The sequence below is a fragment of the Microbispora sp. NPDC046973 genome (genome assembly GCF_040644495.1).
GTDB lineage: Bacteria > Actinomycetota > Actinomycetes > Streptosporangiales > Streptosporangiaceae > Microbispora.
Genome location: NZ_JBEYWQ010000028.1, coordinates 1 through 57,671 on the forward strand (window position 1 = coordinate 1; position 57,671 = coordinate 57,671).

The following is a 57,671-nucleotide window of genomic DNA, read 5'->3' on the forward strand; positions in this document are numbered from 1 at the left end:
AGGCGCAGGGTGGGCAGGGGGGTGGGCCAGGGGTGGTGGGCGAAGTGGTGGAGCAGGGAGGGGACGAAGTGGGTGACGCTGATGTGGTGGTGGTGGATCAGGTCGGCGAGGTAGGCGGGGTCGCCGTGGCGGTGGGGGGCGGCCAGGATCATGGTGGCGCCGGTGGTCAGTGGCCAGGTGAGTTCCCACATGGACACATCGAAGGTGGTGGGGGTTTTGTGCAGGACGCGGTCGGCGGGGGTGAGGTGGTAGGTGTTTTGCATCCAGGTGATGCGGTTGAGTAGTCCGTGGTGGGGGATCAGGACGCCTTTGGGGCGGCCGGTGGAGCCGCTGGTGTAGATGAGGTAGGCGCCCTGCCCGCCGGTGGCGGGTATGTCCGGTGGGTCGGTGGGCAGAGCGTCCAGCTTTTGCACTGTGACGGGATCATCCAGCGTGATCACCGGTACACCCGTGTCCCGCCAGTCCCCGCCACCGTCGGCGCTGCCGCCATGGTTTGTGTTTCGCTCGCCGTCGCCTGATGTCGGGCCGGTGGTGGTGTGGGTGAGGAGGAGTGTGGCGTGGCTGTCGGTGAGGGTGTAGGTGAGGCGGTCGGTGGGGTGGTCGGGGTCGAGGGGGAGGTAGACGGCGCCGGCTTTCCAGATGGCCAGCAGGGCGATGAGCAGGTCGGGGTGGCGGTGCAGGCAGACCCCGACCACCTGTTCGCGGTCCACACCCCGGTCGCGCAGGTGGTGGGCGAGCTGGTTGGCCCGCGCCTCCAACTCCCCGTAGGTGAGCCGGTCGTCGTCGAGGATGACGGCGACCGCGTCCGGGTGCCGCACAGCCTGGGCGGCGATCAGCTCGTGCACCCCCGCCACGGCCGGCACGGGAGCGTCGGTGCTGTTCCACTCCCGCACGATCTGCTGCTCCACGGACGGAAACAGCGGTAGCTCGCCCACACGCCGGCCACCGTCCGCGACGATGGCGACGATCAGTTCCTCCAGGTGCGCCAGCAGGCGCTCGATCGTCGCGTCCGTGAACCGGCTCAGGTCGTACGTCATGCCGATCTCGAGCTCGTCCCCCGGAAACGCGGCGACGGTGAGCGGGTAGTTGTTGTGCTCGCGCGCGAAGTTCTCCGTGGCGCGCAGCCCGCCGCCCCCGCCCGTGATGCCGGGGAAGTTCTCGAAGACGAAGATGCTGGTGAACAGCGACTGGCCGGACGGCAGCTCCGCCCAGCTCTGGATACTCGTCAGCGGGGTGTGCTCGAACCGGCGGGACGCCACCTGGTCCTTCTGCAGTGTGCGCAGCCACGCGGCCACGGACGCGGTGCGGTCGACTCGCACACGCGCCGGAATCGAGTTCAGCAGCAGGCCGACCATGGACTCGACGCCCGTGAGATGGTCGCCGCGTCCCGAGGTGACGCTGCCGTAGACGACGTCGTCCGTGCCGGCGTACACCGACATCAGCAGGGCCCAGGCGCCCTGCACCACCGTGTTCACGGTCAGCCGGTGCCTGCGGGCGAAGGCCGACAGTGACGACGTGGTCCCGTGGGAGAGGCGACGACGGCGGATGTCGTGGCCCCGTAGACCGGTCTCACCCTCGATCTGAAGGGTGGTGGCGGTCTCGACACCGCGGAGCCGATCCCGCCAGTACGCTTCGGCCGGTCCCAGATCCTGCCCCATCGCCCAGGCGACATGGTCCCGGAAGGGACGCCGGGCCGGGAGCGCGGGAGCGACCCCCGCGACGACGGCGTCGTACGCCTCCAGGAACTCGTTGAGCACGATCGGCGTGCTCCAGCCGTCCAGCGCCAGGTGGTGACGGCTCCACACGAGCTGGTGCCGCCGACTGCCCAGGCGGACGAGCGTGATCCGTGCCATCGACGGCCGGTCGGCGCCCATCCCCCGTTCCCTGTCGGCGGCCAGCAGTTCCGCCAGCGCCTCGTCCTGCGCCGCCTCGTCTCGGTCCGACCAGTCCAGCAGCGTCAGAGGGAGCGGCACCGAGCGGTACACCACCCACATCGGCGTGGGCACGTCCTCCCAGACGACGATGCCGCGCAGTGCGGCGTGCCGGGCGAAGACGAGCGTCCAGGCCTGCTCGAACGCGTCGCGATCGAGGTCGCCCTCCAGCAGCAGACCGGTCTGCAGCCAGTAGATCCCGGAATCGGGGGCCAGCAGGGTGTGCAGCAACATGCCCTGCTGCATCGCGGTCAGCGGGTAGATGTCCTCGATGGCGCGTTCCTGGGCGCCGACCTCCGGCCGTGACGTCTTCATGGTCGACCTCCGATGCGGAACGATGTGTCGCTGGGCCGGAAGCGCGGGGCGCACGCCCGCCGCGAGGCGTTCTGGACACGGGGGACACAAAAATCGCGCAGGGACACCCTGACGGTGTCCCTGCGTGGAATGTCAGAGAGCACTGGCATCCGGTGACTCTGGCGTTGCGGCCAGCTGGGGGGTGTGGGCGACGAGGACGCCGTTCTGGCCGTTGTCCTCGAGGAACCCGCTCGCCTGGATCGTGAACAGTTCGGCGTAGAGCCCGTTGGCCGCCATCAGCGAGTCGTGGTCTCCGTGCTCGACGATCCGCCCGTCGCGGAGCACGATGATGCGGTCGGCCGTGCGCACGGTGGAGAAGCGGTGCGAGATGAGCAGGACGGTCCTGCTCGCGTACAGATCGCGGACACTGTCGAACAGGGCACGCTCGGCCCTGGCGTCGAGTGAGGCGCTCGGCTCGTCCAGGATGACCAGCGGTGCGTCCCGGTAGAAGGCGCGCGAGAGCGCCACCCGCTGCCACTGCCCGAGCGACAGGTCCTGTCCCTCGCCGAACTGGGGAGACAGGATCGTGTCGTACCCGGCGGGCAGCGCGGCCAGGAAGTCGTCAGCTCCGGCGGCGCGTGCCGCATCGCGGACGTCGTCGAGGCCGGTCTGCCTGTTCACCGATCCGAGGCGGATGTTCTCCTCGGCCGGCAGGGCGTACCGGATGAAGTCCTGGAAGAGCACGGCGACAGACTCGCGCCACGACGTCGCGTCGATGCCGCTGAGCGGGACGCCGTCGACGTGGATGGCACCGCCGGTTGGGGTGTAGAGACCGGCGAGGAGTTTCGCCAGGGTCGTCTTGCCCGAACCGTTCTCCCCGACCAGGGCGACGACCTCGCCCGCGTTGATCGACAACGAGATCCCCTTCAGCGCCCGGCGAGGGGAGCCGCGGTAGGCGAACTCGACGTCGTCGAGCTCGATGCGGCGGAACGGGCCGGAGAACGGATCCCCGGCGGCATCCTTCACGAGCTGCGGCTTCAGCCCGAGGAAGTCCTTCAGGTCGCGGATGAGCGGGCCGGATTCGAAGAACTCGTTGGTGCCCATCACGGTGTCCTGCAGCCGTTGGCTGAGCAGAAGGAGCATGCCCGCGACGGTCGCGGTCTCGGCGAGGGTGAGGACGCCCGACAGGTTGAGCGCGATCAGGATGCCGGCGGTCGCCGCCACCACGGCGTTGCTGCCGATGGAGGCGATGAGCTGTGAACGGAACCGCTTGCGCAGCATGCCCAGCATGAGGGTCAGCCGCTGGTTCATCGTGGTGTGCCAGCGGTGGGAGAGGTAGCCCGCGATGTTGAAGGCGCGGATCTCCTTGGCAGGCTCCCGGGCGGTCAGCAGGTCGAACAGGTAGTTGCGGTTGCGATCGGTGGGGGTGACCCGCCGGACGAAGTCGAAGTGCTGCTCGCCGCCGCGTACGCCGCCGATCCAGATGGGCACCACGACCGCCGCGGCCACCAGGGCGATCCACACGTTCACCGACAGCAGTGCGACCCAGATCCCGATCAGCGTGAACAGCGACTGGCCGATCCGCATGAGGTTCTGCACCATCTGCGCGGGCCGGACGACGGCGCTGGCGTTGGCCCGCTGGAGACGGTCGTGGAAACCGGAGTCGTCGAAGTCGGCCAGCTCGGCCAGGCACGCCACGTCCAGGATCTGCCCGCAGACGTACATGCTGGTCTTCTCGCTGAGGATGATGCGGCGGTTGTTGATGAACGCCTGGCTGATGACGATGGCGATGTTGGCGATCAGGAAGAGCGTGATGGCTCCGACCAGTCCGCCGGTGTCGCCTCCGGAGTTCGCGGTGATCAGCCCGGACAACACCTGCTGCATCTGTACGAGCGCCGCGAAGATGCCGATGCTCTGCACCAGATCGGCCGCCATGACGACGTAGAAGTCCCGCGGGGAGGCCGCTCGGACGATGCCGACGGCGCCTCCGATGAGCCGGGCTGTGTCCCGGAACCTGGGCCGCTTCGGCTTCTCATGGGGCGGGGGAGGGCCGTCAGGCGGCAGTCCGTCCAGCGGGCCCGTCATTTGACCCTGGCCAGAGGATTGGTCGTGATTCCCGTCGTGCAATGCATTGAATTCTCCGCATCGTTCAATAGTCGTCACGTGCCGCCGCCGGGGGCTTTCGGAAAGCGTAGACCGCACGCCCGCATTAAGGCAAACATCAAAAGTCATGGGAAATTGAGGATTATTATTGGTGTGCCGCTGGCGGGCTGCTGGAGGATATATGGATGGCCGCTGTTCCGATGGAATCGCGCACCTGTAACGGACGGCGGGGCGCTTCCCTCGCGGCGATTCCCTCCCTAGGGTGAGAAGGCATGGGGAATCGCGGCGCAGGTGAGCGTGGGAGAAGTGAGTGCGGCCAGGGCTTGGGCCGGTGCCCGGGCCCGGCGCGCGGGCACCGGAATCGCATCGGCCGGTGATTTCCTGAATATCGCCCCTGTATTTGTGCTCCCGGCCAGGAAAAAAAGACCGCGCAACCTTTATTGCAGGAGTGAGCATGTCGTTCGGCATCCTGGCCTTCGGTCACGCGCTCGGAACGTCGATGGACGTCGCCGGAATTCTCCCGCCGGAATCCGATGACGCGGCCCGGAGGGATCTCGACGCAAAGGGATACCGGCGTATTTTCCGCGCCGACGACGGGGTGGGGATCTCGGATCTCGCGGTGGAGGCGGCCGCCGCCGCCCTGGCGAAGGCCGAGGTGCGGCCGGCGCAGGTGGACCTCCTGGTGATGGCGATCTCCGACCTCGCCGAGTACCTGTACTGGGACGTGGCCGCCGCGGTCCAGGCCCGTCTCGGCGCCCACCGCGCGGAGGCGCTGCTCATGAACCAGGCGTGCAGCGCCGGAGTGCTCGCCTTCGACACCGTGGCGGGCAAGCTCGCCACTCATCCCGGCTACCGCACCGCGGTGGTCGTCACCGCCAACAGGGTGTGCGAGTCGTACTGGGACCGGGCGGAGACGGGGACGTCCTTGAGTTCGGACGGCGCGGCGGCGGTCGTGTTGCGGCGGGACCACCCGGAGTGCCGGTGGCTGCTCACCGAGGTCATCAGCGACGGCCGGTACGCCGACTTCATGCGGATGGATGTCGGGGGGACCGCCCGGCCGTTCGCCCCCGGCGGGCCGCGGCCGGCCGTCGGCGCCCTGGTCGACCGGATGGACGCGTTCTTCAAGGGAGACGGCCAGGCCGCCTACCGGTTGTCGACGACGATGAAGGCGCGCAACCGGGTCGTGCTGGAGCGCGCCTGCGAGCGGGCGGGCGTGCCGGTCGACTCGATCGCGAGGGTTCTGTATCTCAACGACAACATCAGCGCCTTCACCGCCCTGACGGAGGAACTCGCCGTCCCGCTCGACCGAACCAACGCGGAGTTCGCGATGGACCACGGCCACTTCGGCACGGCCGACCAGCTTCTGTGCCTCGAACGGCATCTGGAGAACGGCGAGCTCAAGCCGGGGGACATCGTGGCACTGCTGAGCATGGGTAGCGGGATGCACTGGGCCTGCACCCTGCTGACCGTCTGACGACCCCCGAGGAGAGCCTGACGTGAACGACCTGCTCGCACGGGTGCGCCGGCTTCGGGAGCCGGGAGCGGAGCCCGACCTCGGCCTGCTGGCGGAGCTGGCCCGCACGCCCGACGTCGCCGTCGCCAGGGAGGCGGGCCGACTGCTGGCGACCACGCCCGTCCATCTCGTGACGACGCCGGGCCGCGTGCTCCGGCCACTGCGGGTCGCGGTCGCCGCCTCCTTCGTGTGCGACGCCGTTGCGCCGCTGCTGCGGATCGCGCTGCTGCGGGCGGGTGTCGACGCCGAACTGCACGTGACGCCCTCCGAGGAGCTGCTGATCGAGCTGAGCGGCCAGGACTCGGCCCTGGCCCGCTTCGCGCCCGACGTCACGCTGTGCCTGCTGGACGAGAGCGTGTTCTGGCCGGCCGACTGGGATCCCGCGGACCTGCCCTCGCTGCGGGGACGACTCATGGAGCGCCTGGACCTGCTGCGCGGCGCCGTCGAGGACTTCTCCGCCCGCTCGGGAAAGCCGGTGCTCGTGCACACGGTCCCCCTGCCGGCGGCCCGGCTGAGGTCCGTCATCGCCTACCGGTCGCGGGCCGCCCTGGGCAAGATCTGGCGGGAACTCAACAGCCGGCTGCTCGACCTCGCGGAGGAGACGGCGTCGGTCCACATCATGGACATGGAGATGCTCCTCGCGGACCACCCCGGCCGGTTGCGGGACACGCGGCTGCACCACTTCGCCCGGATGGCGTGGTCCCCGTCGGTGGAGCGCCTGTACGCCCAGGAGGCCGCCGGGTTCTGCCGGGCGGTGGCAGGCGGGGCGGCCAAATGCCTGGTGCTCGACCTCGACAACACCTTGTGGGGCGGGGTGCTCGGCGACGACGGGCCGGAGAACATCGAGGTCGGCACGCTCTACCCCGGCAACTCCTACCTGGAGGCTCAGCGTACGGCGCTGGTGCTGCGGCGGCAGGGCGTACTGCTCGCGATCAGCAGCAAGAACGACGCCGCGCTGGTGGGGAAGGTCTTCGCCGAGCACCCCGGGCTGGTGCTGCGAGAGGACGACTTCGCCGTCTCGGCGGTGAACTGGGACCCCAAGGACGGGAACGTCGCCGCCATCGCCGCCGAGCTCAACATCGGCCTCGACAGCCTGGTGTTCGCCGACGACAGCCGGTTCGAGTGCGAGCTGGTGAGCCGCACGCACCCCCAGGTGACGGTGGTCCACCTGGGTGGGGACCCCTCGGAGCACGCCGCCGACCTGCTCGCCGAGGGGGCTTTCGACGTGCTCGCGACGACGACGACCGACCGGCGGCGCACCGAGCTGTACCAGGCGCGGGTCAGGCGACGGCGCTGGGAGGCGGAAAGCCGCGGTACCGCGGAGGACTATCTCCGCGGACTCGGGGTGCGCGTCGCGGTCCGGCAGGCCGACGCCTACACGATCGCGCGCATCCAGCAGCTCGGACTGCGCACCAACCAGTTCACACTGCTGGGGCGCGCGCATCCGGATGCGCGGACGCGGGAAATGGCCGAGTCCGGCCACCACCGCGTCCTGGGCTTCGAGGTGACCGACAGGTTCGGGTCCGAAGGACTGGTCGGCGCGCTCTGGGTGACCCCGGCCGACGACTACTGGCTGATCGAGAACTACGTGATGAGCTGCCGGGTCTTCTCCCGCGGTATCGAGTTCGCCGTCCTGCAGGTGCTCGCAGACGAGGCCCGCACGGCGGGCGCCGTACGGCTGGAGGCCGACTACCGGCCCACCGAGAGGAACGGTCCGGCACGGCGGTTCCTCAGCGAGGCCGGGTTCACCGCCGGCCGGGAGTCGGAGGAAGTGACACGGTACGTCCTTCCCCTCGACCCGCCGCCCGCGCTCCATCCCGACTGGATCATCGTGGAGAAGGAGGACCGCCATGCCGGCGCATGAGCTTCCCGGGGACCTGGTCCGCATCGTCGCCGACGTCACCGACCTGCGGCCCGACGTCATATCCCTCGCGTCGCGCTTCAACGAGCTGGGCGGCTGGAGCAGCCTGGCGGCGCTGCGGCTGCTCGCCGCCGTGGAGGAGCACTTTCAGATCCGGTTGGACCTGCGCCGGTACCTCCGCCTCGACACCGTCGGCGCCCTGTCCGACATGATCGCGGACCTCACCGCCGGTGCCCGCTGACCGGGCCCCGGCCGGTCGGCGCCGCGGGAGCTCCGGGCTCGGCTGACCGGGGTCCCGCCGAGTGGCGCCAGAAGAGCTCCGGGCTCAGCGGAGCCGGACCGGCAGGCCGGCCAGCCCGCGCAGGATGCTGTCGCCGCTGCCCCGCCACCGCAGCTCCTCCGGCGCGCAGGCGAGCTCGATCCGCGGGAACCGGCGCAACAGCGAGGTGAAGGCGATCCGGCCTTCGAGCCGCGCCAGTTGCACGCCGAGGCAGAAGTGCACGCCGTGCCCGAACGCGACGTGCCCGGCCTCGCCTCCATCGGCGAAGCGGGTGACGTCGAACCGGTCGGGGTCGGGGAAGCGCGTCCCGTCGCGGTCGGCCGAGTTGAGCGACACGTACACGACCGACCCGGCGGGGACGGTGACGCCGCCGATCTCGACATCCTCCGTAGCCACTCGGATGGTGCTGCGCTCGACCGGTCCGTCGTAGCGCAGCATCTCCTCGATCGCGGGCCCCAGCAGCGATGGCTCCGATCTCAGCAGCTTCATCTGGTCCGGGTTGGTCAGCAGGGCGAGCATGCCGTTGCCGATCAGGTTGACCGTGGTCTCGTGGCCGGCGATGGTCAGCAGCAGGGTCATGCCGACCAGTTCGAGCTCCGACAGCCCGTCGCCCGCCTCCGCTGACGCGATGAGACTGGCCAGGAGCCCCGGCTGCTCCTCGGCCGGCAGGTCGGGGTCCAGGTTCGACCGCAGCTCGGCCAGTCGGCTCACCGCGTACGCGCGGAACTCGGCGGCGGCCCTCTTCCTGGCCTCCACGTCGGCCTCGGTGAAGGTGGGCCGTTCGAGGTGGTCGGTCCAGGCGTGCAGCCGGTCCCGGTCGGCCTCGGGGAGGCCGAGCAGTTCGCAGATGACGGTGACCGGCAGTGGGACCGCGAAGGAGGCGATGAGATCCGCCTCCTCGTGGCCCTCCATCGCGTCCAGCAGGCCGTCGGTGATCTGCTGGACGCGTGGCCCGAGCGCCTCGATCCGCCGCCGGGTGAACGCCCTGCTGACCAGGCGCCGCTGACGAGTGTGGTCCGGCGGGTCGCTGCTGAGCATGTTCTTGCCGGACGGACCCTCGTCCTCCGACGCGCTGCCGACGCGCCGCAGCCACTCCGGGAGATGCCTGGGCTCCTTCGACAATCGGGGGTCGCTGAGCGCGCCGCGGGCGTCCTCGTAACGGGTGACCAACCAGAAGTCGGCGCCGAGAGGGCCGGTCATCCGGTGGACGGGCGCGGCGGCGCGCAGCCGAGCGTAGGCCGGGTACGGGTCCTTCTGGAACTCCGCGGCCCATAGATCGACCTTGGTCACTGATGCTCCTGACGGGCGGGAAACAGGAAGGGGAAAGGAGGAGGCCCGGCGCGTCAGCCCACGACCATGGACGCTTCTCTCTCCGTTTCGGGCGTGGTGACGGCGATGTGCCGGACGGCGTACCGCAGGATGGGCGGTGTCATCAGCGACGTGACGAGAGCCACCAGGATCACGATCGTGTACATGGCGCTGCTCAGCACGCCGAGCCGGAGCCCCGCCATGGCGATGACGACCTCGATGACCCCGCGGGCGTTGAGGCCGGCGCCCAGGGCGACCGCGTGCCAGTGACTCAGCCGGGCGAGCCGCACCGCGATGTACGCACCCGCGAACTTCCCGGCGATCGCCACCGTGAGCACCGCGAGTGCGGTGAGCAGGACGGGCGGCTGGGCGAGCGCGGTGAGGTCCATCCGCAGCCCGGCGGTGGCGAAGAAGACGGGGGCCAGAACGGCGACGACGAACGTGCGCACTGGCGCGATCTGCTCCCGGTCGACCGCGCCGGAGGAGCCGATGAGGACGCCCCCCAGGAGCGTGCCGACGATCGCCTCCATGCCGAGGGCCTGCGTCCCTGCTCCGAACACCAGCAGCACGATCACCACGACGGCCGGTACGACCCCCGGCTCCGGGGACCGTCCGGCGAGCCGCAGCGTCGAGTTCACCGCGTACCGCAGGACGGTCATGGTGAGCAGGAGCACCAGCAGCAGGTACGCCACCGAGCGGACGAGGGTCGAGGCGTGCACACCCGTGGCCGCCATGGCGGAGACCACCGACAGCAGCAGCCAGCCCACGAAGTCGTCCACGGCCGCCGCACCGATGATGAGCTGACCGACGTCGCGGTGCAGCATGCGCAGTTCCAGCAGTGTCTTGGCGATCACGGGGATCGCGCTCACGCACAGTGCGACCCCCAGGAACCAGGCGAACACCGTGCGGTCCGCGCCGGCCGCCGGCATCGTGGCGGGCAGCGCGTACCCGACCGCGACGCCAAGGGCGAGCGGCACCAGCAGGCCCCCTGCGCTGACCAGGGCGGCGGTGCCGCCCCTGCTCCTGATCAGGGAGGTGTCCATGCTCATCCCCGTGATGCCGACCAGCAGCAGCACCCCGATCTGGCCCACCGCGTCGGTCAGGTGCGTCTGCTCGGAGGCGGCGGGGAGGAGCCACCCGCTCAGGCCCGGGGCCGCCGCGCCCAGCACGGAGGGCCCGAGCAGCACGCCGGCGAACAGCTCACCCGTCACCGGCAGCATGCCGATGCGGGACGCGAGCCGCCCGAGCAGCAGCGCCGCGCCCAGGAGCAGGGAGATCTGCAGTAGGAAGACCAGAAGCGGGTGGGCGGGGATAGGCGCCACCGGCCCGGCGGTAAGGATCACCGGCGCCACTCAACCCCTCCGGCCGGGCCAGGCCAGCAGCGCCGAGGTCAGCCTGTCGAGTCCCTCCTCGAGCTGGTCGGCCGCGCCGCCGAAACCCAGCCGGATGTGGGCGGGCTCGTCGAAGCAGCCTCCCGGGACGACGAGCACCCCGTGCCGCTGGAACAGCGCCTCGCAGAAGTCCCAGGTGTCCGGCAGGCCGACCAGTTCGGGAAAGGCCGCCACGCCGCCCGCCGGCAGGGTGAGGGACACGAGGTCGCGGTTGCTTTCCGCCCACTTCCGGACGATCTCCCGGTTGGTCGTCGCCTGCGCGAGCCTGGGCCCGAGGAAGGCCCCGGAATTCCGCAGGACCCCCAGCGCCAGCAGCTCCACCAGCGGCGACACGTGCAGCGTCGTGTAGTCCTTGATGCGCATGCAGTCCTCGAGGACTTCCGGGGGCGCCAGGCACCAGCCGAAGCGCAGCCCCGGCAGCCCGAACGCCTTGGAGAACGTGCCGAAGCTGATGCCGCGTTCGTAGCAGGCCGACACGTCGGGGAGCGGTTCGTCCTCGTAGGTGAGGGCCGCGAAGGCGGAGTCCCACAGCACGTAGGCCCCGACGCGCTCCGCCGTGGCGAGCACGGCGCGCATCTCCTCCGCGCTCAGCGTCGCGCCCGTGGGGTTCTGCGGGAAGTTCACGATGATGGCGCGGGTGCGGCCGGTGACCAGCTCGGCAAGCTCGTCGAGCGAGGCCTGCCAGCCCCGTTCCGCGTCGAGCCGCCAGGCCTTCGTCTCGCAGCCGAGCGCGACGGCGTATTCGACGAGCAGGTGATAGCCGGGGGCGACGACGACGACCTCGTCACCCGGGCGCAGCAGCGCCATCATCACCAGGGAGATGGCCTCACCCGAGCCGCAGGTCGTCATGACCGTGGCGGGGTCCACGCCGCCGTGGAGCTCCGCCAGGGCCGACCTGACCGCCGGGGCCCCCAGCGAGTAGCCGTCGTCGAAGACCAGGGCGTCGATCTCGTCCTGCCCCGTCCCCGTCATCGCGCGCAGCTCTCCCATGCTGTACGACTGCACGCCGCTGGAGCTGATGTCGATCTCGGCGGTGAAGTAGTAGTCCCGCAGCCAGTCCTCGAGAGGTGCCGAACGAAGTCTCATGTGTCAGTCCGTCCGCTTCAGGAATTCGAGGATCGCCCCGTTGACCTCGTCCGGGCGTTCCAGGTGGCCGAAGTGCCCCGCCCTCTCGATCTCCACGTAGTCACAGTCGGGGATCGCGGCGGCCACCTCCCTCCCAAGGTGAGGCGGGGCGATCAGATCGTCGGAGAACGCGATGACACGGCAGGGGACGCCGACCCGGCGCAACGCTTCCCGCTGGTCGGCGGGGTCGTCGGCCCACAGCTGGCGGTTCGGGCCGTCCCTGTCACTCTGGGCGTGCCGGAACAGGTCCAGCCAGGGGCCTGCCGCGTCGTCGTCGTTCAGGGTCGCGGGGGACAGCATCTGCAGGGCAGTCATGGCCGCCTCGTAGTCCCTCGGCGGCGTCACGCCACTCGCGGCGAGCGCCTGATGGGCTCGCGTGAACAGGTCCCTGGTGGCGTCGGACCGGGACTTCGTCGCGATTAGGACGGCGCAGTGGACCAGTTCGGGGTGGTCCACTGCGAGCCGCTGGGCGACCATGGCACCCATCGAGTAGCCCACGACGCGGCACGGCGCGGCACCGAGGGCTTCGATCACGCCCTTGGCGTCGGCGACCATGTCCGGCAGCGTGTACCGGCCCGGGGGTGTGTCCGAGGGCGGGATGCCCCGGTGATCGTAGGTGATCGCCTGGTATCCCGCTCGGGTCAGGGCGGGGGTCTGATGCAGCGTCCAGACCCGGCCGCCCGCCCCGGAACCCATGATCAGCAGCACCCGCTCGCCCCGCCCCCAGCGGTCGTAGACAAGGCGAATGCCGTTGGTGAAGACGTAAGGCATGAGCGACGTTCGTCATTCCCCGTCGAGCGCGATGCGCAGGCTCTTCGGCCGCATGTCCGTCCAGTTCTCCTCGATGTAGGTGTCGCACTCCTCCTTGGAGGCGAGCACCCCGGTCTCGTTCCAGCCGCCAGGGACCGTGAGGTCGGCGGGCCAGATGGAGTACTGCTCCTCGTGGTTGATCAGCACCTTGAAGCGGGCCTCGGGGTTCTCGAAGTCGAAGGTGGTAGTGCGCATGTCGTTTCCTCCATCTCGTGGTTGGGGTGGTCGCGGGAGGCGGCTACCAGCGCCATTCCTGCCGCTCGAACAGGTGCCCGGCCGTGACGCCGCGGTCGGCGCACCAGGTCAGGAACTCCTCGACCTGCTTGAGCTGCACCGATTCCGGGTTGTAGCTGGTCGCCATGACGTGGCCGAGCCAGCTCTCCTCGCCCATGGCGTAGATGTAGGCCTCGCTCGCGCCGAGCTCGGTCACGATGGCGCCGGCCTGCGCCGCGTTCGAGCCCGACAGCTTGCGGGAGTCGCTCATCTTCTTGGTCACCGGCTTGGTGAGCAGCGCCTGGTATAGCCAGGTCAGGGGGGCGCCGTCGCACTCCATGCCGAGAAAGGCGATGTCCGCGGCGCCGAGGTGGTTGCGGATGTACCGGTAGAGGACCGGGTCGATGCCGGACGAGTCCGCGCCCACGAAGATCGACTTGCCCGCCATCTCGACCCAGTACGTCGATTTGCTCCGGATGTCGAGATCCGCGTGCTCGCCCAGGAACGGTGTGGCGACGACCTTTCCTCCGGGGAAGGGCACCTCGTCGAAGTCGTCCACCTCGACCACGGGCAGGCCCAGGTGGCGGAGGTAGAGGCCCAGCGACGGGTCGCACAGGTTGCCGCGGGAGGATCTCGGCACCACCACCGTCCCGACGCGGCCGCGCAACTGCAGCAGCGTCTCCAGCACGATGTGGTCCTGATGGCCGTGCGTGATCAGCACCAGGTCGAGGTAGTCCGGCAGGTCGACCAGGGTGTAGCGGTCGCCCGCCTCGGTGTCCGCGCTGATGAAGGGGTCGGTGACGATCGCGGCCTCGGGAGTCTGCAGGACCAGGCAGGCGTGCCCGAAGTAGCGGATGCGGCCGCCGGCCTCGATGTGCCGGTCAGGCGCGAGGGCGCAGCGGTCCGTCAGCAGGGTGGCGAGCTGAGCGGCCTGCGGATCTGTCAGCTCCAGCGCCTCGCGCAGCCTGCCGAGGGAGACCGGCCGCAGCCGCGCCCCGAACAGCTCCTCCAGGCCGGGGTGCCGGAACGGGATGCGCAGGTCGAGCACGTCGGGGGAGGGGAGCCGCGGCGTGCTGAGGATGAACGGCCGTTCCACGCCCGGCTCGATCGACAACTGCACCGACTGGCGGCTCTCTATCCAGGCCGCACTCTCGTAGACCAGCGGCTCCAGGAAGTGCAGCGAAGGTTGGTTCTCGGTGTCGTACGCGATCTCCACCAGGCCCGCGAGCTCGGGCGGCAGCTTGGGGTAGAGCGGGGTGAGGTCGAACCCGGTGGCGCCCTGCCGTACGAGGTCCTGGGCCTTGGCGATCGCCTCGGCGAACCGCAGCATGTCTCCGCTGTCCTTCTTGATGGTGGTGAGCAGGTCGCGCACCTCGCCGGCACGTGACTCCTCGATGCCCACGAAGTAGCCGCCGCGCAGGTCGGGATTGCGGCTGGCGGCCACGTGCACCGGCGGCGACTGCAGATAGGCCTCCAGAAGAGGCACCTGGAGGAAGGCCAGGTTCATCGCCGCCTGGACCGGCGCCACCGTGAGCAGCCAGGCGTAGAAGCCGTCGACCAGCGGCTCGATGATGACGTTGGGCCGGAGATAGAGAGCGTCCTCGCTCATTCGGGCTCCTTCGCTGCGCTGTGGGGAGTGAGGCCGGCGTCAGGCGCCGAGCCAGACGGGCTCGCGTTTCTCACTGAAGGCCCGGGGACCCTCGACGGCGTCACGGCTGTGCATCCGCCGGCTCTCCCAGGTGTAGGAGGCGGTGAACGCCTGCTCGAGCGGCATGTCGAGCGACCGGTACACCGCCTCCTTGATCGCCCGCACCGACAGGGGGGCGCTGCGGACCAGGTCGCCGGTCCAGCCGGCGACGCACTCGTCCAGCCTCTCCGCCGGTACGACCTCGTTGACGAGGCCGAGCCGCAGGGCGACTTCGGCGGGCATCCGGCGGCCAGTGAGGAGGTGTCCCATGGCGACCTTGAGAGGGATCTGCCGGGCGAGCCGGAACGCCCCGCCCGCCCCGGGCACCAGCCCCAGCCGCACCTCGGGCAGGCCGAACACCGCACGGTCGCTGGCCACGATGATGTCGCAGGCCAGCGCGAGTTCGAAACCGCCGCCCAGCGCATAGCCGTCGACCCGGGCGATAACTGGCTTGGACAGGTCGAACCGCTCGGTGAGCCGGGGCCAGCCCGGCTGGCCCCGGCTGCCGAATGTCGTCGTCGGCGCTCCCCGCTCGTCGAGCGCGGCGCGCTCGCGCAGATCCTGTCCCACCGAGAAGGCCCGGTCGCCGGCACCCGTCAGCACGGCCACCCGCACATCGTCGTCGGCCTCGACTTCGTCCCAGATGCCGGCCAGCTCCTCATGCGTGCGCAGGTCCATGGCGTTGAGCACCTCAGGCCGGTCGAGCGTCACATGGGCGACGTGCTCCTTCTTCTCGTACCGGACCCGCCGGCCGGCCGCCGTGCTCACGACGCCCGGGCCTTCGCCGCGTGGAACCGCCCGACCTTGCCGATCACGTCGTCGCTGTACAGCCGCAGCGCCTGGTGGAGCGCGAACTCCCCCATGTAGTGGCGGAACTCCGCAGGCGGCTCCTCCCCCAGGTTGATCATCCGCCGGTTGGGCACCACCGCGGGGCCCTTGAGCCGCTCGGCGCCGCGTTCGATCGCGGCGTCGAGGTCCGGCGGCTCCGCGACCTCGTCGATCAGCAGGCCCGCGGCGGGCTCGGTCGCCCAGATCCGGCGGCCGCCGAGGATCATCTGGCGGGCCAGCCGCGGTCCCACCGACCGGGAGAACCGCAGGTTGGCCGCGCCCGGGATGATGCCCTCTTGCGCCGCGGGCAGGCTGACGTACGCGTCGGACGCCGCGATCACGTGGTCGAACACGAGCAGCAACTGCGCGCCCCCGCCGATGGCGAAGCCGTCGACGGCCGCGACCCAGGGCTTGGCCACAGTGGGTGAGAACCAGGACGTCTCGTGCTCGACGAGCAGTCCCCGGACGAGCTTGTGGATGTAGCCGAGCTCCCTGCGCAGCAGGAAGCCGACAAGCGAGATCCCGCCCGCGTGCAGAGCCTTGAGATTGATGCCCGCGCTGAACACCCGCCTGCCGCGATAGCGGGGATGGGTCATCACACCGCCGCGCAGCACCCCGACCCGTACGGCCGGGTCGAGCAGCGCCAGGTCGACGGCCGTCTCCATGTCGTCCACCTGACGGTCGTCCTCGGCGTTCAGGCAGTCGTCGCGGCACATCGTCAGGTGCGCGGTTCCGTCCCGCCGCTCCAGCCGCACCGAGCCGAGGTCGGCAGCTCCGGTCCGGAGGAACTCCGCCAGCAGCCCGAGGGCCCGCGGCGTGGGGCGCAGCATCGCGTCGACCAGGTGCGGGCCGGCCACCGCCGAGCCCAGCACCGCCCGCAGGAAGATGCCCTGGTCGATCTCGTGGCCCTCCTTGGCCGCCTGCGGCCTGGCACGCTCGGCGGCGAGCTGCCCGGCCGTGGGGACCAGCCCGGGGAAGGCGGCGGCCGCCGCCTCGACCAGCTCGGCCAGGCGCAGGGCGTGCGCCCGTCCGCCCGTGAGCTCGTCGTAAACGGAGTCGACGTGGACGGCCAGGAAATCGGTGCGGGCCCGCCGCGCGATGTTCTTCGCCTCCGCCGCCGTGGCCCGCTCCTGGGGCGAGCGCGCCACGGGCTCGGGCAGCGTAGCCAGGACCTCCTCGGCCCCGCGCGCGGCACCGGCCAGCGCCTCCCGGTCCTCCTCCAGGCCCCGGCGCACCGCCGAGGCGGCGAGCCGGGGCGTCACGGCGCCACCGGAGCGATCGGCGCGACCGGGGCGACCGGCGCGACCGGGGCGACCGGCGCGTCCGGGGCGACCGGGGCGACCGGCGCCACGTGGGCGGCCAGGCGCCGCAGTGTCCGGTCACAGGCCGCGAGGTGCGTGCCCAGGGCGTCCTCGAAGCTGGTCGTGGTCGCGTCGAGCATCAACCGGCGGCGGATGGCGAGCTCGCTCCCGGACACCGCGCCGGCCATCGCCGTCACCCGGGCCAATGCCTCGTCCGGGTCCTCGGCCACTTCGTCCACCAGATGCAGCGACAGCGCCTCCGCCGCCGGGATCGGCATGCCGAACAGTACGGCGCGGCGGACCGCGGCCGCCCCCGCCTGTTGCGCCAATCGGTAGGCGGCCATCCCAGGCCAGGTCGCGTCCGCCTGCAGCGGCATCATCAGCCGCGCGTCCGCGAGGGCGATCCGGTAGTCGGTGGCGAGCAACACGTCAAGTGCGGTACCGCCGCAGTCGCCCGAGGCGACCGCGACCGTGGTGATCGGGAGCCGCTCCAGCCGCCGCAGGACGCGCTCCCACTTGTTCGTCACCGCGACCGTCAGGCCCTCGGTCCATGAGCCCTCAGGCGCGCCCGTCAGATGGGCCACGACGATGCCGGGACTTTCGTGGTCCTCGGCCCTGTCGCACAGGGCGGTCAGCTCGCGTACCGCCTCGGCCGAGACCGGCCGGGAGCCGTCGATCCGGACGATGTGCGAATCGGCGGCCTCCGCCGCGCCGCCCGGCGTCACCATTGGATCAGCCCCGTCTCGATCGTCGAGCCCGGCCCCATGGTCATCAGGACCCCGTAGTCGCCTGGGTCGGTCACGTGCTCCTCCAGCAGCCTCTCGTAGGAGAAAAGAAAGGACGCGCTCGACACGTTTCCGTAGTCGCGCAGCACGCCCGTGGTGTGCCGTACGTCGTGGCGGGTCAGGCTGAGGTTGACGGTCACGGCGTCGATCACCTTCTTGCCGCCCGAGTGCACGAGCCAGTGCCGGATGTCGCTGCGGCGCAGCCCCGCCGGACGCAGGAGCCGGTCGACGACCTCCTCCGCGTTCGCGCCCACGACATAGGGGATCTCCGGATCGAGGAAGAAGCTGAACTTGCCCGCGTCGCCGTCCCAGTCGTAGCGCATCGCGTCGATGGCCTCGGTGATGAGCGAGCTCGCGAAGCCGAGGATCCGGGGGCCTCGGGGCGGGAGCCCCTGGGCCGAATCCTGCCCGGTGACCAGGGCGACCGCTGCGGCGCCGTCGCCGAACAGGCTGTTGACGACCGCCGTCCGCATGGTCGAGTCGAAGACGTACGCGGCGGAGCAGGCCTCGGTGCACAGCACGACCGTCAGCTCGCCGGGGTGCGCGGCGGACCAGCCCGCGGCGACGTTGAGTGCGTTGAGACCGGCGTTGCAACCCATCCCGACGATGTCGGAGCGGCTGCAGCTCGGGTCGATGCCAAGCTCGCGGATCAACAGCGCGCTCAGCCCAGGCGCCAGGAAGCCGGTCGAGGTCACGCAGCACAAGTGCCTGATGTCCGACAGTTCGGCCCCCGCGTCCTTCAGGCAGGTCAACAGGGCGCGGCCGCCCATGTCCAGGGCCAGGTCCTTGTGCTTGTCGAGTAGTTCGCCCTGGGACTCCTGCCGTCGCCTGCCGTCGGCCCCCAGCGGTGGGAGGGTGAGATGACGCCGGTCGATGGCGCTGTTGAGGAAGAGCGACCGGATGCGGGCGTCGTCGATGTCGAAGGTGTCCAGCACCTCCTGCTGGGAGTAGGAGTCGGGGGAAACGGCTGTCCCCACTCCGGCGATCCGAATGTTAAGGGCGGACCGGAGCGGCTGCTGCGCCAGGGCCGGCGCCGTCGGCATGTCAGCGGCGAGGGTCATCGGTAGGTCCACCCCCACATGCGTCTCCTGCTTCGTGGCTTCGAGGTGCCATGCAATGCGCTCACCTTCCGTCGGCTGTTCCGGGGCGTCGGCTGTTCGCGGCAGCGTGAACGCACCCTGACTTGGGGACCCGCGGCCGCGCCGACGCACTATGGCGTCATCGGCCGCTGAATTGCTGGTGCGGGAAATACAGCTTGCTTTCACCGGAGAGGCCGCAGTGCGCGCGAATCGACATCGCCTATGTTCTGCGACGTTCCCTGCCGGCGTGGATCATGGCGGAGCAAACCGTCCCCCGAATCGTATGCCAGCCTTTCATTGCTGCCTAGTCGTATTCTGATTATATCCGCAGGTGATCACCGAGTTACGTTCCGTAACTCGGGACTGCGATGTGGGCGCCTCTCCTATCGGATGGGGTCTGCTCGGTTGACAGCAGGGTGCGAGAATTGCCAACCGATAGTTGACTTGGGATAATTCCTAGTCCTACAGTGCAATTTGTGCTCCCTGTGGGCGCACCGGGGGGGTGTGCCACCGCAGGGCCTGCGCGTCTGAAAGACCTGCGCGACGTCGCAAGACGGGGAAAGTCCGACACGCTGTTGCCTACTCGGTAGTGAGCTGGGGGCGATCATGAACTTTGCCATCCTCGGAGCGCTTGAGGTCCGGTATCCGGCAGGAAGGATCCAGATCACGGCGCCGAAGCAGAAGAGTGTGCTGGCCACGCTGCTGCTCGACGCCGACAAGGAGGTTCCGGTCGACCGTCTGGTGGACTGCGTGTGGGACGGCCGTCCTCCCGCCGCCGCCCAGACCACGCTGCAGTCGTACGTGTACCGCCTGCGTCAGTTGCTCGGCCCGATGCCCGAGGTCAGCCTGCAAACGAGCACATCCAGCTACGCGATCGAAATCGGCGCCTGCGAGTTCGACCTGCGTTATTTCCAGAGCCGGGTTGCCGAGGCGCACGAGTCGATTCGTGAGGGCGAGAAAGAGCAGGCGGCTGCGGCTTTCCGGAAAGCGTTGGCGGCATGGCGTGGAAATGCGCTCGTCGGAGTTCCTGGAGAAATTCTTCGGCAGGAGGCGCGGTTACTCGAAAATCAGCGCATCGCGGCATATGAAGAACTGGTGAATTTAGAGCTGGAGCTCGGTAATCACCGGCGGGTGATACCGGAGCTGCATAAGATCGTGTCGGAATATCCATTTCACGAAGTGTTCACCGCACAACTCGTCCTCGCCCTCTACCGGTCGGGCCGCCAGGCGGAGGCGCTGCAGAGTCACAGCCTGATGAGGCGCAGGCTGCGGGACAAGCTGGGGATCGAGCCGGGCATCGAACTGCAGCAGTTGCAGAAGGCGATCCTCGAGCGGGTGCCCGCAATGGAGATCACACTGATCTCCTGGACCCACTGAGCCCGTCCCCTCCGGTCGTCGCCTCGGCCTCGATGAACTCCGCCAAGCGTGAGACGCCGGTCTCGATGTCGGCGCGCGTGAGGTAGCTCGTGGACAGGCGGATGGCATGGTCGCCTCCCCCTTCCGGATAGAAGTAGCTCATCGGGGTCCAGATGACGCCGAAGTCCCGTGCCGACCTGCCCAGCGCCTCGTTGTCCGCACGGAAGGGCACGCGCAGGGTGAGGAAGAAGCCGCCCCGTGGCTCGTTCCAGCGGACCCCGAGCCGGGCGCGCCGGTCGGCGGGAAGTTCCCGGGCCAGCCGGTCCAGGGTGGTGCGCATGGTGTCCGCGTAGTACGCCGCCGGCCCGGCATTCAGGTCGGTGATCCGGCCGGAGTGCTGCAGCAGCGCACCGGCGATGGCAGCCTGGCCGAGTGACGAGGTGTTCACCGTCACCATGCTCTTGATCTTCACCAGCTCGTCCGCGAGCAGCCCGTCACGGCCCTCCGCGGCGCCGACGACCTGGTCCGCGACGGCGAAGCCCACTCTGGCGCCGGGGAAGACGGTCTTCGAGAACGACCCCAGGTGCACCACCCGGCGGTTTCGGTCGAGGGACTTCAACGTCGGCAGCCGGGTCCCCGCGCTCACCAGCCGGTAGGGGCTGTCCTCGACGATCAGCAGGTCGTGCCGTTCGGCGAGGTCCAGTAGTTCCCGCCGAGCCTGCAGCGACATGGTCACCCCGGACGGATTGGAGTGGTCCGGCGTCACGTAGATCGCCCTCGGCCTACGTCCGGCGGCCACCTGTTCCTTGACCACGGTCTCGATGTCCTCGCGCGCCAGGCCGTCCTCGCGCTCGGGCACCGCCGCCACTTCGACGCCCAGCACGCGGGCCGCCCCCGTGATGCCGACATAGCACGGGCTGGTGAGCAGGAGGACGTCATCGCGGTCCGCCATCAGCGCCCGCAGCACAAGGAACATCGCCTCCTGGCAGCCGGCGGTGACCACGACCGACTCGACCGGGACGTCGATGCCCTCGTCCTCGCGCAGTGAGGCGGCGATCAGCTCGCGGATCAGGCCGGCGGTCGGCCCGTACTGGAACAGCACGTCCCGGATCCGCGCCGGGGAGTCGCCGCCTGCGGCGAGATGGTCGAGGTAGCGCCGGATGTAGGTGAAGATCTGCTCGACGTCGAAGAACCCGTCGTAGGGGCGGCCGGGCGCGAAGGAGATGGCCTCGGGGTAACGGTGTGTGATCTCGTTGAGGAAGTTCATCGTGTCCATGACGGGCAGGGACACGCTCGCGTGGAGGTCCTCACGTCTGAGGTCCCTCGTCCGTGTGTTCATTTCTCCTCGCGGTTGATATACGTCGTGCGGCGGCCGGCTTTTCCTGCGAATCGCTGTCGAATTCCCCTGGTTGGCGCGTCGTAGCATCGTCACACAGCGTGTGGAACGACCGCAAGGGTAGTCAGTGGGCCTCCATTGAGACGCCATCGAGGCTGCGGGAAAATGTCATACGACCGCCAGCGTTTGTTTTCAGAGGGCTATCGCGACCCATCTGACCTGCGGATACGTCTAATATTCGATGTATCTCTTGCGGTGCGACATGCCTATATCTACAGTTGCGAATAACCTGGCCTGCTTGTAATCAATCGTTTCCCCGCTAAATCGTCGTCCGCATTCTCCCAGTGAAAGGGACTGCACGATGGACCATCGGATCAAGAATGTCGTAATCCTTGGCGGCGGTACGGCGGGATGGATGACCGCCGCCTACCTCGGCAAGGCGCTGGGCGACGGCGTGGCCGTCACCGTCCTCGAGGCGCCGTCGATCCCGAGGATCGGAGTCGGTGAGGCGACCGTTCCGAACCTGCAGCGCGTCCTGTTCGACTTCCTCGGACTGCCCGAGGAGGAGTGGATGCGCGAGTGCAATGCGAGCTTCAAGATGGGCATCCGCTTCGTCAACTGGCGGACGCCCGGCGAGGGAGAGGCGCAGGAGCGGCCGTTCAAGGGGGGGAGCGACCACTTCTACCACCTGTTCGGCCTGCTTCCCGACCACGAACGGCTGCCGCTCTCGCACCACTGGACCGCCAAGACGTTGGCCGGCCAGACGGACGAGCCCTTCGCGTACGCCTGCTACCGGGAGCCTCCCGTCCTGGACGCCAAACTGGCGCCGTGCACGATGGACGGGCAGCGCTGGACGAACTACGCCTGGCACTTCGACGCGAACCTCGTGGCCGCGTTCCTGCGCCGCTTCGCGGTCGAGAAGCAGGGCGTACGACACGTCGAGGACGAGATGACCGAGGTCCTCATGGACCAGCGTGGCTTCATCACCGCGCTGCGGACGAAGGAGGGCCGCCTGCTCGAGGGCGACCTGTTCATCGACTGCTCCGGCTTCCGCGGGCTTTTGATCAACCAGGCGATGCGAGAGCCGTTCCTCGACATGAGCGACTTCCTGCTCAACGATCGGGCCGTGGCCACGGCGGTGCCGCACGACGACGCCACCCACGGCGTGCAGCCGTACACCTCGTCGATCGCGATGAAGTCGGGATGGACCTGGAAGATCCCGATGCTCGGCCGGTTCGGCACCGGCTACGTGTACTCCAGCAGGTTCTCAACCCAGGACGAGGCCACGGAGGACTTCTGCCGCCTCTGGAACCTGGACCCGAGCGAGACCCGGCTCAACCACGTCCGCTTCCGGGTCGGCCGCAACCGCCGCGCGTGGGTGCGCAACTGTGTCAGCATCGGCCTGTCGTCCTGCTTCCTGGAGCCGCTCGAGTCGACCGGCATCTACTTCATCACCGCGGCGATCTACCAGCTCGCCAAGCACTTCCCCGACAAGCGCTTCGATCCGATCCTCGCCGACCGGTTCAACCGGGAGATCGAGACGATGTTCGACGACTCCCGTGACTTCATCCAGGCGCACTTCTACTTCTCTCCACGCACCGACACCCCGTTCTGGAGGGCGAACAAGGAGCTCCAGCTCGCGCCCGACATCCAGGAGAAGATCGCCATGTACCGGGCGGGTCTCCCCGTGAACTTGCCGGTGACCGACGAGAACACCTACTACAGCAACTTCGAGGCTGAGTTCCGCAATTTCTGGAACAACAGCAACTACTACTCCATCTTCGCCGGCCTCGGCTTCAACCCCGACCACCCCATGCCTGCGCTCACCTACCGCCCCGATCACGCCGAGAGCGCGGAGGCCGTGTTCGCCGGGATCAAGGAACGCCAGCAGGAGCTCATCGACACCCTGCCCAGCACGTACGACTATCTGCGGCAGCTTCACGGGAAGTGACCCATGCGGGGTCGGCGGGCTGCCCTGCACGCCCGCCGACCGCGCATGGAGAGCTGCCGGGAGCGCGGGCGGACCGCCTCCATCCCGCACGCCATCGACGGGACAAGAGACCGTCGACGAGGCCATGTTCGCGTTCAGACCGACGGTCGAATGACGGTCAAACGATCAAGGGCCTGACCGCTGTATCCAGCGATCAGGCCCTTGACCTGCTACTCCACAGTCGGGGTGGCGGTGCTCTGGTTCAGGACATAGGAAACGGGTGTCTCAAGACATAGGAAACCCCGGTGGAGCATGTCTCCGGAGATACCTAGTTATGCAGACCAGCGGCCAGTCTCGGCGGACTGGCCTCTGGCGCCTCGGTGTGAGGACCAGGACACCCCCTTGATGACGAGTCGGAGACCTGTACGTAACCCGCCCAGGTCGCCGGTCTCGCTACGGAAGCTGACGCGGGCTTCGACGGTGAGCCTTCGTCCGGACATAACCGCTGGTGGAGCCAGCGCAGATCTGATTGGTGCCACGCAGGGGGCACCGGCAGTAGGGAAACATCTCCCGGCGCCGATCCGCCGTCAGGCGGGTCGGCGATTTGCTTTGTGCCGCCTGTATCGCGAGCAGGTTGTCCTCCTTGACTGCCTCGGCATCGGGCTCGACCGTCCACGCGCGGCTACATCTCTGCAGCATCGCCGCGCCCTGCGCACAGTCCGATGCGGCATGCCCGTTCACTCCGGGCGTGTCCGGCGGTCCCGCCCCTCCACCACCGGGCGCCCGAGCAGTTTGTCGATGCTGCGGCGCTCGCGTTTGGTGGGACGTCCCGCGCCACGAGCCCGAACGGCCACCGTCACGGCCTCCTCGCGCGGAGGAGGCGGAGGGCTCTTGTCGACGTAACACTCGGCGGCCACGGGGGCGCCGACGCGCTTGGTGATGACGCGGGAGACGACCACGATGCGTTCGCGTCCCTCGTGCCGCAGACGGACCTCGTCACCGACCCGGACGACGTGCGCGGGCTTGACCCGCACCCCGTTGACCCGGACGTGGCCGCCTCGGCAGGCGTCGGACGCGATCGAACGGGTCCTGGTCAGCCGTACCGACCAGATCCAGATGTCCACCCGCGCACTCACCTGCTCACCCGACACTCCGACACTGTACTGAGAGCCGCGCACGGCCGACAGCCAAGCCCGCTGGGACAAGGGCAGCGGGCGTGGCTCGCACTCGCCGGCGGGCACGGCATCCCCTCAGCGAGCAGCTCGGACGGTGACGAGTGCGACGTCACCTTCCAGGGCCTCCTGATCAAGGACTGACCCTCAGGTTGAGCTGCTGACCATAGGGTGGGCGGCATGGCGCTGCGACTTGGTCTGCTGAATTTCAAGGCTCGGGATAGCTCGGCGCTCGGCCGGTTCTGGGCGGAGGCGCTTGGCTGGGGTGTTTTCAGCGAAGGACCCGAGGTGACCGGTGTCGGGCCCGTGGGCTTCGTCTGGCCGGACCCGGTCGGCCTCTGCGTCTGTTTCGTCACCGTCCCGGACCCCGAAACGGTGAAGTACCGCGCGCACCTCGATCTCGCCACCACCTCTGCGGCTCACCAGGCGGAGTTGGTCGCGCGCCTGAAGGAGCTCGGTGCGACGCCCGCCGACGTGGGTCAGGGCGAGGTCCCCTGGACGGTTCTGGCGGACCCGGAGGGGAACGTGTTCTGCGTGCTGGAGCCCCGGGAGATCTACCGGGACACCGGGCCGATCGCCGCGGTGGTGGTGGACTGCGCGGACCCGCGGGCCATGGCCCGGTTCTGGGGCGAGGCGACGGATTGGACCCTGCACGAGGTGACCGACGATCACGCGCGGCTGCGCTCGGCCAAGGGCGTCGGGCCATACCTCGAGTTCGTCCGCACAACGCCCGGCATGCCGACCGTATGGAACCGCGTCCATCTCGACCTGCTGCCCTACCCCGGTGACGATCAGGCGGCGGAGGTGGCCCGGCTGCAGACCCTCGGCGCGACGCTCGCCGACGTCGGCCAGGGCGACGTCTCGTGGATCGTCCTGGCCGACCCGGAGGGCAACGAGTTCTGCGTCCTCGCTCCCGCCTGACGCGGCTGCCACGGTCAGGCTTCGTCCGCCTTCGGATGGCATCCCGGCCGTCAGGCGGGGTGGGCCGCGGGCGGTGCGTGTACGACCGGCCGCGGCCCGGTAGGACCTCACATCAGCTGCGCAGGCTCCACTGCTGGTTCGTGCCGCCGTTGCACGACCACAGAATGATCTTCGTGCCGTTGGCGGTCCCGGCGCCGTTGGCGTCCAGGCACAACCCGGACTGCACACCGGTGATGGTGCCGTTGGAGTTGAGGTTCCACTGCTGGTTGGTCTGTCCGTTGCAGTCCCAGATCACCACCTGGGTGCCGTTCGAGGTGCCCTGGCCGTAGGCGTCCAGGCACTTGTTGCCGAACACCTGCAGCTGCTTGCCCGAGGTGTACGTCCACCGCTGGTTGGTCTGTCCGTTGCAGTCCCACAGCTGCGCCTGAGCGCCGTTGGTCGCCGTGCCGCCGCTGACGTCCATGCATCGACCCGACTGGCCGCCCACGATCGTGACGTTCTGCTGGCTGCTCCCGCCGTTTCCTTGCCTGACGAGCGATTTCGACTCAGCCGATCGGTTCCCCTGGGCGTCCACGACGTAGAGCCGATACTCACCGGTCGACGTCGGAACGGCAATGGAGGTCGCGGTTCCGCTTGCCCGGGTCATCGTGTTGCCGGCGGTGAAGGAGGTCGTACCCGAGGGGGCCAGCCAGACCGTCTTGCTCGCATCGCCGGTGCTGCGGATGGGAATCGATGTCACGCCGGCGCCGACGAACGTGCTGGCGGGCAGGACGTAATCCGGCAGAGAAAGATTGCTCTGGGGGATGATGTTCCTGTACGCGTCCTCGAGTCCGGAGTTCACGGCGATGCTGTATGCCTGCGACGGCCAGACGTAGTCGGAGGATACGAGGATGTCCTGGACCGTGCTGTTCGGCAGGTTCTTGTTGGAGACCTTGTTGATAGGGCCGTATGTCTGCGTGATGCTCAGATCATGCTTACGCCCGAAGTCGTCGGAGTTGATGAGCCACGTGACGTTCTTGTCCACGCTCAGGACGTTGTCGCGGAAGGTTATGTACGCTGAGCCTTCGTCCGGGTGGAGTCCGTACTTGTGACCGGCCGGGACGCCCTGCAGATAGTTGTTGCTGATCGTGGTTCCCGGCTGGCTGCCCAGCGTGTAGATGGGAGCCGTGTCGCCCAGGCGCTGCACCGTGTCGATGATGTGGTTGTAGCTGATGTTGTTGTTCTTCGCCGTGGTGGTCGGCCGGTTGGGCTGGATCGAGCCTGACGAACCGTCGAAGTTCCACCACCCCCAGCCGAGCGTTATGCCGGACCACGGGGCTTTCTCGATGCGGTTGTGCTGGATGGTCAAGGTGTCGGCGAAGTACGCCGAGATGGGGCTGTGCCCGTTGAACAACACGGCGCTGTCGTAGATGTAGTTGTTCTTGATGTCGATGTTCTTGGGCGCTCCCTCGACACCCACGGGATACTTCTCGTGGTTGGTGGAGGTGTAGTCCCCGATGTAGACATGCTGGGGATGGCCGACGACGATGGCGGATCCGGCGATGTCGTTGGTGTAGTTTCCGATCAACTGCGTGTTCACCACGTCGTTTGCCATGGTGATTCCGTCGACGCCGGTGTGCTGTATCCGATTGTTCTGCAGGACGAGCCCGTCGGCGTTGTCGATCTGAATGGCGCCGGGCGCCATGTCGACATTGCGGTAGTAATAGACGTGGAAGTTCTGCTTGGCATATGCGATCGCGCCGAGATTGCCCTGCTGGGCTTGTTTGAGCACCGAGCCGGCCACGTTGAACAGGTTCCAGTCGGAGTGCTGGACCGTGAGGCCGGCGAAGGTGATGTTCCGGACGCGAGCGCTGGTGGAGGTGCCGGCGACCCTGAGCAGGGTGGACACGTTGTTCGGTGCGAAAACCGTCGCGGTCGTCATGTCCTCGGAGGTCGCCTTGTAGTAGTACAACGTCCGGCTCGTCTTGTCGAAGTAGAACTCGCCCGGCGTGTCCAGGAACTCGTAGGCGTTCATGACCTTGTGGGTGCCGCTCACCTGGGCGTTCCCGTTGAAGGCGCCCTGGGCGATAGCCGCTCCCGGCTGCTGGAACTGGGCTATGCGGTTCGTGCCGTCAGAGGTGACCTGCCGGACTCCCACGATGGCCGTGGTCCAGGTCGTCGCCGTCTCTATTTCGATGTCGTCCTGATTGGCGGCGATGGCGGGAAAATCGCTCAGACTGTATTTCGCTCCCGCGCACTGCGAACCCGATTCCCAGGCCCAGGGAGCCTGCCCCGCCGTGATGGTGTAGGTTCCGTAACACCCCTGCGAGTTTATTGTTTTCGAAGCCATGTACGCTCGCTTGTCGTTGACGTAGAGCGCGCGGAGCTTGTTGCTGCGATTCAGCGGGGCTTTCCAGATGTTACCGCTGTGCTGCGTCCATCCGGTTACCTGAACGCCTCCGCTGAGGATCGGCGTCTCGTTCTGGTACGCGGCGTATACGACCCGGAATCCATTCGTGCCGGAGTCGGCCGGCGTGAAGTCGATTGTGCTGCCGACCGAATAGTTGCCCCCGCGGAGGTACACGTAGATGTCGCCTGTCATGTCGGCGTTCACCGTGCGGACGACGTCCCTCGCGCGCTGCAGCGTTCTGAACGGCGACGTGATCGTTCCAGGGTTGGCGTCGTTGCCGTCGGGGGCGACGTAGTAGGTTGCCTGGGTCGCTGCCGAGGCCGCGGTACTACCTGTGAAGGCCGGCAGCAGCACAGCGGCGACGAACACCGCAAGCGCTGCTAACGCCTTCCCAGTGCTGGACAGGGCTGACTTCACGCTCTGTTCCTTTCGCTGGTTCCGAGCAGATTTTCGTCGCGAAATCACCCCGCGTAGCAGAATTCATCGGGGTGTGCCATCGCGCGGGTGTGGCGCCGTGAAGCGCGGGTCTCGTCAGGCTTGTCGTCGGGAAGGCCGCATGTCGTTCGTCACGGGCGGCTCATGGGCCTTCCAGTACCGCGAAGGACGAGCCTGCCGTTGCTGGAGGAGTCCTCGCCGTCCGCCCCGCTCCGCGCTGACGAGGGCCACCGCCGGGGCCCGAGGTCTCCTCATAACACGCCCTAAGAATCTGTGGCAGACGTTGCGTCACCATTTCGAGGCGAAAGGTATGACGTATGCCGACTGATGTCTAGGGGTAATGTGGCGCGTGATCCTCACTGCGGTGCGCGCGGCGCATCGGAGCCCTGCTGGATCTGCCGCGTTCCGCGCCGGTTCAGGGAGGAAGCCGCTTCATCTCAGCAGTGGTGAATCACATCGCCGGTGAAACTTTCATCGTCACACGGCGACGACCTGCCATTCCTGGTTGGCTCCGCTGTTGGCGGCCCATTGGATGACTCGGGCGCCGTCGGCTGTGGAGCCGGCTTCGACGTCCGCACACAATCCATTGCCGCTGTTGACCAGCCGGTAGTAGCCGCTCGTGGACGCGGGGACGAGTTTCCACCGCTGGTTCGTGCCGTTGGCGTCGGTCATCTGGACGAGGGCGGCGCCCTGGTTGGCGTTCGGGCTGCTGAGAGCCTTGCCGCTGCCAAGACTGGTCAGCCGGAACGAGCCGTCGGAGTTCTGCGACATCCGCCACTGCTGGTTGGTCCCGCCGTTCCAGGGCCACTGGACGACGGCGGCACCATCGGCGGTGGAGCCTCCGTAGACGTCCAGCACCTTGCCGCTGTTGCGGTTGACCAGGCGGACGACGCCAGTGGACGGGCCGCCGGCGCCCAGTTCGACGGTGATCTGGGTCGTCGTACCCGCGGTCAGGGACACCTGCCGGGCGTGGCCGCCCAACGGAGAGGTGGCGACGCTCGCGCTGGTGGTAACGGAGGCGATCCCGCGCCGGCAGATGAGCGTCACGGTCTGGGTGACGTCGGAGATGACGGTGGCGGTGACAGTCCGGGCGCCGACGTCCCAGGTGAGCGACTCGATCCGGATGCGGTTGCGGCCGCGTACGCCGGTGATCGTGCCCTTGGCGAACTGGTCGGGCAGCGCGGGCAGCAACTCCAGGATGCCGGGCCTGGTGTAGATCAACGCCTCGGCGACGATCGCGGGCAGCGAGTTGGCGGCGTCGGCGTTGTAGATCGACAGGTTCGGGTTGTGCGAGGTCATCAGCGATCGGAAGATCATGTTGTTGCCCAGGATCTTCCGCAGGCTGCCGTACACGCCGGCGCCGTCCTTGAGCCGGGCTCGGGCGAGGCTGCGGTGGATGGCGCCGTGGGCCTCCCCTCCCTCGTCCCCTCGCAGATCCAGAGCGCGGCTCGCGTAGCGGATCAGGTCGGGCTTGTCCTCGGGGTTGATCTCGTGCAGCGGCCAGACCGGGTACATGTGCTGTACGTGACGGTGGTTGTACCGGTCGGTCAGGCTGGGCCACGACCATTCCGCGAGCGCCCCGTCGCCGTTGACCCGATAATCGGGCATCTTGGCCAGCAAGGCGGTCCAGCGTTGCACGCCTTGGCCTGGGCCCTGCTCGGTGCCGAGGAAGTTCGCGGCGTCGATGGCGGCCTGCAGCGCGTGCTTGCCTGCGGCGATCTCGCCGGTCGCGTTGATCGACAGTTGCCTGCCCGTGTTGCCGGGACTGTTCTCCATGGAGAAGCACGGCACGAAGATGACCTTGCCGTTGGCGTCGGTGCGAGTGAGGAAGTCCTCGTAGAACAACGCGAGCTCGATCAGGACCGGAGCGAGCTTGGTGCGGTAGAAGGTGGTGTCACCGGTGACCTGGTAGTACTCGAGCAGCGGATAGAGCAGCCAGTCGGCGCCGCCGATCCAGGTGTGGCCGGGGAACCCGCTGTCGAAGTGCAGCATCTTGCCGTACTCGCCGTCGGTGCGGGAGGGAGCGAGCAGGCCGCGGGTGCCGTAAAGGTTTCTGGCGTTGGTGCGCCAATCGTTGATCTGGCCGAGGATCAGGGTGAAGTAGCCGTCCATGGCTTCGGTGAGAGACAGGATGTTGCCGCCGGCGACCTGGAAGTTGACGTTGGCGTCGGTGGTGAAGTCGCCGGCCCACGCCGCGTCCCAGGCGCCCGTCCACAGGCCGGTCAGCCGTGGTGGCAGGACGCCGCTGGAACTGAGGAACAGGTAACGGCCGGAGTCGTACATCCGCTCCAGCAACGCGAGGTCGATGACATTGCGGTTGGAGTTCTGCCGCGCGATCAGCTCACTGGTCGACAGTTGCCGATCGGCGGCGCTGACGTTCAGGTCGAGGCGTGACCGGTCGTACAGCGGGGTGTGCAGGGCGGTATGCCGCGTGAGCAACGTCGCGTAGTCGGCGCTCAGCGCGGCCAGCGCCGTGTGCAGTGGTTTCGCGTCCCACGCGGTGGACGACTCGTAGCGGTCGAGTTTGGTCAGCAGCACGACTTTGGTCGCCGCGGCCACGACGATGGCCGACCCGCTCACCCGTACCGAACCGCCGGTCGCGACCACCCGGGTGACGCCCTCATAGCCGAACGCCCCCTGCCCGGCGGGGTAGGTGCCCCGCAGGTTCAGGTAGCCGTCACCGTTGCCGACCGTGGCCAGGGTGGTGAAGCCGACGGACCCCGGCACGCCGCTCAGGCCCGTGTTGACGCTCAGCGTGGTGTCGATCGTCCGCCCCGGCGCGGGAGTGAGTTCGTGCACGACGACCCTGTCGGCTCGGGAGGCGAAAGCCCGGCGCGTCCACGCGCCATAACTGTCGGTCCACGTCGAGGTGACCTCCCCGGTCCTGAAGTCGGTGATCCGGGCGTAGTCGTTGACGGTCGTCATGCCCGGGGTGCTGATCTGCAGCTCATAGCCCGGATGGAAGGTCTGGGTCCAGCGCAGTGACCAGCCGGAGGTGAAGTCGCCGGTGGCACCGTTGAAGTCGCCCGCAAGCGCCTTGTCCCTGACCCCCGCCAACCGGCCCGACAGCGTCGGCGGAGTCAGGTTGCGGGTGCCGTTGGGCATCACGAACCGATGATGCGTGAAGACCACCTTCTCCAGGGTGGGCGCGCCGTAGAGCATGGCCCCGTACTCGCCGTTGCCGGTCAGGAAGGCGTCGGTCCAACCTGCGGCGGCGGCCGTGTCGTAGATGCCGCGCTGTGGCAGTTGCGCCGGCACGGCGGCAGCCGCTCGGCCAGAGAAGATCGCCGAAGGAAGCGCGGCAGCGCCGACGGTCGCCGCCGTGGTGGCGATGAAGCGTCGACGGTTCAGCGGCAAGTTCATTGAAGCTCCTGGTGGCGAGTTGGGGGGTGATGGCTGCGGCCGGGTGCCGGCTGCGCCGCCACGGCTGGTCCATCGCCGCGGTACGGCCGTCATCCGAAGCAGGGACACCATGGGTTTGTCTGAAGGACATCCCATGAATAGGCCCGGTTAGCGCAAGGTATGACGTCTGATGTGTCGGGTCAAGAAACAATCGCGAGCACCGCGTGACCTGGTCCCGTCTTCAGGGCGGCCGACGGCTCTTTGGGGAGCTCGGTGAAAGTTTCATCGCCAGGAAGGTCGAGCGCCAGAACGGTGACCGCGAGGTGGCGCCTACCGTCGGTCGCTTCCCTCATTCATCCATGGCCGCGACGCGGCCGCAGGGAGTCATCCCATCTTTGATACGGAGAAGAGTTCTGTCGCCGTCTCCTCTGCAACCCCGCAGACTGCTCGAGGTCAGTCAGTCGATGGCTCGAGTCCTGGCGGGAGGTGCTGATCTCCATCATCACTGTCAGTCGACGACCATGCCGCTGGTGAGGTTGGCGATCGCCCCGGTGATCGCACTGGCGCGGTCCGAGGCGACGAAGACGGCCACGTCGGCGATCTCCGCGACGCTGGGCAACTGCTTGCGCAGGGTCCGGTCCACCATCCGGTCATGGAATGCCTCGCGGCTGATGCCGTAGGCATCGGCGTGCAGGCCGTACACCTCCGAGAGCTGCGGCGTTTCCGGCATCCCCGCCGCGTTCAGGCAGACGACCCGCACGCCGTACGGTCCGACCTCGGCGGCGAGACCCCGCGACAGCGACTCGATCGCCGCCCAGGCCGGCGCCATGCCTCCCATCAAAGGGAGGGCTGAGCGTGACGGGCTCGCCGTGATCGTCACGATCACCCCTGATCCCTGTCTGGTCATGCGTCGTGCCGCCGCTCGGGCGGTCAGGAAGTTGGCCTTGGGGTAGGTGCTCATGGGCAGGTCGAAGCCGCCGGCCGGCAGGTCGACGATCCGGGTGCCCTGGATGCCGGTCTGCGGGAGGCTGACGGCGTTGAAGGAGATGTCGAGAGATCCGGCCTTCCGGACCACCGCGTCGGCGTGCGCTTCGACGGCGTTCTCGTCCAGCACGTCCAGCGTGGCGACGCCGGCGACGCCACCCGAGGCCTGGATCTTCTCGGCGACCGTCTCCAGCGCGGCGCCGGTGCGCCCGGCGAGGAAGACCCGTGCCCCCTCCGCGGCGAAAGCGTGGGCGACCGCGCTTCCGACGGCTCCGCCCGCTCCGTAGATGACCGCATTCTTGTTTTCGAGCAGCACTGTCACTCCTGGTTGTGTTGATTCGTGCGCATGACCTGTCGCGATACAGGCGGCGCAAAGGGATGTCGTGACTCAGAAGCCCGCTGTGCACGGCAGGCACCGGACCGCGCGGCTCGTCGTGGCATGGCGCGGTCGTCCATTCAGGGCTTTGTCCGGCTCCGAATGGTTCTATGTTTTTCGAACTGTTGCGAGCCTAACGCAGCCGGCCTGACTGTTCAACTATCATCGAACTATGCCCGGATCGTCACGCGAACTCTTCCATCCCGACGTCGCAGACCTCGTCCTGACCGACGTGCTGTCCGCGCTCAGCGATCCGGCACGTCTGGAGATCACCTGCCGCCTCGCCGAGGGGCCTTTGGAGGTCGCCGCCTGCCAGCCCACCGGCGCTGACATGTCCAAGTCGACCCTGTCCCACCACATCAAGATCCTGCGCGAGGCCGGAGTCGTCCGAAACGACCCGCACGGCCGGCAGCGTTACGTCAGCCTCCGCCGCCAGGACCTGGAAGACCGCTTCCCGGGCCTGCTCGACCCCATTCTCCGCCTGGCTCCCGGCGGCGATCAGCTCTGAAAGCCGCCCTCCTCACGGCACGGGCCGGTAGGTGAGGACGGCCACCCCGGGTGGGATCACGGAGGTGCCGAGGGACCGCTACGCTCCGCGCCTCGCCCCGCTGTCCCGCGGCTGTTCATGCACGGCGCGGTAGCGGCCGGGCGTGATGCCGTGCTCGCGCTTGAACGCGGCGGCGAACGCGACGTCGGAGGAGTACCCGGTCTGTCGCGCCACCGCGTGCAGCGGGGTGTCGGACTCGCGCAGCAGCCGTGCCGCGATCGTCATGCGCCACCAGGTCAGGTAGGTCAGCGGTGGTTGCCCGACCAGCGTGGCGAACCGATGGGCGAAGGCCGCGCGGGACAGTCCCGCCCGCGCGCCGAGCGCGGCGACCGTCCACTGCCGGTCGGGAGCGCTGTGGATGGCGCTGAGCGCCGCGGCGATGGCCGGGTCGGCGAGCGCCATCGTCCAGCCGCCGGCCGCGGGCTCCTCGGCCCGCTCCTCGAACCAGGCCCGCAGGATGTAGAGCAGCAGCGCGTCGAGCAGTGCGGGCACGATGGCCGCCGCCCCGGGACGTGCCCGCCCCATCTCGTCGGCGAGCAGATCGACGGCGGCGCGCAGCGACGGATGGCGGCCGAGTCGTGCGGGCAGGTGGACGACGGGCGGGACCTCCGACATCAGGGGGTGCGTCCGGCCGCCGTCGAGCAGGTACGCGCCGCACAGCACGGTCGCGAGCTCGCCGTCACCGCTGGGCCAGGCTCCCTGGCGCCCCAGATCGAACTCCGTCAGCGGACTGGCGGGGCTGTCGGCCAGCCCGTGCGTGCCTGCTCCGTGCAGGAACACCACGTCCCCGGTGCCGAGCCGAATCGCCGGCGCGCCGTGCGGGGGCAGCAACCAGCACGACCCCTGCAGCACGATGTGGAACGCCCCACCTCGGTCGGCCGTGAAGCGCATACCCCACGGCGCGCGAAGTTCGTGGTGGTTCGCATGCGGCCGGCCGACGTGCATGGCGATGATCGCGTCGCTGAGGGCGTCCATGGCGGAAGTCTAAGAGGGAAGACGATCGGTGAGCCAGGCGAGACGATCACTTATTGAGCGTCTCGGTCACCCGCTCCTACGGTGATGAGGCAGCTCGCATCGGCGCGGGCGGCACGATGAAGGAGCCCATGATGACCAAGGCAGTGCTCTTCGACCGAATCGGCGGCCCGGAGGTCCTCGGGCTGCGAGAGGTGACGCTCGACGAGCCGGGAAGGGGCGAGGTGCGCGTCCGCGTCGACGCCATCGGCCTGAACCGGGCCGAGGCGCTGTTCCGTTCGGGCACCTATGTCTACCAGCCGAACCTCCCCGGGTCCCGGATCGGGTACGAGGCCGCCGGCGTCGTGGAGAGCGTCGGCGAAGGCGTCGAGGACTTCGCGCCCGGCGACGCCGTCAGCACGGTCCCCGCGTTCCTGATGACCGAGTACGGCACCTACGCGGAGTTCGTGGTCCTCCCGGCCCACGCTTTGGTGCACCGTCCCGACGGGGTCGACGCGGCGACGGGCGCCGCCACCTGGATGGCCTACACCACGGCCTACGGCCTGCTCGTGGAGTTCGGCGACGTCAAGCCGGGTGACACCGTGCTCGTCAACGCGGCCTCCAGCAGCGTCGGCCTGGCCGCCATCCAGGTCGCCAACCACATCGGCGCCGTACCCGTCGCCACCACCCGCACTCACGTCAAGAAGCGGCGGCTGCTGGAGGCGGGCGCCGCGCACGTCATCGCCGCCGAAGAGGAGGACCTCGTCAAGCGAGTCCACGCGGTGACCGGCGGCAAGGGGGTGGAACTCGCGGTCGACGCCATCATGGGCCCGGCGGTGAACACCCTCATTCAGGCGGTGGCCCCGGGCGGCACTCTGTTGTTCTACGGCTGGCTGGATCCCACTCCCGCACCGATGCCCATCGCCCCGGACTTCCGCGGCCGCACCATCCGCACCTACGCGTTCAACGAACTCACCGTCGAGAACGCGCCCATGCTGCGGCGCGCCAAACACTTCATCAACGCGGGCCTGCGCGCCGGGTCCCTCTCGCCCGTGATCGACCGCACGTTCTCCCTGGCCGACGTCGTCGCGGCCCACCGTCATCTGGAGTCCAACACCCAGTTCGGCAAGATCGTCCTCACCGTCGAGCGCTAGAGCCCGGACCGGTCGCGCTGCTCTCGACCGCGGTCCTGGGGATGGGCGTTCGCAGGAGGTCGGCGTCCTCACGCGGTGCCCGTGTAGAGGGTGGCGAGGCTCCCGCACATGACATTCGACGAGCCGATCCACAGGATCGTGAAGCGGTAGCCGTTGCTCTTCCTGATGACGGCGTCGGCGCAGAAATCGGGACGGATCTCGTCGGGTGCGAGTCCCGTGGGGACGTCGAACGGCAGCCGTCTCAGTAGCCAGCAGACTCCGCTGTCGACCAGCGCGTCCAGGTCCCCGCGGACGACGGCGACCATGCCGATCGACCATGGGGCGTTGTCGTGGTGGTACACGCCGATCGCCAAGTGGTCGGTCTCGTAGGCGCACTCGGCCGCGTCGTTGACCGCGTTCACCCTGCTGACGAACCGTTCGAGCCCGCCACGGAACTCCTTGAACTCCTGGGAGCGCCCTTCGGGGATGAAACCCAGGGCATCCTCGGCCAGGCCCGCCATGCTGATGCAGGGGTTCTGCGTGATCACACTGACCCCGTCCGCCGGAGGGAATTCGGGGAGTTGGGACCTCGTGATGGGCCCGGGGGCGGGGCAGACCGGGCCCTTGGGTTTCTTGGAGGTCTTCGGCTTCTGAACCTGCCCCTTCTCGGTCTCCGCGGCGTTCGAGCCTCCCCCGAACTCCTCGTCCAGACATGCTGTGGCGAAAAGGGAAAGCGACAGAAGAACGATCAGAAACCTGTGTGTGACGGAACGACCAGCGGCGAACGCTGAAACGCGAGATCGACGATGCATCAGGCTTCCCCCACCGATATCGGGTATTCATCCCGGCCTGCTTACCGCCGTCACATCTTCATTCAATCCGCCCATCGGAGCGACGTTCCGGTTCGCTCAGCGGACCGCCGCCGGCCTGCCGGTCCCGGCGGCCCGAGCCCAGCCCCGGCTCGACGCGCTCGTCCCCCCCCGGCCCCGGTCCGTGACTCGGGGCCCGTGCAGACAGGCCGAGGGTCCCTGTCTCATTGATCCCCCAGCCGGAGACGCTGTGTGAGCCCAGCCGGTTCTTCCTCGGCATCGGCGGCACGACCTCGGCGATCGGTGTGCCGTTCGTCAACGCCTGGTTCCCGCCCGCGCGGCGCGGCCTGTCCGTCGGCGTGTTCTGCGCGGGCATGGGCGGCACCGCGATCAGCGCGTTGACCACGGTCAAGCTGACTGCTCGCCGCGATCGGCCTCGGGCAGCACCGCCCGGACGGTTACCTGGAGCCCCCGATGCTCACCATCGGCCAGGACATCGGCTGTGATGAGCACGTTGCCCGAGCTGTCGCAGGCTCCCCAGGCGTTCCAGGTCCAGGCGAGGTAGCCGACGCCGTTCGCGTCGGCCCAGTTCATGACCTTGTCGATGTAGTCGTGGGCGCAGGTGTTCTGGCCGATCTCGCCGGCCACCACCGGCACCTGCGCGGCGACGGCGCCGGTCGTGCTGTTCCAGCAGGTGGTGTCCCGACGAGCGCGGCGGTGGCGAGCGCCCGCGCGGCGGCCGGCCGCCCGGTGCCGCTTGCCCAGCCGTGCAGCCCGGCCGTCAGCATCACCGCGCAGAACAGCAGGGGCTTCGCGGCCAGGATCCGCCCGTACCCCGGCTGCGCGAGCGAGGCCCAGGTGACGCCCTTGTGCGCGGCCATGGCGACCCCGGTGACGAGCTGGACGGGAAGGAACGCCGTGACCGTGAAGAGGCCGAACCGCCGCCCGACCGCGCTGAGCCCGCCTAAGGCGCCGCCCACCGTCAGCGCACCCGCGGCGGCCAGATACCAGCCGATGACGTGGCCGAACGGGCCGGGCAGCGCCCGTTTGAGCATCCCGGCCAGCACCGTGGCATGCCAGACGACCACCCCGACCACCGCCGCGGCTCCGGCCGCCGCCACCGGCCACGGTCCGACGGCCACGCCGTACAGCACGGCCACGGTCGCGGCGTTGTGCGTGGCCAGCCGGGTGATGCTCCACCGCCGCTCGGGCGCGCCGACGCGCAGCAGCGCCGCGGCGAAGTGCTCGGTCCCGCGATCGACGGGACCAAGTCCCCAGTGCGGCGTCGTGCACGTCGCCGTCCACCAGATCCGGCCCGGAGTTCGATGCGCGGATGCGCGCATGGCGGCCAACCGCGTCAGGACAGGTTCGAGGGGGAGCCGGCCGCTTACCGGCGGGAGCCCGCGGTCACGTCGTTGACCGGGCAACGGGCCGGTTGCCCCGTCAGCACCCGTACGGCCTCCTCGGCGGCGATGCGCCGCACGGTCGTGATGGCCTCCTCGGAGTAGTAGGCCGCGTGAGGCGTGACGATCACGTTGGGGAGCGTCAGGAGAGGATTGCGGGGGCGCCAGTCGCGTTGTTTCGCGGGCTCCTCCTCGAGGTCGTCCAGTGCCGCGCCGGCGATCCACCCTTCGGTGAGTGCCTGGTAGATGGCGCTGTCTTCCACGATGGGCCCTCGCGCGGTGTTGACGAGGATGGCGGTCGGCTTCATCCTGCGGAGGGTCGCACGGTCGAACATGTGGTGTGTCTGCGGGGTGAGCGGCGCCTGGATCACCAGGTAGTCGGCGCCCTCCAGGAGGCCGTCGAAGGACACCGGCCGCACTTGGTGCGATCGGATCTCGGAGTCGTCGAGGAACGGGTCGTGCGCCCAGACCTCGACGCCGAATGCTCTCGCGCGTTCGGCGATGAGCCGCGCGATGGCGCCGAAGGACAGCAGGCCGAAGACGCGTCCCTTCAGCCGCCAGATCGGCTCCCCACTCTGCCAGCGCCACTCGCCCTGCCGGGTCGCCCGGTCGTATTGGCAGATCTTGCGGACACCGGCGAGCCAGAGCGCGACGGCGTGATCGGCGACCTCGTCGGCGCACCAATCGTTCGGCGCGTTCGTGACCTGGATGCCCCGCCGGGTCGCGGCGGCGACGTCGACGATGTCCACGCCAGTGCCGTAGCGAGCGATCACCCGGCACCGGGTGAACGCGTCGATGGCGCGTGCGCCGACCCGCGCGTACTGGGTCAGGACCCCGTCGGCGTCCCGGCCTGTCTCGATCACCTCGTCCTCGCTCTTGCACTGTGCGGCGAGGAGCCGGAATCCGGCGCCCTCGACGATCGCGCGCTCGATGTCCACATCGCCGAAGTCGAAATCGGCGATCAGGACGGTGCCGCGGGGGTCAGTGCGAGTCACGGGGGATCCCCTTGGTGTGTACGAGATCCTGGTACGACACGGCGAGTTCCAGGCAGCCTCCGCCGTCCAACTGCCCGACCGTGGCGCGGTAGATCTCCTGCCACGGTGTCTGGTGGTGCAGTGCCGGCGGTGTGTGGTGAGCCCAGCGCGCGGCGATCTCCTCGTCCGGCAGGAGGACGTCGACGCGCGCCCTGTCCATGTCGATACGGATCCGGTCGCCGGTGCGCAGGATGGCGAGGTTGCCGCCGGCCGCGGCCTCGGGGCTGGCGTTGAGGATGGAGGGGGCGTCCGAGGTGCCGCTCTGCCGGCCGTCGCCGAGCGTGGGCAGGGCGGTGACGCCCCGCCGGATCAGCGCGGTGGGCACCTCCATGTTCACGACCTCGGCCGATCCCGGGTAGCCGATGGGCCCGGTGTAGCGGATGACGAGGATGCAGTCCTCGTCTATGCCGAGCTCGGGGTCCTCGATCCGGGCGTGGTAGTCCTCGGGCCCGTCGAAGACGACGGCGCGAAGGTCGAACACCTGCGGATCGTCCGGGTGCGGCAGGTGGCGGGCCCGGAAGCTGTCGCTGATGACCGAGATCTTCATGACTGCGGAGTCGAACAGGTTCCCGGTCATGACGAGGAGCCCTCCCCGCGCGGCGACAGGATCGTCGAAGGGACGGATGACCGCCGGGTCGGGGGCCGGGACATCCTCCAGGTTCTCGCCCACGGTGCGACCGGAGACCGTCACCGCGTCGCCGTGCAGGCGTCCCGCCTCCAGCAACGACCGCATGACCGCCGGGACGCCGCCGGCGAGGTGAAAGTCCTCGCCGAGGAACTCACCGGCGGGGGCGACGTTCGCGAGCACCGGGATGTCGGCTCCGACTCGTTGCCAATCCTGGTTGGACAGCGCCACCCCCACGTGCCGCGCGATGGCGTTGACGTGGATGGGCACGTTGGTCGAGGCGGCGATGGCCGACGCGACGACGATCGCGTTCTCGAAGGCCTGCCGGGTCATGATCGTGCGCGGAGTGAGGTCCTCGTGGACCAGCTCCACCGCTCGCAGGCCCGTTCGATAGGCCATCTGCGCCCGCTCCCGATAGGGGGCCGGGATCGCCGCGCACCCGGGCAGGGACATTCCCAGCGCCTCGGCCACACCGTTCATCGACAGCGCGGTGCCCATCGTGTTGCAGTGCCCGATGCTGGGCGCGGACGCGGCCACGCGGGCCATGAACTCGTCGTAGTCGATCTGCCCGCTGACGAGCAGCCGCCTCGACTGCCAGATCACCAGCCCCGAGCCCGACGAGCCTGTCCTTTTGCCCTCGTAGTAGCCGTTGAGCATCGGCCCGCCGGAGAGCACTATCGCCGGGATGTTCACGGTCGCCGCCGCGGTCAGGCACGCGGGCGTGGTCTTGTCGCAGCCTGTCGTCAGGACCACTCCGTCGAGTGGATACCCGTAGAGCACCTCGACCAGCCCGAGGTAGGCGAGGTTGCGGTCCAGCGCCGCGGTGGGTCGCTTGCCCGTCTCCTGGAGCGGATGGACGGGGAACTCGAGCGGGATGCCCCCGCCGTCGCGGATTCCGGCCTTGACCCGTTCGGCGAGGGCGAGGTGGTGCCGGTTGCAGGGCACGAGGTCGCTGCCCGTCTGGGCGATGCCGATGATCGGGCGGCCCGACTGAAGTTCCCCGGGAGTGAGGCCGTAGTTGAGGAAGCGCTCGAGATACAGAGCCGTCATCTGCGGGTTGCCCTTGTTGTCCCACCAGGCCTGGCTGCGTAGGGCTCCTGCGGTGCGCTTCGCCGTTGGCATCCCCATGTGCCGCCCCTCGAAAGACGTCCTTTACGGCACTTACCCGGCGCTCATCCAGGAAAAGCGCTCCGACGTGCGGAAATACGGCAAATGTGGACGCTTTCCTGCCTCGTGGAGCGATGGCCGGTTCACCGCGCGTCCTCCCGCCCGGAGACCGGCCCGCCCGATCCGGCCGGATACTCCCGGAGCGGAACGATGTCCTCTGACCAGGCCGACAGCACCGGCGTCAGGACCCGCCAGGACTCCTCCGCCTCGTCGCCGCGGATGGACAGGGCGGCGTTCCCGCTCAGCACGTCCAGCAGCACCTGGCCGTAGGCGGGCAGGTCCGGTGGCTCCGTCCGGGCGGTCAGCGTAAGCGGGACGAGGGTCCGGGCGTGGGAACCGACGCCCGTCAGATCCAGGGTCAAATCTTCCGGGTCGAGCCCGAATCGGAGCACGTTGGGCAGGACCTCCCCGCTGAGGCCCAAGGGCAGGTGGGGCACGTGCCGGAACCGCACCGCGATCTCCTTGCGGTCGTCTCCGAGCGCCTTGCCGCTGCGAAGCCTGAAGGTCGTTCCCGACCAGCGCCAGCTGTCCAGTTCCAGCTCCACCTCGGCGAAGGTCTCGGTGCGGTGCCCCGGGTCCACGCCTTCCTCGTCGACGTAGGCGGGAACCTCGCGGTCGCCGATCCGGCCGGCCGTGTAGCGTGCGCGGTGGGTGCGGCGGAGGATGTCCTCGCCGCTCGGGGGCCGCACCGAGCGCAGCACGTCGACCTTCCGGTCACGCAGATCGCGCTCGCCGAGGCTGATCGGCGGTTCCATGGCCACCAGGCACAGCAACTGCAGCAGGTGGTTCTGCACCATGTCCTTGAGCGCGCCGACCCCGTCGTAGTAGCCCGCCCTGCCTTCCAGCGCGAGGCGCTCATCCCAGACGATCTCTACCTCGGCGACGTGGGCGCTGTTCCAGATGGGTTCCAGCACACGGTTGGCCAGCCGGCTGCCGAGCACGTTCTGGACGGTCGTCATGGCCAGGAAATGGTCGACCCGGAACACCGCCTGCTCCGGCACGACGCCGTCCAGCAGCCGGTTCAGCCGCACCGCGCTGTCCAGATCTTCGCCGAACGGTTTCTCCAGGGCGATCCGGCTGCCCGCCGGCAGGCCCGCGTCGTGCAGCGCGGTGACCACGACGGGGAAGACGGCCGGGGGAAGGGCGAGATAGACGGCGACCGGCCCGTCGCCCGCGATGACCGACGCGACGTCGGCGGGGTCGGTGACATCGGCCCGCTGGTAACGGGCCGAGGCCACGACCGCCTTCCTCGCGTCGGCCGGCCAGGATCCCCCGTGCCGGTCGAGTTGGGCGGCCGCCCAGTGCCGGAACTGCTCGTCGTGCCAGTCCTGGCGTCCGACGCAGGTCAGCCGGAACCGGTCGTCGAGGCGTCCCGCCGCCCGCAGTGCGGCCAGCGCCGGCAACAGGTAGCGCGCGCTCAGGTCGCCCGTGGCGCCGAAGACGGCGAGGCGATGGATCATGCCGCGCCCGCGCTCGCCCGCGCGAGGTTCACGCCGCTGGTGATGATCCCTATGTGGCTGAACGCCTGCGGGAAGTTGCCCATGAACTCGCCCGTGGAAGGGTCGATCTGCTCGGAGAGCAGCCCGAGCGGGCTCGCCCGTGCGCACAGCGACGCATACAGCTCCTCGGCTTCTTCCCTCCTGCCCTGGCCGGTCAGGTTGTCGACGAGCCAGAAGCTGCACAGCAGGAAGGCGCCCTCGTCGCCGGCTATCCCATCGGGTGACTGATCATGCAGGTAGCGGTACAGCAGGCCACCGCCGGCCGCCAGGCGCTCCTTGACGGCCATGGTGGTGGCGACCATCCGCGGATGGTCGGCCGGGACGACGTGCCGCAGCGGAAGCGCGAGCAGGCTGGCGTCCAGGCTGCCGCCCCCTTGGAGATGCTCGCTCAGGGTCTGCGCGTCGTGGTCCCAGGACTGGTCGAGGATGATCTGGCGCACCTTGCGGGCCAGCGTCCGCCACTCCGCGATCGGCCCGGGCAGGCCGAGCCGCTCACCCATCGTCGCGGCCCGGTCGAGGGCCACCTGGCACATTCCCGCGGAGTAGGTGAACGCCCTGCCTTCGCCGCGCACCTCCCAGATGCCCTGATCCGGTTGCCGCCACGCCTTGCCCGCCGCGTCGGCCAGCCCGGCCAGGTCGGCCCACAGCGCGGGCTGAACCTCACCGCCGGAGCGCAGCCACTGGTAGGCGCAGTCCAGTATCTCGCCGTAGATGTCGTGCTGGCGCTGGTCGGCGGCGCCGTTGCCCCATCGCACCGGGGCGGAGCGCCGGTAACCTTCCAGCTCGGGGTCCTCGACCTCGTCGGGCACCGGTCTGCCGCCGAGCTCGTACATGATGCGCGGCCGCCGGCTCTGCTCGAAGGCGTCGAGAACCCAGCCGAGGAAGGCATCGGCCTCGTTGCAGAAGCCGATGCGGCGCATGGCGAACACGCCGAAGGCCGCGTCGCGGATCCAGGCGTAGCGGTAATCCCAGTTACGAACCCCGCCGATGGGCGCGGGCAACGAGGACGTAGGCGCCGCGACCAGCGAGCCGTTGACCCAGTCGTCGCACAGTTTCAGCGTGATCGCGGCGCGCCGGACCAGCGGTTCCTCGGGACCGCGGTAGCTGAACTGCGTCATCCAGCGGCGCCACGCGTCGGCGGTTTCCCGCAGCATCGCCTCGGCGTCGAACCGGTGGTGACGGTGGAAACGCCCCCAGGACAGCACCAGATCAAGGCGATCACCCTGCTCCAGGTCATGGATGCTGCACAGGCCGGTCAGGGGACGATTGGAGCGCAGGTGCAGCCGCAGGTCCGGCCGCCGGGACACCCGTACCTCCAGGCCGCTGAACAGGGCCCGGGCCTGCCCGCCGCCGCGCGGCCTCAGATCCACCCGCAGGCGGACGTTCCCGGCCACGACGACGGCTGAACGGACGAGCTCCGCGCGGTCGACGGGAGCGTCGTCGGTGAGATCGGCGCCTGAGCGCAGGACCAGCGCATCGGTGACCCGGACCAGGCCGGTGGAGCTCCGCGACTCGGTCACCAGCACCCCGGTGTTGGGCTCATAGCGCTGCCGGGCCTCCACCAGATCTTCCGGCGCAACGGTGAAGTGTCCGCCTCGCGCGTGATCGAGCAAGCCGCAGAACAGCGGTTCGGAGTCGAAACGGGGAAGGCACATCCATGGGATGGAACCGTTCAGACCGACCAGCGCCGCCGTCGATCCGTCCCCGATGAGGCCGAGATCTTCCAGCGGCGGATAACCGTCACGCATGCGAACCGGCCGGAATGCCGGATCGAGATCAAGCATGTCGCCTCGTCCTTCGCCGGATGACTGATGTCGGATGCCCGGGAGTGCTCACGTGCCCTCGGGGGAGGGCGCCCGGATGGGTACGGCCCCGGCCATGAGCTCGTCGATTCGCGCGAGGTCCTTCTCGTCCAGACGGACGTCCAGGGCGCTGACGGTCTCGGCGAGGTGTGCGGGGCGGCGGGAGCCGACGATGGCGACCTGGACCGCGGGGTGGGCCAGCACCCACGCCACGGCGATCTGCCCGACCGTGGCGCCCCGCTCCTCGGCGAAGCGGCGGAGTTCGCCGACCGCCTCCAGGTTGCGGCGGAAGGTGCCGCCGGTGAAGTCGGGACTGGCCGACCGCCAGTCGTTCGCGGGGAAGGTGGTCTTCTCGTCGAACCCGCCTCCCAGAAGCCCGTGCGCGAGGGGCCCGTACGCGAGCACGCCCATATCGTGCTCGGCGGCATAGGGGAGTACTTCGGCCTCGATGTCCCGATGGAACAGGTGGTAGGGCGGCTGCAGTACCTCGACCTGCCGTTCGGCCGAGAACGCGCGCATCTGCTCGGTGTCGAAGTTGGAGACGCCGACATGGTGGACGAGCCCCTCGTCGACCATGTTCCACAGGGCCGCCGCCGTCTCCTGCGGCGGGGTCCTCGGGTCCGGCCAGTGGACCTGATAAATGTCGATGTGGTCGACTCCCAGCGCGGTCAGGCTCTCCTCCACGCCCTGGCGGAGCCACGCGGGGCTGGAGTCACGCACCAGCTTCTCGCCGTCCATGCGGAGCCCGCCCTTGGTGGCGATGACCACCTGATCCGTTTCGCCTTCCAGCGCCCTGCCGAGCAGTCGCTCCGCGGTCCCGAACCCGTATCCCTGTGCGGTGTCGAAGATGTTGATGCCCAGTTCGCGGGCGTGGTGGATGCTGTCGATCGCCGATCGCTCCTCGATCTCGCCCCACTCCCCGCCGAACTGCCAGGTGCCGTAAGCGATAGGAGTGACCTGGAGTCGCGTGCGGCCAAGCTTTACCGTCTCCATCTGCCGCCCCTTGGAAGACGTCCCCTGAAGGTCACCTGGCCACCTACCCGGCGCTCATTCACGGAATTCGCCCTGACATGCGGAAATACGGCAAAGCCGATGCCTCCCCCCGTACGCGGGAGCGGCTGTTCGACGGGCCCGCGCCGGACCGCCGTTGTTTCTCCGAGTTCCCCGGGTCGGATGATGAGTAGCCCCTGTGTGATGGATCGTTCCATCGTCGGCTCGCCCCTGACGCGCCGGTCTGCACGAATGGCCGTACGTCCCTGCGGATTGACTGCGAGGGGCCGGCGTATTCGGCCGAGAGGCGCGAAACTCCTGGTCAGGCCGCTTATCGGCAGTACGTGCGGCGCATTTGGGCAAGCGCCGGTGCCCGCTTCTTGGCCACTGATACGCTTTACGCCTTTCGGTAACTCTGAGCATTTACGGGGCAAGAGTGACGACGGGGCCTGGTTATCACCAGCAGTATCCGCCTCAGCCGCCGCCGCAGTGGCAGTCCGCACCTCCCCCTCCACCTCCGCCTTCACCGCAGTGGCAGTACGGCCCTCCACCACAGCAGTGGCAGTCTCCACCGCAGCAGTGGCAGCCTCCGCCTCCGCCTCCCCCTCCTGCGCCCGGACGCAGGACCGGGCTGTGGGTGACGCTGGGCATCGTGTCCCTCGTCCTCGTCGTCGCGGTGGGTGCGGGTGTGGGCCTCGTCCTGCGGGGCGGCGGCTCCGGCGACGACTCCACGGGCGACGCCGCCACCGACCCGAACACGGTCGTCGTGAAGGACGACGAGATCACCAAGCTGGTCCAGGCGCACAGCAGGGCGCTGGCCTCGGGTGACGCCAAGGCGTTCACCTCGATCTTCGACCAGAAGAACGCCTCTCTGGTCCGCGACCAGGCGAGAGTCTTCGCCAACCTGCGCAAGATGCCGCTGGCCGAGAAGTCCTATCAGGTGTTGCGCCGCCAGGGCCGGGCTCAGGACAGTTTCGGGCGGGGCGTGAAGTTCACGCAGGACGTCGCGTTCGTCCACCGGTTCGCCGGCATCGACCTGCGCCCCGTGTCCGAGTGGTACCGCTGGACCATCGAGAAGGCGTCGCCGAAAGCGCCCCTCGTCGTGACGAAGGTGGAGGGCGCGCCGCCGACGATCAGCGGCGAGGCGTCGAAGACCATGTACTTCCCCGGGCCGTGGGACATCTGGCCGAGCATCGTGGTGGAGAAGGCGGGCGACAGCCTGGTCCTCGCGCGGCCGAAGGACGCCGCCCTGGCCCGGCGGGTCGCGCCCACCGTCTCCGCCGCCGCCGCGAGCGATCTCGCCTTCTGGCAGAAGAACGGCGATCCGGACGCGGCGGTGCCGACCGGGTTCGTGGTGGCGCTGGTCGAGGGGAAGGCCCAGCTCGGCAAGCTGTTCCGTACGGCCAAGGCGAACGAGGCCGGCGTTTCGATCCCGATGCCGAGCTGGGGGATCGCGAGCGACACCGTGAAGATCGGCGGCACTCGCGTCGTTATGGACACGACGTCGGAGTTCTTCAGCAACGAGCAGGGGATCATGGAGATCTCCGAGCACGAGCTCGCGCACTCGCTCGTCGCCGGGCTCGACAGCGCACAGTTCGCTCTGTTCGGCCGGGCGAACTGGATCACCGAGGGCTTCGCCGAGTACGTCGCCGGCCGTGACCGGCCGATCAACGCGAGCCGGCGTTTCGGCGAGGGCCGCGCCTACGTGGCAGGGCAGCTCGCCATGCCGTTCGACGGGAAGCTGCCGACCAACGCCCTCTGGGACTTCAAGCAGATGACCAGCGTCAACTACCTCATGGGGCATCTGGCCATGCGGTTCGCCGCCCAGAAGTACGGCGAGCGGAAGCTGGTAGAGGGCGTGATCGCGGCTTACCGGGCGCCGGGCGACGACAGCGAGGCCGCCCTGTTCCAGGCGCTCGGCGTGACGAGGGCGGACTTCGAGCGGCAGTGGGCGGGCTACGTCCGCGCCCAGCTCGCGTGATCGGGGGACAGGCATGACGGATCAGCACACCGGGAACCCCTACGGCGGGTCCACTCCGCCCTCGCCGTACCCCTACGGCCCGGGCCGATCGCCCTACGGCGGACAGGAACAGCCGCACCTCGCCCTGGGACAGCCCGGCGACGCCGGGAGTTGGAGCCACCAGCCCGCACCCAATCAGCCGGGCTATGGCCAGGCCGCACCCGGCCAGCCTGCGTACGGGCAGCCGGCGTACGGGCAGCCGGGTGGTCAGGGGCAGTGGGGTGGACCCGCGTCGCAGGGGCAGGGCGGGCCGGGTCCGCAGGCCCCGGCCCCTCCGGCGTACGGCCCGCCCGGCCAGACCTCGCCGTGGGGTCCCGGCGCGCCCGCGCCGTACGGCCGGCCGGGCCAGGGCGGACCGGGCCAGGGCCAGCCGGCGCCGGACCAGCCGGGTCAGGGATATCCGGGCTCGCCCTATCCGCAGCCCTGGGGGCAGCCGCAGCCGGGCCAGGCGGCTCCGGCCCCCGCGTCACCCGGGCAGGGGCAGACGCCCTGGTATCCGGGCCAGCAGGGCTACCCCGGTCAGCAGGGCTACGCCGGTCAGCAGGGAGGCTACCCCGGCCAGGGCTATGCCGCTCCGGGGCAGCCCGTCCAGGGGCATCCGCCGCAGCGGCAGGCACCGGGCGGCAAGGGCAGGACGGCCCTGTTCGTCGTGCTCGGGCTGGTGGTGCTGCTGGCGGTGGGCGCGGGGACCGCCTGGTTCGTCGCGGGCGGCGGTTCCGGCACCGAATCCGGCGGGGGCGCGGGGGAATGGTCCGTCCCGCTCGCGAGTGCCGACAGCATGGACTTCACCCAGGGGCTCTCGTTCGCGGGCTGGCTGACCGACAAGACGGTGATCCGGGTGCAGCGGGACGGGGTGCTCGCCTACGACCTGGCCTCGGGCAAGCGCGCCTGGGGCACCCCCTCGCCCGGCGACCAGCTCTGCGGCGCCACCGCCGGCCTGACGAACGGCAAGGGCGCCGTGGCGTACGGCAGCGACCAGCTGTGCGACCACCTGGCCGGCGTCGACGCGACGACAGGAAAGATCACCTGGAAGATCAAGATTCCGGCGGAGAAGTCCCGGCTGGCCAACGCGCTCACGGTGCCCCGGATCATGGACGCGGGCGACGTCGCCGTGGTGTACGCGAACGACGTCTTGTCCGGCTACCGCCTGTCGGACGGCGCGAAGCAGTGGACGGCCCGGTTGGCCGAGGGCTGCCACATCAAGGATGTGAACACGGCGGCCACCCGGGTGGCCCTGCTCCTCGACTGCAGCTTCGAGGGCTCGGGCAACTTCGTGCAGGCGCTCGACCCGAAGAGCGGCAGGGCCGTATGGCGATACAAGATGGGTGATCTCAGCCTGATGAGCCTGGTGCTGTCGGCCGACCCGCTGGTCGTCCGGCAGGAGGAGGGCGACAAGAGCACCTTCCTCGCTCTCGACGACCGAGGCGGAAAGCTCAGCGAGTTCACGACCGGCAAGGTGGACATGCTCGCCATGAACACGGTCGCGTTCGTGGACGGGATGTTCGAGCAGCGTCGCTACGCCGTGCACGGCGACCGCCTCTACCTCACGACCTTCCCCGAGAACGTGCCGGGCAAGGCGCGATCGAGCGACAAGGCGCTCGCCTTCGACCTCAAGACCGGCAAGAAGCTGTGGGAGTCGTCCGGCACCCGGCCCACGATGCTGAATCTCGTCCGCGCCGACGACCACGGGCTGCTCGCCCTGGAGGTCGGCGACTGGCGCGACCTGTCTCCCCGGCTCGTCCGTCTGGACGCGGCGACCGGTAAGGCGGCGGAGGTGGCGGAGCTGCCTCAGAAGTACGGCACCGAGGGGGACGACGCGCGGGTCTTCGAGCGGAACGGCGCCGTCGTCATCGTGCCGTGGACGTCGGTCGCGGTGAAGCACGCGGTCGTCTACGTCGACACCAAGGAGGGCTGACCGGGGGACCGGCGGCGGGGCCTGCCGTCCGAGACCGCGATGCGCCGGCCGTCGCTCTGCCACCCGAGGTCGTCGTCGAGTTGCTCGCGGACGACGACTGGCAGGTGGTGCAGGCGGCCGGCACCAACCCGTCACTGCCGCTCACGGTGATGTCGGCGCTGGTGTCCTCGCCCGGCCGGGTGGGCGGTTGATTCCTGTGCAGTACGACAGGACACGAGGTCCCGCCCGGTGATCGGACGGGACCTCGCCGGCTCCTTCAGGTCACGGGCTGGTGCAGGTGGCCGTCGGGGTGGCGGCCGATCCGTTGCCGATGAAGCCGAAGGTCGTGGTCGCGTTGGCCGCGAGCGAGCCGTTCCACGACTCGTTGCGCACCGTCACGGCCGAGCCGGAGCCGGAGCGCACGCCTCCCCACAACTGGGTGATGGTCTGCGAACCGGGCCAGGTCCAGTTCACGGTCCAGCCGTTGACGGCGGAGCTGCCCGCGCGCACCGTGACCTCACCCTGGAAGCCGCCGGACCAGGAGTTCACCACCCGGAACGTCGCCGAGCAGGCGCCGGACACTCCGCCGGACGGCGAAGGGCTCGGGCTCGGGCTGGGTGACGGACTGGGCGACGGACTGGGGCTGGGCGAGCGGCTCGGGCTCACACTGGGCGAGGGGCTCGCACTGGGCGAGGGGCTGGGGCTGGGCGACGTGACCGCACCGCCCCACCCCGCCGTCGAGTCCAGCCAGGCCGCGCGGCGCAGCGCCCAGTCGCGCAGGTACTGCACCTGGCCCTGCCAGGTGGACGCGGTCGGGGTGTTGAAGAAGCCGATGGTGCGCGTCGTGAGGTTCGGCCAGCGCTGGAAGTTGCGCTGGGCGGCGTTGGTCAGCGGCTGGGCGAGCGCGTCGATTCTGCTCTGCAGCGCGGCGTCGGACAGCACGCCGCGGCGCAGCGTCTGCCAGCGCGCCCTGACCTGGTCGGCGAAGGCCGGGTCCCGCATGAGCTGGGTGAACCAGTCGTTGGCGATCGGCTGCCGGGTCTGCTGATACTGCCAGCCCGCGGTCTGGTCGTTCTGGAAGAACCCGCCCACGCCGAACGTGAGGTCGTAGTCCCACAGCGGACCGGCGAAGATCTTCGTGTCCCGGTCCTTGTAGAAGTAGGCGCTGCGGTAGTTGGCGTCCATGTTCCGGCTCAGCTCGTAGACGATCAACTGGTCGACGAAGGAGTTCACGTCGATGTACGCCCGATAGCCGGTGTTCGGGTCGGCGAAGTTCTGCGAGTGCAGCACGTTGTGGAATTCCTGGATGTAGCTTCGCAGCCAGTCCTTCTGCTGCGGCTGCAGCGGCGAGGGGTCGACCACTTCGAGGTAGCTCCAGCAGGTGGCCGACGATCCACTGCACGGCAGCGTCGGCTCCTCCGCGGCCATCCACTCGAACTTCCAGATGTACCCGCCCGTGAGCTTCGGCAGGGTCGTGTCGTCCTCGTGCAGCTTCTTGAGGTCGAGACGGTCCTTCGAGTTCTTGATCGTCTCGACGAGCATGTAGACGCCCATGTAGTCGTCGGCCCCCACCGGACCGGCGTCGGTGTTGAGGTAGAGCTCCACGAACCGATACCGGGGAACCTTCAGCCCCATCTCCTTGCCCAGGTCAAAGACCAGGGCCTCGCGGATCAGCGACTTGTCGGGGAACGGCCCGCGCAGCACCCAGTCGGAGTCGGCGGGCATCCCCAGCACCGGGTAGTCGGCGTCGTCGTTGTCGTTGTCCCAGAACTCGAGGCGATACGGCGCCTTCTCGTACGAGGCCGACGACTGCCCCCGCAGGTGGAATCCGGCGCGGGTGGCGACCACAGGAGCCGCGGCCAGCGACGTCGTCGCACCGCCGCCTGGTTCGAAGATCATGGTGGCGGCGTCGAGATAATCCCTGCCGGGCTTGCCCTTGCCGTACGAGTCGAGCAGGACCAGCGGCAGGTCATGGGCCGTGGTGGTGGCGGTGGCGGCGTACAGGGCCGTTCCGGGCTTCCCGGACGCCGTGCCCCCCACGAAGGCCTGGGCGCGCAGCTGGGTCGTGCGGGTGAGCTGCAGCGGCTGGCCACCGTAGAGCGCCGACTGCGCGGTGGGCGGCGTTCCGTCGGTGGTGTAGCGGATCTGCGCGCCGCTGACCGCGGTGCTCAGCGACACCGACACCTGTCCCTGGAAGGTGCCGCTGGGCACGGAGAAGACGATGTCGCCGGTCAGGTCGTCCGCCGCTGCGGACGCCGCGGCGGCGTCGGCGGTCGCGAACGCCGTCGCGGCGGTGCTCGCGGCGCGGCCGGCCGGTCCGGCGGCCGCCGACGACGGGTACGCGTTGAGGGGCCCGGCGAGGAACCCGGTGAGGAGCCCGGTGAAGAGCGTGGCGGCGACCGCGGTCCTCGTGACGCGGTGGGCCGCCGTGACGCCGGTGCTGCGGAGCGTCAGACGCACGATGCCTCCTGTTCGGGGCGGTGGGAGATGTCCGGCGCCGGATCCATCGGCGACACGGCGTCGCGGAAGTGGCGGCGCAGCGTCCGCCGCCACGGCGCGTCGGGCAGGTCGGGGCGGAGCGCGGCCAGGCCGGTGGCGTACTTGGAGATGCGGGCGGGTCTCATCCCGGCCCGCCACAGCATGCGGTCGACCGTCGTGGCGGCCGAGGCGCTCTTGGTCTCGACCACGGCGAGGCCGGGCAGCCGCAGCGCGGAGTCGCCGTGCCGCCAGGCGAGTCCGGTGTCGAGGGTGACCCGGCTCGCGGTGTCCGGCAGCAGCAGGGTGGCGCGGTGGTAGTCGGTCACCAGGACCGGGGCGAGGGAGCTTCGGGCGGCGGGGCCGATCGACTCGCGGGCGAGTGCCTCGTCGACGAAGTCGCGCCCGGGGGCGACCGTGCCGCAGTCCCGCGGATCGTAGGGCAGGCGGTGTTTGGTGATGCTGCCCCGCGCGCCACTGATCTTGACCTCGAGCCAGCACTGGGCGGAGTCGAGATAGGTGCGGGTGCGCACCTTGAAACGCCGGCGCCTGCGATAGGCCGCGCAGTGGTAGCTGGACAGCTGAGGGGTGTCGAAATACACCGACTGGTAGCGGAAAGTGCGTTCGCCGTCGATGTCCAGCACCTGGGCGTACGGCACGAGCCGTTCCAGCAGAAGGGGCAGCGTCTCCGCCGGGACCAGATACTTGCGGTCCACCCTGGTCTGCAACGCGGCCCGGTCGACCAGCTCGCCGAGCCCGACGGGGGCCAGCCGCGCCAGGGCAGGCCCGATCGGCATCGTGGTCATCGGCGCGCTCCGGCGTGTGCGGGCGCCTCGGGTTCGGCGGTCAGCGCCCGATCGGTCAGCGCGTACCGGACGTCGACCACGGTGGTCTCGTTGACCAGGTCGAGCCGTTGGACGGTGACGGCGTGCACCCGGGCGTCGAGGAGTTGCTCCAGGTGCGCGACGAGCGCGACATGGTCGGTGAAGGCCGATTCGAGCACCAGGATCTGGTGCCGGTAGTGGCGGAACAGCCGCCGGTGGTCGCCGAAGAACATCACCGCGAGGATGAGCGCCATCATGCCGCCGCTGAGCCAGACCGAGCTGGTGCTCACCGCGCCGAGGATGCCCAGGGCGAGGGCCGAGAAGTAGTAGGCGACCTCGTGCTGGTCGAGTTCGGTCGAGCGCAGGCGGATGATGGACAGCACACCGAACAACGCCATCCCCAGCCCGAGCCCGGCGCCGACGTTGCTCGCGCTCAGCGCGCTCGCCACCGCGAGGACGCCGATGTTGACCCCCAGGTAGGAGACGACCAGGTCGCGTCGGCGGTGTCGTGGGAAATAGAGCCCGAAGACGAGCAATGCCACCGCGCAGATGTCGATCGCGAACAGGACGAGCTGTGCCAACACGTTCGTTCCTCCTGAGTCGCCGCCGGGGTGGGCAGGGCACCGCCCGCTTCTCCACACAGGCCTGTCGAAACTTTCGGATACAGAGAGAAACTTTCGGGAACTCGTGCGGAACAATAGGTGAATCACAGGTGTCGAGTCAACGAACATCTGATACGCGATCGTGTCAGAAACGGGAGAAGCCTCCTGGTTGACCTTGACAAAGGCATGTAGACCGTCGGTTCGCCGAGAGTGAAGGGCGTGCCGCGGCGGGACGCATCCCGGTGAAAGTTTCACCTTTCCGGCTCGGGAAATCGGGTGCCTCTGATTACCGGATGGCCGGCGTCGGAGCCGCCCGCCGGTGACCGCCGCCCCCCGCGCCCGCGTCGTGGTGGTGTGGCCGCGAACCCGGCCCTGCGCACGGAACCTGTGAGCGCGAGATGGGCCCCGCGTCGCCGAAACGCCACCGCAAACGCGAGACGGCCGATCCCGCCGCGAGGGCGGGATCCCGGCCCTCACCCCGCGAATGCCTTTCTCCCTGCCGGCCTATAGGCCTGTGGCGTCGAGTTCGCCGGCCCTCCGCATATCGGCGCGAGCCGCGGATGGCGGCTGTTCGAAGGACGTCCGCGGCGCGAAACAAAACACGCTCGACGGAGGCCGATCCTCCGGCGCCCTCTCCCCGCACCTCGGGCGTCACGTGCGGGTGCGGAAAATCACCGCCGCGTTTTCCGTACGTGCGGAGAAAGCCGTCGATCAGTGGTTGACAGCCTCACATTCACCCCGCAGACTTACTGAAACTTTGCAGTCAGCGGCTGTTCGGGGGGCGTCGCGTACTGCCGAAAGACGGCCCGGAGAAAAGGACGCGTTTTCGTTTCCCGATCGTCCGCGGCTGAGAAAGGTTCAGCATGTCTTCAGGAGGCACGTCCCCCTCCACTGCCTCTGTCCTCGGGAAACGCGTTCTCACGCTGGCGCTGGGCGTCGGTCTTCTGGGAGGCCTCGGCATTCCGGCCGCCGGCGCCGGTGTCGCCGCCACGGCGGACTCCCAGGCGATCGCCCGGCAGCAGGCGCCGAGCCTGCCGAGCGGACGGACCGCATACCGGACGATCACGGACTACAACGACGAGATGCTGGCGCTGAGCGCCCGGCACCCCGGCCTGGTCAAGCACATCACGCTGCCGCACAAGACCCGCCAGGGCCGGGAGGTGTACGGCATCGAGGTCACCCACGACGTCGACGCCGCCGACGGCAAGCCGGTGTTGCTGATGATGGGCGTCCACCACGGCAACGAATGGCCCTCCGGCGAGCACACGATGGAGTTCGCCTACGACCTGATCGGCAACGACGGCAAGGACCCCGAGGTCACGCGCCTGCTCGACAAGGCGCGGGTCATCTTCGTCCCGGTCGTCAACGTCGACGGGTTCGTCATCAACCGGCGTACGAGCTGCGGCCTGTCCCCGACGTGCGCGAGCAGCGCCGGGGTCGACATCAACCGCAACTACCCCTTCGGCTGGGGCAGCAACGCCGGATCCAACGCGACGACCCGGGGCCCGGGGCCCGGCTCCGAGCCCGAAGTGCAGAACATCATGGACCTGACCAAGAACAACCAGGTCACCGTCCTGATCACGAACCACACCTCCGGTCACACCGTCCTCCGCCCGCCGCTGGAGAAGCGCGCGGGCGACACCCCGGACGAGGCCGTCTACGCCGCCCTGACCGACGCGATCACGGCCGAGAACGGCTACACGGGCATGAAGTCGGGCTTCGACTACGAGACGACCGGCGAGACCCCCGACTGGTCGTACTACGCGACCCGCGGCCTCGGGTTCACCTTCGAGATCATGAAGACCCAGTCGACCACGAACACCTACTCCGAGGTGATCGAGGACTACACGGGCACCGGTCGCTACGAGGGCAAGTCGAACCGCGAGGCGTTCATGGTTGCCCTGGAGTACGCGGCCGATCCGGCCGGGCACTCCGTCATCACCGGCAAGGCGCCGAAGGGCGCGGTCCTGAAGATCACCAAGGACTTCGACCTGTGGACCGCGCCGATCCGGCAGGCCGGCAACGTCGTCGATCCGCCCCAGAAGGTTCCCACCCACCTGGAGTCGACGCTGGTCACCCCGGCCAACGGCACGTTCGCCTGGCACGTCAACCCGTCCGTACGGCCGGCCCCGGCCTACACCGAGACCGGCGTCGTCGCCACCGGGCCGGGCAAATTCGTCAAGGAGAGCTGGACGCTCACCTGCGCCCGCCCGACCGGCGAGGTTCTCGAGACGGTGCACGTGACCGTCGACCGGGGCGAGCGGGTCGATGTGCGGCTGCAGGAGTGCAAGACGAGGTTCAACGGCAACGGCCCGAAGAACTGACCGACATCACGACGCGGTGTAGCCGGGCGGTCCCCACGGGGGCCGCCCGGCGGCGTTGCATCCGGCAGGCGCTTCGCGATTCACGAGTGAGGCGACCGGTCTGGGGGCCGGGTCCGTCACTCCACGAAGAAGGGAAGTGTTCCAGGATGAGGCACGTCCCAGAGTCCGGCCGGTCGCTCGCCGTGCTGGACGCCGCCCGGATCGTCGCGAACCTGCGGACGCTCTTCGACGGCCACCGCCTCTCGCCGTCACAACGCCGGATCGCGCGCTACCTGCTGGACAACGCGCAGGAGGCCGTCTTCTTCACCAGCGCGGACCTCGCCGGGCGCGTCGGCGTCAGCCAGCCGTCGGTCACCCGCTTCGCCGCCGCGCTCGGGTTCCGCGGGTTCCCGGAGTTCCGGGAGGCGCTGCGCACGTCCGTGTTCGGCGATCGGCCGTCGCCCGCGACGGACGATCGTTTCAACGAGATCCAGGAACTGGTCAACTCCGAGATCCGCGACCTCGAACGGCTGCGCGACGGCCTGGCCGATCCCGGCCAGCTCCGGCGGGTGGCGGGCCGGCTGGCCGGGTCGAGCCCGCTGCTGGTCATGGGCCTGCGGATCTCCGCGCCGCTGGCGCATCTGTTCGGCTACCTCGCCGAGAAGGTGCTCCCGGACGTACGCGTGCTGGACGTGCCGGGCTCGATCCTGGAAGACCGGCTGAGCAGGGCGGCGGAGTCGGGTGCAACATGGGTGCTCGCCATCGGCCTGCCGCGCTATCCGCGTGAGCTGGAGCAGGGCCTCGTCTGGGCGCGGCGGGTCCGGCTGAAGGTCGCCCTCGTCACCGACCAGCCGGTGGGCCGGCTCACCGACCTCGCGGACGAGGTGCTGATCGCCCCGGTGAGCTCGGGCTTCGCGTTCGACTCCCAGGCCGGCCCGACGGTCCTGTGCACCGCGCTGCTGCACACCATGCTGGACACCCTCGCCGCCGAGGGACAGGCCCGGCTGGAGGCGTTCGACGACAGGGCCGCGGAGCGTCAAATCTTCTTCGCCGGCTGACGGGTGAGGGCGTCGAGCAGACCGGGGAACACCTCGTCCATCTCGGCGCGGCGCAGGGAGTTCATCCGCGACGTCCCGACGTAGTACTGCCGGATCAGGCCCGCCTCCCGCAGCACGTTGAAGTGGTGGGTGGCGGTGGACTTGCTGACCGGGATGTCGAAGCCCCCGCAGGGGAGGTCCGTGCCGGAGGCGTCGAGCTGCGTGACGATGCTCCGGCGCACCGGATCGACGAGCGCCTCCAGCACCTGCTGGAGGTCGCACTGCGACACCTCTGGATGTGGCGGCGTTCGTCCCATGGCCCCCATAGTATGACAATCGTCGAAGTTTGACAGCGATCGTACTTTGGCCGCAGAGTGGACCCCGATCACGACGAGCGGAGGACGGCGACATGGCGAAGACGGTGCGGTTCCACGAGATCGGCGGGCCCGAGGTGCTGCGGCTGGACGACCTGGAGCCGGGCGACCCGGGGCCGGGCGAGGTGCGGATCCGGGTGGAGGCGATCGGCCTCAACAGGGCCGAGATCCTGTTCCGGCACGACCGCTACATCGAGCCGGTGAAGCAGCTGCCCGCCAGGCTCGGCACCGAGGCCGCCGGTGTGGTGGAGGCGATCGGCCCGGAGGTGGCCGAGTTCGCGGAGGGTCAGCCGGTCAGCGTCCTGCCGGGCTTCTTCTCGCAGAACGACTACGGCGTCTACGCCGAGCAGGCGGTCGTGCCGGCGTCCGCGCTCCTGTCCCGCCCCGACGGGATGGACGCGATCACCGGTGCGGCGGTGTGGATGCCCTACCTCACGGCCTACGGCGCGATGGCCGAGGTGGCCGGGCTGCGCCCGGGTGACGTGGCGGTGATCACCGCGGCGTCCAGCAGCGTCGGCCTGGCCGCGATCCACACGGCCAACCGCATCGGGGCCACGCCGATCGCCGTCACCCGCACCCCTGCCAAGAGGCGGCGGCTGATCGAGGAGGGCGCGGCCGAGGTCGTCGTCTCCGACGAGGAGGACGTCGCGGGGCGCGTGCTGGAGCTGACCGACGGCAGGGGCGCCGAGTACGTCTTCGACGCCGTCGCCGGGCCCGGCGTGACGGAACTGGCCAGGGCCGTCGCCCCTGACGGCACGTTGCTGCTGTGGGGCGCCCAGAGCGGGCAGCCGACGCCCTATCCGGGGTTCGACCTGGGCATGCCCGCGCTGAACATGCGTACGTTCACGGTGCTGGAGATCACCAAGGACCCGGGGCGGCTGCGCCGCGCCGTCGCCTTCGTGGCCTCGGGCCTGCGCACGGGCGCCTTCCGCCCGGTGGTGGACCGCCTGTTCCCGCTGGAGGAGGTCGTGGAGGCCCATCGGCACATGGAGTCCGGCGCCCAGGTCGGCAAGATCGTCCTCACCGTGTAGCAGACCGTGCAGCAGTGAGCGTGGCGACGTGGGGCGACCCATCGCGCACGGTGCCCGGCTACAGCATGGGCGAACCCTTCGGCGGCACGCCCGCCTATCGTCGGGAGTTCGCACGGGGTGACACTCCGGTCGGCCCGGAAGACTTCGACGACTGGGTCGTCCGCACCGTGCTCAACCCGGAGACGCCTCTGTTCCGCGAGGCCCGCTACCTCCTGGCCGAGGAGCCTGACCTGCGTGACAGCGCCCTGTATCTGTCCGTCCTGGCGGCCGTCGCCGACGGCAACGCCACGCGCGGCGGGATGGCCGGCTACCTGGAACGCAAGGCGACGGACATCGCGCACCCCATCAACGTCCTCGAAGACGCCGGCCTGCTGCATCGCGATTCGGACGCCTTCCGGGAC

45 protein-coding genes and 1 pseudogene (1 of these 46 running past the window's edge) are annotated in these 57,671 nt (G+C 69.2%); 16 read left to right on the forward strand and 30 right to left on the reverse strand.

Going from position 1 to position 57,671, the window contains the following annotated elements; translation table 11 throughout:
• Together ABZ860_RS34430 and ABZ860_RS34435 are read right to left on the reverse strand one after the other, a co-directional pair.
• On the reverse strand, positions 1-2,246 hold a 2,246-nt coding region (locus ABZ860_RS34430; RefSeq protein ID WP_357228457.1), incomplete at its 3' end, for a condensation domain-containing protein.
• A gap of 132 nt (positions 2,247-2,378) precedes the next feature.
• A complete protein-coding gene (locus ABZ860_RS34435; protein ID WP_357228460.1) occupies positions 2,379-4,310 on the reverse strand; it encodes an ABC transporter ATP-binding protein in 1,932 nt (643 codons plus the stop codon).
• 472 nt (positions 4,311-4,782) lie between these two features.
• Between ABZ860_RS34435 and ABZ860_RS34440 the strand changes: the two genes are divergently transcribed.
• The 3 genes from ABZ860_RS34440 to ABZ860_RS34450 are packed head-to-tail and all read left to right on the forward strand — an operon-like array spanning position 4,783 to position 7,943.
• The gene (locus tag ABZ860_RS34440) at positions 4,783-5,802 is read left to right on the forward strand and encodes a 3-oxoacyl-[acyl-carrier-protein] synthase III C-terminal domain-containing protein (RefSeq protein WP_357228462.1); all 1,020 of its coding nucleotides are present in this window, start codon (positions 4,783-4,785) and stop codon (positions 5,800-5,802) included.
• A gap of 22 nt (positions 5,803-5,824) precedes the next feature.
• Complete coding sequence (locus ABZ860_RS34445; protein WP_357228464.1) at positions 5,825-7,705, forward strand: HAD-IIIC family phosphatase; 1,881 nt, start codon at positions 5,825-5,827, stop codon at positions 7,703-7,705.
• Positions 7,692-7,943, forward strand: coding sequence for a phosphopantetheine-binding protein (locus tag ABZ860_RS34450; RefSeq protein WP_357228467.1), 252 nt, complete (start codon positions 7,692-7,694; stop codon positions 7,941-7,943). Before ABZ860_RS34445 ends, ABZ860_RS34450 begins: the two co-directional genes overlap by 14 nt.
• Before the next feature lie 84 nt (positions 7,944-8,027).
• Here the strand turns inward: ABZ860_RS34450 and ABZ860_RS34455 are convergent, their stop codons facing one another.
• Genes ABZ860_RS34455 through dpgA form a run of 10 tightly spaced genes read right to left on the reverse strand, consistent with a single transcriptional unit; the run spans position 8,028 to position 18,407 of the window.
• Positions 8,028-9,272 carry a cytochrome P450 gene (locus ABZ860_RS34455; protein ID WP_357228469.1) on the reverse strand — a complete coding sequence of 415 codons (1,245 nt, stop codon included), beginning with the start codon at positions 9,270-9,272 and terminating at the stop codon, positions 8,028-8,030.
• Positions 9,273-9,325: 53 nt separating this feature from the next.
• Positions 9,326-10,633 carry a cation:proton antiporter gene (locus tag ABZ860_RS34460; protein ID WP_357228471.1) on the reverse strand — a complete coding sequence of 436 codons (1,308 nt, stop codon included), beginning with the start codon at positions 10,631-10,633 and terminating at the stop codon, positions 9,326-9,328.
• Between the two features lie 9 nt (positions 10,634-10,642).
• Positions 10,643-11,767: a capreomycidine synthase gene (gene vioD / locus ABZ860_RS34465; RefSeq protein ID WP_357228473.1), complete on the reverse strand. Its 1,125-nt coding sequence runs from the start codon at positions 11,765-11,767 to the stop codon at positions 10,643-10,645.
• 3 nt (positions 11,768-11,770) lie between these two features.
• A complete protein-coding gene (locus ABZ860_RS34470) occupies positions 11,771-12,577 on the reverse strand; it encodes an alpha/beta hydrolase (RefSeq protein ID WP_357228475.1) in 807 nt (268 codons plus the stop codon).
• A 12-nt stretch (positions 12,578-12,589) separates the two neighbouring features.
• The gene (locus ABZ860_RS34475) at positions 12,590-12,811 is read right to left on the reverse strand and encodes an MbtH family NRPS accessory protein (protein ID WP_357228477.1); all 222 of its coding nucleotides are present in this window, start codon (positions 12,809-12,811) and stop codon (positions 12,590-12,592) included.
• Positions 12,812-12,854: 43 nt separating this feature from the next.
• Positions 12,855-14,438: an MBL fold metallo-hydrolase gene (locus ABZ860_RS34480; RefSeq protein ID WP_357228480.1), complete on the reverse strand. Its 1,584-nt coding sequence runs from the start codon at positions 14,436-14,438 to the stop codon at positions 12,855-12,857.
• Between the two features lie 39 nt (positions 14,439-14,477).
• Positions 14,478-15,284 (reverse strand): enoyl-CoA-hydratase DpgD, encoded by an 807-nt coding sequence (dpgD, locus tag ABZ860_RS34485; protein ID WP_357228483.1) that lies wholly within the window; start codon positions 15,282-15,284, stop codon positions 14,478-14,480.
• Positions 15,281-16,606: a (3,5-dihydroxyphenyl)acetyl-CoA 1,2-dioxygenase DpgC gene (gene dpgC / locus ABZ860_RS34490; RefSeq protein ID WP_357228486.1), complete on the reverse strand. Its 1,326-nt coding sequence runs from the start codon at positions 16,604-16,606 to the stop codon at positions 15,281-15,283. Before dpgC ends, dpgD begins: the two co-directional genes overlap by 4 nt.
• Positions 16,603-17,373, reverse strand: a complete 771-nt coding sequence (gene dpgB / locus ABZ860_RS34495) for an enoyl-CoA-hydratase DpgB (RefSeq protein ID WP_357228488.1) — start codon at positions 17,371-17,373, stop codon at positions 16,603-16,605. Before dpgB ends, dpgC begins: the two co-directional genes overlap by 4 nt.
• Entirely contained in the window at positions 17,367-18,407 is a 1,041-nt protein-coding gene (gene dpgA, locus ABZ860_RS34500) for a 3,5-dihydroxyphenylacetyl-CoA synthase DpgA (RefSeq protein WP_357228490.1), read from the reverse strand. The genes dpgB and dpgA overlap by 7 nt, the downstream gene beginning before the upstream one ends.
• Positions 18,408-19,115: 708 nt before the next feature.
• Here dpgA and ABZ860_RS34505 point away from each other — a divergent pair.
• Positions 19,116-19,886 (forward strand): AfsR/SARP family transcriptional regulator, encoded by a 771-nt coding sequence (locus ABZ860_RS34505; RefSeq protein ID WP_357228493.1) that lies wholly within the window; start codon positions 19,116-19,118, stop codon positions 19,884-19,886.
• Here the strand turns inward: ABZ860_RS34505 and ABZ860_RS34510 are convergent.
• Positions 19,861-21,204, reverse strand: coding sequence for a PLP-dependent aminotransferase family protein (locus tag ABZ860_RS34510; RefSeq protein ID WP_357228496.1), 1,344 nt, complete (start codon positions 21,202-21,204; stop codon positions 19,861-19,863). The two genes, ABZ860_RS34505 and ABZ860_RS34510, sit on opposite strands and share 26 nt — an antisense overlap.
• Before the next feature lie 358 nt (positions 21,205-21,562).
• On the opposite strand from ABZ860_RS34510, the gene ABZ860_RS34515 reads away from it, so the two are divergent.
• The gene (locus tag ABZ860_RS34515; RefSeq protein WP_357228499.1) at positions 21,563-23,152 is read left to right on the forward strand and encodes a tryptophan halogenase family protein; all 1,590 of its coding nucleotides are present in this window, start codon (positions 21,563-21,565) and stop codon (positions 23,150-23,152) included.
• 716 nt (positions 23,153-23,868) lie between these two features.
• Here the strand turns inward: ABZ860_RS34515 and ABZ860_RS34520 are convergent.
• Positions 23,869-24,282 carry an RNA-binding S4 domain-containing protein gene (locus ABZ860_RS34520; RefSeq protein WP_357228502.1) on the reverse strand — a complete coding sequence of 138 codons (414 nt, stop codon included), beginning with the start codon at positions 24,280-24,282 and terminating at the stop codon, positions 23,869-23,871.
• Positions 24,283-24,483: 201 nt separating this feature from the next.
• On the opposite strand from ABZ860_RS34520, the gene ABZ860_RS34525 reads away from it, so the two are divergent.
• Positions 24,484-25,224 (forward strand): VOC family protein, encoded by a 741-nt coding sequence (locus ABZ860_RS34525; protein ID WP_357228504.1) that lies wholly within the window; start codon positions 24,484-24,486, stop codon positions 25,222-25,224.
• Positions 25,225-25,336: 112 nt separating this feature from the next.
• Here the strand turns inward: ABZ860_RS34525 and ABZ860_RS34530 are convergent, their stop codons facing one another.
• The 3 genes from ABZ860_RS34530 to ABZ860_RS34540 form a co-directional block, all read right to left on the reverse strand.
• Positions 25,337-28,030 (reverse strand): RICIN domain-containing protein, encoded by a 2,694-nt coding sequence (locus tag ABZ860_RS34530; protein WP_357228507.1) that lies wholly within the window; start codon positions 28,028-28,030, stop codon positions 25,337-25,339.
• Positions 28,031-28,525: 495 nt separating this feature from the next.
• Positions 28,526-31,411, reverse strand: a complete 2,886-nt coding sequence (locus ABZ860_RS34535; protein ID WP_357228510.1) for an RICIN domain-containing protein — start codon at positions 31,409-31,411, stop codon at positions 28,526-28,528.
• 487 nt (positions 31,412-31,898) lie between these two features.
• On the reverse strand, positions 31,899-32,690 hold the full coding sequence (locus ABZ860_RS34540; protein WP_357228513.1) for an SDR family oxidoreductase: 792 nt from the start codon (positions 32,688-32,690) through the stop codon (positions 31,899-31,901).
• A gap of 232 nt (positions 32,691-32,922) precedes the next feature.
• Between ABZ860_RS34540 and ABZ860_RS34545 the strand changes: the two genes are divergently transcribed.
• On the forward strand, positions 32,923-33,258 hold the full coding sequence (locus ABZ860_RS34545) for a metalloregulator ArsR/SmtB family transcription factor (RefSeq protein ID WP_357228515.1): 336 nt from the start codon (positions 32,923-32,925) through the stop codon (positions 33,256-33,258).
• A gap of 78 nt (positions 33,259-33,336) precedes the next feature.
• On the opposite strand, the gene ABZ860_RS34550 is transcribed toward ABZ860_RS34545, so the two are convergent.
• The gene (locus tag ABZ860_RS34550) at positions 33,337-34,272 is read right to left on the reverse strand and encodes an AraC family transcriptional regulator (protein WP_357228518.1); all 936 of its coding nucleotides are present in this window, start codon (positions 34,270-34,272) and stop codon (positions 33,337-33,339) included.
• Between the two features lie 131 nt (positions 34,273-34,403).
• On the opposite strand from ABZ860_RS34550, the gene ABZ860_RS34555 reads away from it, so the two are divergent.
• Positions 34,404-35,402, forward strand: coding sequence for a zinc-dependent alcohol dehydrogenase family protein (locus tag ABZ860_RS34555; RefSeq protein ID WP_357228521.1), 999 nt, complete (start codon positions 34,404-34,406; stop codon positions 35,400-35,402).
• A gap of 68 nt (positions 35,403-35,470) precedes the next feature.
• Here ABZ860_RS34555 and ABZ860_RS34560 read toward each other — a convergent pair whose 3' ends face one another.
• Positions 35,471-35,929, reverse strand: coding sequence for a hypothetical protein (locus tag ABZ860_RS34560; RefSeq protein WP_357228524.1), 459 nt, complete (start codon positions 35,927-35,929; stop codon positions 35,471-35,473).
• A gap of 527 nt (positions 35,930-36,456) precedes the next feature.
• Here ABZ860_RS34560 and ABZ860_RS34565 point away from each other — a divergent pair.
• Positions 36,457-36,597, forward strand: a pseudogene (locus tag ABZ860_RS34565) (MFS transporter); the annotation flags it as partial.
• Position 36,598: 1 nt separating this feature from the next.
• On the opposite strand, the gene ABZ860_RS34570 reads toward ABZ860_RS34565, so the two are convergent.
• The 6 genes from ABZ860_RS34570 to ABZ860_RS34595 all read right to left on the reverse strand — a co-directional run bounded on the left by ABZ860_RS34570 (position 36,599) and on the right by ABZ860_RS34595 (position 43,603).
• Positions 36,599-36,838: a hypothetical protein gene (locus tag ABZ860_RS34570; protein ID WP_357228616.1), complete on the reverse strand. Its 240-nt coding sequence runs from the start codon at positions 36,836-36,838 to the stop codon at positions 36,599-36,601.
• Positions 36,781-37,533 carry a hypothetical protein gene (locus tag ABZ860_RS34575; RefSeq protein WP_357228527.1) on the reverse strand — a complete coding sequence of 251 codons (753 nt, stop codon included), beginning with the start codon at positions 37,531-37,533 and terminating at the stop codon, positions 36,781-36,783. The genes ABZ860_RS34570 and ABZ860_RS34575 overlap by 58 nt, the downstream gene beginning before the upstream one ends.
• Positions 37,534-37,577: 44 nt before the next feature.
• A complete protein-coding gene (locus ABZ860_RS34580; RefSeq protein WP_357228530.1) occupies positions 37,578-38,588 on the reverse strand; it encodes a C-terminal binding protein in 1,011 nt (336 codons plus the stop codon).
• Entirely contained in the window at positions 38,575-40,380 is a 1,806-nt protein-coding gene (locus tag ABZ860_RS34585; RefSeq protein WP_357228533.1) for an IlvD/Edd family dehydratase, read from the reverse strand. The genes ABZ860_RS34580 and ABZ860_RS34585 overlap by 14 nt, the downstream gene beginning before the upstream one ends.
• Positions 40,381-40,502: 122 nt before the next feature.
• Positions 40,503-41,879, reverse strand: coding sequence for a glucose-6-phosphate dehydrogenase (locus ABZ860_RS34590; protein ID WP_357228536.1), 1,377 nt, complete (start codon positions 41,877-41,879; stop codon positions 40,503-40,505).
• Positions 41,876-43,603 carry a glycoside hydrolase family 15 protein gene (locus ABZ860_RS34595; protein WP_357228611.1) on the reverse strand — a complete coding sequence of 576 codons (1,728 nt, stop codon included), beginning with the start codon at positions 43,601-43,603 and terminating at the stop codon, positions 41,876-41,878. Before ABZ860_RS34595 ends, ABZ860_RS34590 begins: the two co-directional genes overlap by 4 nt.
• Between ABZ860_RS34595 and ABZ860_RS34600 the strand changes: the two genes are divergently transcribed.
• On the forward strand, positions 43,520-43,726 hold the full coding sequence (locus tag ABZ860_RS34600) for a hypothetical protein (protein ID WP_357228619.1): 207 nt from the start codon (positions 43,520-43,522) through the stop codon (positions 43,724-43,726). The genes ABZ860_RS34595 and ABZ860_RS34600 overlap by 84 nt on opposite strands.
• A gap of 24 nt (positions 43,727-43,750) precedes the next feature.
• Here the strand turns inward: ABZ860_RS34600 and ABZ860_RS34605 are convergent, their stop codons facing one another.
• Positions 43,751-44,713 (reverse strand): aldo/keto reductase, encoded by a 963-nt coding sequence (locus ABZ860_RS34605; protein WP_357228539.1) that lies wholly within the window; start codon positions 44,711-44,713, stop codon positions 43,751-43,753.
• A gap of 634 nt (positions 44,714-45,347) precedes the next feature.
• On the opposite strand from ABZ860_RS34605, the gene ABZ860_RS34610 reads away from it, so the two are divergent.
• Positions 45,348-46,691, forward strand: coding sequence for a hypothetical protein (locus ABZ860_RS34610; RefSeq protein WP_357228542.1), 1,344 nt, complete (start codon positions 45,348-45,350; stop codon positions 46,689-46,691).
• A 13-nt stretch (positions 46,692-46,704) separates the two neighbouring features.
• On the forward strand, positions 46,705-48,645 hold the full coding sequence (locus ABZ860_RS34615) for a PQQ-binding-like beta-propeller repeat protein (protein WP_357228544.1): 1,941 nt from the start codon (positions 46,705-46,707) through the stop codon (positions 48,643-48,645).
• Positions 48,646-48,906: 261 nt separating this feature from the next.
• On the opposite strand, the gene ABZ860_RS34620 is transcribed toward ABZ860_RS34615, so the two are convergent.
• From ABZ860_RS34620 to ABZ860_RS34630, 3 genes are read right to left on the reverse strand one after another with little or no spacing between them, the layout of a single operon-like run.
• A complete protein-coding gene (locus ABZ860_RS34620; RefSeq protein WP_357228547.1) occupies positions 48,907-51,084 on the reverse strand; it encodes a CotH kinase family protein in 2,178 nt (725 codons plus the stop codon).
• Complete coding sequence (locus tag ABZ860_RS34625; protein WP_357228550.1) at positions 51,075-51,905, reverse strand: polyphosphate polymerase domain-containing protein; 831 nt, start codon at positions 51,903-51,905, stop codon at positions 51,075-51,077. Before ABZ860_RS34625 ends, ABZ860_RS34620 begins: the two co-directional genes overlap by 10 nt.
• Positions 51,902-52,507, reverse strand: a complete 606-nt coding sequence (locus tag ABZ860_RS34630) for a DUF4956 domain-containing protein (RefSeq protein ID WP_357228553.1) — start codon at positions 52,505-52,507, stop codon at positions 51,902-51,904. The genes ABZ860_RS34625 and ABZ860_RS34630 overlap by 4 nt, the downstream gene beginning before the upstream one ends.
• Positions 52,508-53,388: 881 nt before the next feature.
• On the opposite strand from ABZ860_RS34630, the gene ABZ860_RS34635 reads away from it, so the two are divergent.
• The gene (locus ABZ860_RS34635; protein WP_357228556.1) at positions 53,389-54,849 is read left to right on the forward strand and encodes a M14 family zinc carboxypeptidase; all 1,461 of its coding nucleotides are present in this window, start codon (positions 53,389-53,391) and stop codon (positions 54,847-54,849) included.
• 146 nt (positions 54,850-54,995) lie between these two features.
• Positions 54,996-55,886, forward strand: coding sequence for a MurR/RpiR family transcriptional regulator (locus ABZ860_RS34640; RefSeq protein WP_357228559.1), 891 nt, complete (start codon positions 54,996-54,998; stop codon positions 55,884-55,886).
• Here the strand turns inward: ABZ860_RS34640 and ABZ860_RS34645 are convergent.
• Positions 55,865-56,182, reverse strand: coding sequence for a helix-turn-helix transcriptional regulator (locus tag ABZ860_RS34645; RefSeq protein ID WP_357228562.1), 318 nt, complete (start codon positions 56,180-56,182; stop codon positions 55,865-55,867). The genes ABZ860_RS34640 and ABZ860_RS34645 overlap by 22 nt on opposite strands.
• Before the next feature lie 92 nt (positions 56,183-56,274).
• Between ABZ860_RS34645 and ABZ860_RS34650 the strand changes: the two genes are divergently transcribed.
• A complete protein-coding gene (locus ABZ860_RS34650) occupies positions 56,275-57,270 on the forward strand; it encodes a zinc-dependent alcohol dehydrogenase family protein (protein WP_357228565.1) in 996 nt (331 codons plus the stop codon).
• Positions 57,271-57,290: 20 nt separating this feature from the next.
• Positions 57,291-57,671, forward strand: partial view of a hypothetical protein gene (locus ABZ860_RS34655; protein ID WP_357228568.1) — the 5' portion only. It continues 204 nt past the right edge of the window; only the first 381 of its 585 coding nucleotides appear in the window; its start codon is at positions 57,291-57,293; its stop codon lies beyond the right edge, outside the window.

Excerpts from the sequence above, each read along its gene's own strand:
- ABZ860_RS34435 (WP_357228460.1), bottom strand. The coding sequence starts at position 4,310 with ATGACGGGCCCGCTGGACGGACTGCCGCCTGACGGCCCTCCCCCGCCC.
- ABZ860_RS34440 (WP_357228462.1), top strand. The coding sequence starts at position 4,783 with ATGTCGTTCGGCATCCTGGCCTTCGGTCACGCGCTCGGAACGTCGATG.
- ABZ860_RS34450 (WP_357228467.1), top strand. The coding sequence starts at position 7,692 with ATGCCGGCGCATGAGCTTCCCGGGGACCTGGTCCGCATCGTCGCCGAC.
- vioD (WP_357228473.1), bottom strand. The coding sequence starts at position 11,767 with ATGAGACTTCGTTCGGCACCTCTCGAGGACTGGCTGCGGGACTACTAC.
- ABZ860_RS34470 (WP_357228475.1), bottom strand. The coding sequence starts at position 12,577 with ATGCCTTACGTCTTCACCAACGGCATTCGCCTTGTCTACGACCGCTGG.
- ABZ860_RS34475 (WP_357228477.1), bottom strand. The coding sequence starts at position 12,811 with ATGCGCACTACCACCTTCGACTTCGAGAACCCCGAGGCCCGCTTCAAG.
- ABZ860_RS34480 (WP_357228480.1), bottom strand. The coding sequence starts at position 14,438 with ATGAGCGAGGACGCTCTCTATCTCCGGCCCAACGTCATCATCGAGCCG.
- dpgB (WP_357228488.1), bottom strand. The coding sequence starts at position 17,373 with ATGGTGACGCCGGGCGGCGCGGCGGAGGCCGCCGATTCGCACATCGTC.
- ABZ860_RS34505 (WP_357228493.1), top strand. The coding sequence starts at position 19,116 with ATGAACTTTGCCATCCTCGGAGCGCTTGAGGTCCGGTATCCGGCAGGA.
- ABZ860_RS34510 (WP_357228496.1), bottom strand. The coding sequence starts at position 21,204 with ATGAACACACGGACGAGGGACCTCAGACGTGAGGACCTCCACGCGAGC.
- ABZ860_RS34515 (WP_357228499.1), top strand. The coding sequence starts at position 21,563 with ATGGACCATCGGATCAAGAATGTCGTAATCCTTGGCGGCGGTACGGCG.
- ABZ860_RS34525 (WP_357228504.1), top strand. The coding sequence starts at position 24,484 with ATGGCGCTGCGACTTGGTCTGCTGAATTTCAAGGCTCGGGATAGCTCG.
- ABZ860_RS34535 (WP_357228510.1), bottom strand. The coding sequence starts at position 31,411 with ATGAACTTGCCGCTGAACCGTCGACGCTTCATCGCCACCACGGCGGCG.
- ABZ860_RS34545 (WP_357228515.1), top strand. The coding sequence starts at position 32,923 with ATGCCCGGATCGTCACGCGAACTCTTCCATCCCGACGTCGCAGACCTC.
- ABZ860_RS34550 (WP_357228518.1), bottom strand. The coding sequence starts at position 34,272 with ATGGACGCCCTCAGCGACGCGATCATCGCCATGCACGTCGGCCGGCCG.
- ABZ860_RS34555 (WP_357228521.1), top strand. The coding sequence starts at position 34,404 with ATGACCAAGGCAGTGCTCTTCGACCGAATCGGCGGCCCGGAGGTCCTC.
- ABZ860_RS34575 (WP_357228527.1), bottom strand. The coding sequence starts at position 37,533 with ATGCGCGCATCCGCGCATCGAACTCCGGGCCGGATCTGGTGGACGGCG.
- ABZ860_RS34585 (WP_357228533.1), bottom strand. The coding sequence starts at position 40,380 with ATGGGGATGCCAACGGCGAAGCGCACCGCAGGAGCCCTACGCAGCCAG.
- ABZ860_RS34590 (WP_357228536.1), bottom strand. The coding sequence starts at position 41,879 with ATGATCCATCGCCTCGCCGTCTTCGGCGCCACGGGCGACCTGAGCGCG.
- ABZ860_RS34605 (WP_357228539.1), bottom strand. The coding sequence starts at position 44,713 with ATGGAGACGGTAAAGCTTGGCCGCACGCGACTCCAGGTCACTCCTATC.
- ABZ860_RS34615 (WP_357228544.1), top strand. The coding sequence starts at position 46,705 with ATGACGGATCAGCACACCGGGAACCCCTACGGCGGGTCCACTCCGCCC.
- ABZ860_RS34625 (WP_357228550.1), bottom strand. The coding sequence starts at position 51,905 with ATGACCACGATGCCGATCGGGCCTGCCCTGGCGCGGCTGGCCCCCGTC.
- ABZ860_RS34635 (WP_357228556.1), top strand. The coding sequence starts at position 53,389 with ATGTCTTCAGGAGGCACGTCCCCCTCCACTGCCTCTGTCCTCGGGAAA.
- ABZ860_RS34640 (WP_357228559.1), top strand. The coding sequence starts at position 54,996 with ATGAGGCACGTCCCAGAGTCCGGCCGGTCGCTCGCCGTGCTGGACGCC.
- ABZ860_RS34645 (WP_357228562.1), bottom strand. The coding sequence starts at position 56,182 with ATGGGACGAACGCCGCCACATCCAGAGGTGTCGCAGTGCGACCTCCAG.
- ABZ860_RS34650 (WP_357228565.1), top strand. The coding sequence starts at position 56,275 with ATGGCGAAGACGGTGCGGTTCCACGAGATCGGCGGGCCCGAGGTGCTG.